The 53,096-nt window shown below is 68.1% G+C and carries 67 protein-coding genes and 8 pseudogenes (2 of these 75 only partly in view); 28 read left to right on the top strand and 47 right to left on the bottom strand.

Annotated elements, in window-relative coordinates:
* A protein-coding gene (locus I1A62_RS45695) for a hypothetical protein (RefSeq protein ID WP_257890360.1) crosses the window boundary here: on the bottom strand, nt 1–351 show its 5' portion. It extends 72 nt beyond the left edge of the window; only the first 351 of its 423 coding nucleotides appear in the window; its start codon is at nt 349–351; its stop codon lies beyond the left edge, outside the window.
* Nucleotides 352–574: 223 nt separating this feature from the next.
* Nucleotides 575–1,036, bottom strand: a complete 462-nt coding sequence (locus I1A62_RS45690; RefSeq protein WP_257890359.1) for an NAD-dependent epimerase/dehydratase family protein — start codon at nt 1,034–1,036, stop codon at nt 575–577.
* A gap of 425 nt (nt 1,037–1,461) precedes the next feature.
* On the opposite strand from I1A62_RS45690, the gene I1A62_RS01930 reads away from it, so the two are divergent.
* Nucleotides 1,462–2,310 (top strand): SDR family oxidoreductase, encoded by an 849-nt coding sequence (locus tag I1A62_RS01930; RefSeq protein ID WP_219453749.1) that lies wholly within the window; start codon nt 1,462–1,464, stop codon nt 2,308–2,310.
* A 252-nt stretch (nt 2,311–2,562) separates the two neighbouring features.
* Nucleotides 2,563–3,528, top strand: a complete 966-nt coding sequence (locus I1A62_RS01925) for a Rieske (2Fe-2S) protein (protein WP_219453747.1) — start codon at nt 2,563–2,565, stop codon at nt 3,526–3,528.
* A gap of 65 nt (nt 3,529–3,593) precedes the next feature.
* Here the strand turns inward: I1A62_RS01925 and I1A62_RS01920 are convergent.
* From I1A62_RS01920 to I1A62_RS01900, 5 genes and pseudogenes are all read right to left on the bottom strand, one after another.
* A pseudogene (locus I1A62_RS01920) lies at nt 3,594–4,747 on the bottom strand (glutamate--cysteine ligase).
* Nucleotides 4,748–4,973: 226 nt separating this feature from the next.
* Nucleotides 4,974–5,231, bottom strand: a complete 258-nt coding sequence (locus I1A62_RS01915; protein ID WP_219453745.1) for an SAP domain-containing protein — start codon at nt 5,229–5,231, stop codon at nt 4,974–4,976.
* Between the two features lie 366 nt (nt 5,232–5,597).
* Nucleotides 5,598–6,278 carry a GAF and ANTAR domain-containing protein gene (locus I1A62_RS01910; protein ID WP_124395494.1) on the bottom strand — a complete coding sequence of 227 codons (681 nt, stop codon included), beginning with the start codon at nt 6,276–6,278 and terminating at the stop codon, nt 5,598–5,600.
* A gap of 206 nt (nt 6,279–6,484) precedes the next feature.
* Entirely contained in the window at nt 6,485–6,814 is a 330-nt protein-coding gene (locus tag I1A62_RS01905; protein ID WP_219453744.1) for a hypothetical protein, read from the bottom strand.
* A gap of 109 nt (nt 6,815–6,923) precedes the next feature.
* Nucleotides 6,924–7,370: an Hsp20/alpha crystallin family protein gene (locus I1A62_RS01900; RefSeq protein WP_124395453.1), complete on the bottom strand. Its 447-nt coding sequence runs from the start codon at nt 7,368–7,370 to the stop codon at nt 6,924–6,926.
* A 360-nt stretch (nt 7,371–7,730) separates the two neighbouring features.
* Between I1A62_RS01900 and I1A62_RS01895 the strand changes: the two are divergent.
* Nucleotides 7,731–8,151 (top strand): annotated as a pseudogene (locus I1A62_RS01895) (hemerythrin domain-containing protein); the annotation flags it as partial.
* 30 nt (nt 8,152–8,181) lie between these two features.
* Nucleotides 8,182–8,892, top strand: coding sequence for a hypothetical protein (locus I1A62_RS01890; protein WP_257890358.1), 711 nt, complete (start codon nt 8,182–8,184; stop codon nt 8,890–8,892).
* A gap of 18 nt (nt 8,893–8,910) precedes the next feature.
* Here the strand turns inward: I1A62_RS01890 and I1A62_RS01885 are convergent, their stop codons facing one another.
* The 5 genes and pseudogenes from I1A62_RS01885 to dnaK form a co-directional block, all read right to left on the bottom strand.
* Nucleotides 8,911–9,096: a hypothetical protein gene (locus I1A62_RS01885; protein ID WP_219453742.1), complete on the bottom strand. Its 186-nt coding sequence runs from the start codon at nt 9,094–9,096 to the stop codon at nt 8,911–8,913.
* Nucleotides 9,097–9,561: a CinA family protein gene (locus I1A62_RS01880; protein ID WP_219453740.1), complete on the bottom strand. Its 465-nt coding sequence runs from the start codon at nt 9,559–9,561 to the stop codon at nt 9,097–9,099.
* 1,004 nt (nt 9,562–10,565) lie between these two features.
* Nucleotides 10,566–11,753 (bottom strand): molecular chaperone DnaJ, encoded by a 1,188-nt coding sequence (gene dnaJ / locus I1A62_RS01875; protein WP_219453738.1) that lies wholly within the window; start codon nt 11,751–11,753, stop codon nt 10,566–10,568.
* Between the two features lie 242 nt (nt 11,754–11,995).
* Nucleotides 11,996–12,757 (bottom strand): annotated as a pseudogene (gene grpE / locus I1A62_RS01870) (nucleotide exchange factor GrpE); the annotation flags it as partial.
* Entirely contained in the window at nt 12,754–14,640 is a 1,887-nt protein-coding gene (gene dnaK / locus I1A62_RS01865; protein WP_219453735.1) for a molecular chaperone DnaK, read from the bottom strand. The pseudogene grpE and the gene dnaK, both read right to left, overlap by 4 nt.
* A 710-nt stretch (nt 14,641–15,350) precedes the next feature.
* Between dnaK and I1A62_RS01860 the strand changes: the two genes are divergently transcribed.
* Nucleotides 15,351–15,542, top strand: coding sequence for a hypothetical protein (locus I1A62_RS01860; protein WP_124395460.1), 192 nt, complete (start codon nt 15,351–15,353; stop codon nt 15,540–15,542).
* A 23-nt stretch (nt 15,543–15,565) separates the two neighbouring features.
* Here the strand turns inward: I1A62_RS01860 and I1A62_RS01855 are convergent, their stop codons facing one another.
* A complete protein-coding gene (locus tag I1A62_RS01855; protein ID WP_257890357.1) occupies nt 15,566–16,117 on the bottom strand; it encodes a hypothetical protein in 552 nt (183 codons plus the stop codon).
* A gap of 299 nt (nt 16,118–16,416) precedes the next feature.
* Here I1A62_RS01855 and I1A62_RS01850 point away from each other — a divergent pair, with 299 nt between their 5' ends.
* From I1A62_RS01850 to I1A62_RS01840, 3 genes are all read left to right on the top strand, one after another.
* A complete protein-coding gene (locus I1A62_RS01850; protein ID WP_219453733.1) occupies nt 16,417–16,878 on the top strand; it encodes an Hsp20/alpha crystallin family protein in 462 nt (153 codons plus the stop codon).
* A 128-nt stretch (nt 16,879–17,006) separates the two neighbouring features.
* A complete protein-coding gene (locus tag I1A62_RS01845; RefSeq protein WP_219453731.1) occupies nt 17,007–17,267 on the top strand; it encodes a hypothetical protein in 261 nt (86 codons plus the stop codon).
* Between the two features lie 125 nt (nt 17,268–17,392).
* Entirely contained in the window at nt 17,393–17,785 is a 393-nt protein-coding gene (locus I1A62_RS01840) for a DUF2267 domain-containing protein (RefSeq protein WP_219453728.1), read from the top strand.
* Nucleotides 17,786–17,860: 75 nt separating this feature from the next.
* Here the strand turns inward: I1A62_RS01840 and I1A62_RS01835 are convergent, their stop codons facing one another.
* Nucleotides 17,861–18,268, bottom strand: a complete 408-nt coding sequence (locus I1A62_RS01835; RefSeq protein ID WP_374710694.1) for a DUF3052 domain-containing protein — start codon at nt 18,266–18,268, stop codon at nt 17,861–17,863.
* Nucleotides 18,269–18,584: 316 nt separating this feature from the next.
* A complete protein-coding gene (locus I1A62_RS01830) occupies nt 18,585–18,851 on the bottom strand; it encodes an ANTAR domain-containing protein (RefSeq protein ID WP_219453727.1) in 267 nt (88 codons plus the stop codon).
* 185 nt (nt 18,852–19,036) lie between these two features.
* On the opposite strand from I1A62_RS01830, the gene I1A62_RS01825 reads away from it, so the two are divergent.
* Nucleotides 19,037–19,483 carry a DUF6292 family protein gene (locus tag I1A62_RS01825; RefSeq protein ID WP_257890356.1) on the top strand — a complete coding sequence of 149 codons (447 nt, stop codon included), beginning with the start codon at nt 19,037–19,039 and terminating at the stop codon, nt 19,481–19,483.
* A gap of 54 nt (nt 19,484–19,537) precedes the next feature.
* Nucleotides 19,538–19,804: a hypothetical protein gene (locus tag I1A62_RS01820; protein ID WP_219453725.1), complete on the top strand. Its 267-nt coding sequence runs from the start codon at nt 19,538–19,540 to the stop codon at nt 19,802–19,804.
* Nucleotides 19,805–19,833: 29 nt separating this feature from the next.
* On the opposite strand, the gene I1A62_RS01815 is transcribed toward I1A62_RS01820, so the two are convergent.
* From I1A62_RS01815 to I1A62_RS01785, 7 genes and pseudogenes are all read right to left on the bottom strand, one after another.
* Nucleotides 19,834–20,202, bottom strand: a complete 369-nt coding sequence (locus tag I1A62_RS01815) for an ANTAR domain-containing protein (RefSeq protein ID WP_219453723.1) — start codon at nt 20,200–20,202, stop codon at nt 19,834–19,836.
* Nucleotides 20,127–20,405: a hypothetical protein gene (locus I1A62_RS01810; protein WP_219453721.1), complete on the bottom strand. Its 279-nt coding sequence runs from the start codon at nt 20,403–20,405 to the stop codon at nt 20,127–20,129. The genes I1A62_RS01815 and I1A62_RS01810 overlap by 76 nt, the downstream gene beginning before the upstream one ends.
* A gap of 12 nt (nt 20,406–20,417) precedes the next feature.
* A complete protein-coding gene (locus tag I1A62_RS01805; RefSeq protein ID WP_219453719.1) occupies nt 20,418–20,582 on the bottom strand; it encodes a hypothetical protein in 165 nt (54 codons plus the stop codon).
* 32 nt (nt 20,583–20,614) lie between these two features.
* Nucleotides 20,615–21,331, bottom strand: coding sequence for an ANTAR domain-containing protein (locus I1A62_RS01800; RefSeq protein ID WP_219455014.1), 717 nt, complete (start codon nt 21,329–21,331; stop codon nt 20,615–20,617).
* A gap of 102 nt (nt 21,332–21,433) precedes the next feature.
* Nucleotides 21,434–21,868: pseudogene (locus I1A62_RS01795) on the bottom strand (stealth conserved region 3 domain-containing protein); the annotation flags it as partial.
* Nucleotides 21,753–22,025 carry a hypothetical protein gene (locus I1A62_RS01790; RefSeq protein ID WP_219453717.1) on the bottom strand — a complete coding sequence of 91 codons (273 nt, stop codon included), beginning with the start codon at nt 22,023–22,025 and terminating at the stop codon, nt 21,753–21,755. The gene I1A62_RS01790 and the pseudogene I1A62_RS01795, both read right to left, overlap by 116 nt.
* Nucleotides 22,022–22,300, bottom strand: a complete 279-nt coding sequence (locus I1A62_RS01785; RefSeq protein WP_124395465.1) for a hypothetical protein — start codon at nt 22,298–22,300, stop codon at nt 22,022–22,024. Before I1A62_RS01785 ends, I1A62_RS01790 begins: the two co-directional genes overlap by 4 nt.
* Before the next feature lie 725 nt (nt 22,301–23,025).
* Between I1A62_RS01785 and I1A62_RS01780 the strand changes: the two genes are divergently transcribed.
* On the top strand, nt 23,026–23,328 hold the full coding sequence (locus I1A62_RS01780; protein ID WP_219453715.1) for a hypothetical protein: 303 nt from the start codon (nt 23,026–23,028) through the stop codon (nt 23,326–23,328).
* Nucleotides 23,329–23,771: 443 nt separating this feature from the next.
* On the opposite strand, the gene I1A62_RS01775 is transcribed toward I1A62_RS01780, so the two are convergent.
* The 3 genes from I1A62_RS01775 to I1A62_RS01770 all read right to left on the bottom strand — a co-directional run bounded on the left by I1A62_RS01775 (nt 23,772) and on the right by I1A62_RS01770 (nt 24,654).
* A complete protein-coding gene (locus I1A62_RS01775; RefSeq protein WP_219453714.1) occupies nt 23,772–23,954 on the bottom strand; it encodes a hypothetical protein in 183 nt (60 codons plus the stop codon).
* A 224-nt stretch (nt 23,955–24,178) separates the two neighbouring features.
* On the bottom strand, nt 24,179–24,301 hold the full coding sequence (locus tag I1A62_RS45685) for a hypothetical protein (protein ID WP_257890355.1): 123 nt from the start codon (nt 24,299–24,301) through the stop codon (nt 24,179–24,181).
* A complete protein-coding gene (locus I1A62_RS01770) occupies nt 24,298–24,654 on the bottom strand; it encodes a WhiB family transcriptional regulator (RefSeq protein WP_219453712.1) in 357 nt (118 codons plus the stop codon). The genes I1A62_RS45685 and I1A62_RS01770 overlap by 4 nt, the downstream gene beginning before the upstream one ends.
* Before the next feature lie 885 nt (nt 24,655–25,539).
* Here I1A62_RS01770 and I1A62_RS01765 point away from each other — a divergent pair.
* The gene (locus I1A62_RS01765; RefSeq protein ID WP_374710661.1) at nt 25,540–25,971 is read left to right on the top strand and encodes an ANTAR domain-containing protein; all 432 of its coding nucleotides are present in this window, start codon (nt 25,540–25,542) and stop codon (nt 25,969–25,971) included.
* A 171-nt stretch (nt 25,972–26,142) separates the two neighbouring features.
* Here the strand turns inward: I1A62_RS01765 and I1A62_RS01760 are convergent, their stop codons facing one another.
* A complete protein-coding gene (locus tag I1A62_RS01760) occupies nt 26,143–26,640 on the bottom strand; it encodes a MerR family transcriptional regulator (protein ID WP_219453708.1) in 498 nt (165 codons plus the stop codon).
* A gap of 133 nt (nt 26,641–26,773) precedes the next feature.
* On the opposite strand from I1A62_RS01760, the gene I1A62_RS01755 reads away from it, so the two are divergent.
* From I1A62_RS01755 to I1A62_RS01750, 3 genes are all read left to right on the top strand, one after another.
* On the top strand, nt 26,774–27,199 hold the full coding sequence (locus tag I1A62_RS01755; protein WP_219455012.1) for an Hsp20/alpha crystallin family protein: 426 nt from the start codon (nt 26,774–26,776) through the stop codon (nt 27,197–27,199).
* Nucleotides 27,200–27,237: 38 nt separating this feature from the next.
* Entirely contained in the window at nt 27,238–27,591 is a 354-nt protein-coding gene (locus I1A62_RS45680) for a hypothetical protein (RefSeq protein ID WP_257890354.1), read from the top strand.
* A gap of 382 nt (nt 27,592–27,973) precedes the next feature.
* Nucleotides 27,974–28,384 (top strand): J domain-containing protein, encoded by a 411-nt coding sequence (locus I1A62_RS01750; protein ID WP_219453706.1) that lies wholly within the window; start codon nt 27,974–27,976, stop codon nt 28,382–28,384.
* Between the two features lie 2 nt (nt 28,385–28,386).
* Here the strand turns inward: I1A62_RS01750 and I1A62_RS01745 are convergent.
* The 3 genes and pseudogenes from I1A62_RS01745 to I1A62_RS01740 form a co-directional block, all read right to left on the bottom strand.
* Nucleotides 28,387–28,780: pseudogene (locus tag I1A62_RS01745) on the bottom strand (ferritin-like domain-containing protein); the annotation flags it as partial.
* A gap of 11 nt (nt 28,781–28,791) precedes the next feature.
* Nucleotides 28,792–28,926, bottom strand: coding sequence for a hypothetical protein (locus I1A62_RS45675; protein WP_257890353.1), 135 nt, complete (start codon nt 28,924–28,926; stop codon nt 28,792–28,794).
* A gap of 219 nt (nt 28,927–29,145) precedes the next feature.
* Nucleotides 29,146–29,310, bottom strand: a complete 165-nt coding sequence (locus I1A62_RS01740; protein WP_219453705.1) for a hypothetical protein — start codon at nt 29,308–29,310, stop codon at nt 29,146–29,148.
* A gap of 198 nt (nt 29,311–29,508) precedes the next feature.
* Between I1A62_RS01740 and I1A62_RS01735 the strand changes: the two genes are divergently transcribed.
* The 6 genes from I1A62_RS01735 to I1A62_RS45670 all read left to right on the top strand — a co-directional run bounded on the left by I1A62_RS01735 (nt 29,509) and on the right by I1A62_RS45670 (nt 33,321).
* Entirely contained in the window at nt 29,509–30,033 is a 525-nt protein-coding gene (locus I1A62_RS01735; protein ID WP_219453703.1) for a hypothetical protein, read from the top strand.
* A 161-nt stretch (nt 30,034–30,194) separates the two neighbouring features.
* Nucleotides 30,195–30,428 carry a hypothetical protein gene (locus tag I1A62_RS01730; protein WP_257890352.1) on the top strand — a complete coding sequence of 78 codons (234 nt, stop codon included), beginning with the start codon at nt 30,195–30,197 and terminating at the stop codon, nt 30,426–30,428.
* 151 nt (nt 30,429–30,579) lie between these two features.
* Nucleotides 30,580–30,963 (top strand): hypothetical protein, encoded by a 384-nt coding sequence (locus tag I1A62_RS01725; RefSeq protein WP_257890351.1) that lies wholly within the window; start codon nt 30,580–30,582, stop codon nt 30,961–30,963.
* 513 nt (nt 30,964–31,476) lie between these two features.
* On the top strand, nt 31,477–31,791 hold the full coding sequence (locus I1A62_RS01720; protein ID WP_219453700.1) for a hypothetical protein: 315 nt from the start codon (nt 31,477–31,479) through the stop codon (nt 31,789–31,791).
* A gap of 61 nt (nt 31,792–31,852) precedes the next feature.
* A complete protein-coding gene (locus I1A62_RS01715; protein ID WP_219453698.1) occupies nt 31,853–32,632 on the top strand; it encodes an ANTAR domain-containing response regulator in 780 nt (259 codons plus the stop codon).
* 539 nt (nt 32,633–33,171) lie between these two features.
* A complete protein-coding gene (locus I1A62_RS45670) occupies nt 33,172–33,321 on the top strand; it encodes a hypothetical protein (RefSeq protein WP_257890350.1) in 150 nt (49 codons plus the stop codon).
* A 146-nt stretch (nt 33,322–33,467) separates the two neighbouring features.
* Here I1A62_RS45670 and I1A62_RS01705 read toward each other — a convergent pair whose 3' ends face one another.
* From I1A62_RS01705 to I1A62_RS01695, 3 genes are all read right to left on the bottom strand, one after another.
* Nucleotides 33,468–34,010, bottom strand: coding sequence for an STAS domain-containing protein (locus I1A62_RS01705; RefSeq protein ID WP_219453696.1), 543 nt, complete (start codon nt 34,008–34,010; stop codon nt 33,468–33,470).
* Nucleotides 34,011–34,235: 225 nt separating this feature from the next.
* On the bottom strand, nt 34,236–35,456 hold the full coding sequence (locus I1A62_RS01700) for an Ig-like domain-containing protein (RefSeq protein ID WP_219453694.1): 1,221 nt from the start codon (nt 35,454–35,456) through the stop codon (nt 34,236–34,238).
* A gap of 1,039 nt (nt 35,457–36,495) precedes the next feature.
* On the bottom strand, nt 36,496–36,711 hold the full coding sequence (locus I1A62_RS01695; protein WP_219453692.1) for a hypothetical protein: 216 nt from the start codon (nt 36,709–36,711) through the stop codon (nt 36,496–36,498).
* Nucleotides 36,712–37,183: 472 nt separating this feature from the next.
* Here I1A62_RS01695 and I1A62_RS01690 point away from each other — a divergent pair, with 472 nt between their 5' ends.
* Complete coding sequence (locus I1A62_RS01690) at nt 37,184–37,333, top strand: hypothetical protein (RefSeq protein ID WP_219453691.1); 150 nt, start codon at nt 37,184–37,186, stop codon at nt 37,331–37,333.
* Between the two features lie 602 nt (nt 37,334–37,935).
* Here I1A62_RS01690 and I1A62_RS45660 read toward each other — a convergent pair.
* Nucleotides 37,936–38,082, bottom strand: a pseudogene (locus tag I1A62_RS45660) (IS630 family transposase); the annotation flags it as partial.
* 328 nt (nt 38,083–38,410) lie between these two features.
* Here I1A62_RS45660 and I1A62_RS01685 point away from each other — a divergent pair.
* The 3 genes from I1A62_RS01685 to I1A62_RS45650 all read left to right on the top strand — a co-directional run bounded on the left by I1A62_RS01685 (nt 38,411) and on the right by I1A62_RS45650 (nt 39,619).
* Nucleotides 38,411–38,911: a hemerythrin domain-containing protein gene (locus I1A62_RS01685; RefSeq protein ID WP_124395475.1), complete on the top strand. Its 501-nt coding sequence runs from the start codon at nt 38,411–38,413 to the stop codon at nt 38,909–38,911.
* A gap of 76 nt (nt 38,912–38,987) precedes the next feature.
* Nucleotides 38,988–39,317, top strand: a complete 330-nt coding sequence (locus I1A62_RS45655; RefSeq protein WP_257890349.1) for a hypothetical protein — start codon at nt 38,988–38,990, stop codon at nt 39,315–39,317.
* Nucleotides 39,317–39,619, top strand: a complete 303-nt coding sequence (locus I1A62_RS45650) for a hypothetical protein (protein WP_257890348.1) — start codon at nt 39,317–39,319, stop codon at nt 39,617–39,619. The genes I1A62_RS45655 and I1A62_RS45650 overlap by 1 nt, the downstream gene beginning before the upstream one ends.
* Before the next feature lie 59 nt (nt 39,620–39,678).
* Here the strand turns inward: I1A62_RS45650 and I1A62_RS01675 are convergent, their stop codons facing one another.
* The 7 genes and pseudogenes from I1A62_RS01675 to I1A62_RS01645 all read right to left on the bottom strand — a co-directional run bounded on the left by I1A62_RS01675 (nt 39,679) and on the right by I1A62_RS01645 (nt 44,429).
* Nucleotides 39,679–39,843: a hypothetical protein gene (locus tag I1A62_RS01675; RefSeq protein ID WP_219453689.1), complete on the bottom strand. Its 165-nt coding sequence runs from the start codon at nt 39,841–39,843 to the stop codon at nt 39,679–39,681.
* 91 nt (nt 39,844–39,934) lie between these two features.
* Nucleotides 39,935–40,120, bottom strand: coding sequence for a hypothetical protein (locus I1A62_RS01670; protein WP_219455011.1), 186 nt, complete (start codon nt 40,118–40,120; stop codon nt 39,935–39,937).
* Nucleotides 40,121–40,294: 174 nt separating this feature from the next.
* Nucleotides 40,295–40,858, bottom strand: a complete 564-nt coding sequence (locus tag I1A62_RS01665; protein WP_219453687.1) for a type 1 glutamine amidotransferase domain-containing protein — start codon at nt 40,856–40,858, stop codon at nt 40,295–40,297.
* Between the two features lie 68 nt (nt 40,859–40,926).
* Complete coding sequence (locus tag I1A62_RS01660) at nt 40,927–42,318, bottom strand: FAD-dependent oxidoreductase (RefSeq protein ID WP_257890347.1); 1,392 nt, start codon at nt 42,316–42,318, stop codon at nt 40,927–40,929.
* A gap of 86 nt (nt 42,319–42,404) precedes the next feature.
* Nucleotides 42,405–42,536, bottom strand: a pseudogene (locus I1A62_RS01655) (glutathione-dependent formaldehyde dehydrogenase); the annotation flags it as partial.
* Nucleotides 42,537–42,577: 41 nt separating this feature from the next.
* A pseudogene (locus I1A62_RS01650) lies at nt 42,578–42,984 on the bottom strand (ChaB family protein).
* Between the two features lie 983 nt (nt 42,985–43,967).
* Nucleotides 43,968–44,429 (bottom strand): SRPBCC family protein, encoded by a 462-nt coding sequence (locus I1A62_RS01645; protein WP_219453685.1) that lies wholly within the window; start codon nt 44,427–44,429, stop codon nt 43,968–43,970.
* Nucleotides 44,430–44,612: 183 nt separating this feature from the next.
* Here I1A62_RS01645 and I1A62_RS01640 point away from each other — a divergent pair, with 183 nt between their 5' ends.
* Entirely contained in the window at nt 44,613–45,326 is a 714-nt protein-coding gene (locus I1A62_RS01640) for an HNH endonuclease family protein (RefSeq protein ID WP_219453684.1), read from the top strand.
* A gap of 231 nt (nt 45,327–45,557) precedes the next feature.
* On the top strand, nt 45,558–46,148 hold the full coding sequence (locus tag I1A62_RS01635) for a histone-like nucleoid-structuring protein Lsr2 (protein WP_219453682.1): 591 nt from the start codon (nt 45,558–45,560) through the stop codon (nt 46,146–46,148).
* A 401-nt stretch (nt 46,149–46,549) separates the two neighbouring features.
* Here I1A62_RS01635 and I1A62_RS01630 read toward each other — a convergent pair whose 3' ends face one another.
* The 7 genes from I1A62_RS01630 to I1A62_RS01600 all read right to left on the bottom strand — a co-directional run bounded on the left by I1A62_RS01630 (nt 46,550) and on the right by I1A62_RS01600 (nt 52,495).
* A complete protein-coding gene (locus I1A62_RS01630; protein WP_257890346.1) occupies nt 46,550–46,993 on the bottom strand; it encodes a hypothetical protein in 444 nt (147 codons plus the stop codon).
* A gap of 120 nt (nt 46,994–47,113) precedes the next feature.
* Nucleotides 47,114–47,440, bottom strand: a complete 327-nt coding sequence (locus I1A62_RS01625; protein ID WP_257890345.1) for a hypothetical protein — start codon at nt 47,438–47,440, stop codon at nt 47,114–47,116.
* Between the two features lie 292 nt (nt 47,441–47,732).
* Nucleotides 47,733–48,077, bottom strand: a complete 345-nt coding sequence (locus I1A62_RS01620; RefSeq protein ID WP_219453676.1) for a hypothetical protein — start codon at nt 48,075–48,077, stop codon at nt 47,733–47,735.
* A 640-nt stretch (nt 48,078–48,717) separates the two neighbouring features.
* On the bottom strand, nt 48,718–49,074 hold the full coding sequence (locus I1A62_RS01615) for a hypothetical protein (protein ID WP_257890344.1): 357 nt from the start codon (nt 49,072–49,074) through the stop codon (nt 48,718–48,720).
* A 681-nt stretch (nt 49,075–49,755) separates the two neighbouring features.
* The gene (locus I1A62_RS01610) at nt 49,756–50,508 is read right to left on the bottom strand and encodes an SOS response-associated peptidase (protein WP_219453674.1); all 753 of its coding nucleotides are present in this window, start codon (nt 50,506–50,508) and stop codon (nt 49,756–49,758) included.
* A gap of 45 nt (nt 50,509–50,553) precedes the next feature.
* Entirely contained in the window at nt 50,554–50,901 is a 348-nt protein-coding gene (locus I1A62_RS01605) for an Lsr2 family protein (protein WP_219453672.1), read from the bottom strand.
* Nucleotides 50,902–51,220: 319 nt separating this feature from the next.
* A complete protein-coding gene (locus I1A62_RS01600) occupies nt 51,221–52,495 on the bottom strand; it encodes a hypothetical protein (RefSeq protein WP_257890343.1) in 1,275 nt (424 codons plus the stop codon).
* Between the two features lie 245 nt (nt 52,496–52,740).
* Between I1A62_RS01600 and I1A62_RS01595 the strand changes: the two genes are divergently transcribed.
* Nucleotides 52,741–53,096, top strand: the 5' end (the start) of a protein-coding gene (locus tag I1A62_RS01595; protein ID WP_219453670.1) for a dynamin family protein. 1,540 nt of this gene lie beyond the right edge of the window; only the first 356 of its 1,896 coding nucleotides appear in the window; the start codon lies at nt 52,741–52,743; its stop codon lies beyond the right edge, outside the window.

The following is a 53,096-nucleotide window of genomic DNA, read 5'->3' as shown; positions in this document are numbered from 1 at the left end:
GCCGAGGACGGCGCTGCTGCTGCGCGAGTGTTCCCTGATCCCGGCGACGAGTTCGTCGAGCACCGACTCGGTGTCGTGGCGCGGGTGCCAGCCGAGAAGGGTGCGGGCTCGGGAGCATTCGACGAGTGGGGTGGCGTAGGCGAGATCGATCCACCCTCGATGGACGGGGGAAAGATGCAGCGTCGATGCGAGATTGGTAAGGATGCTCAATGCCGGTGCGGGAACGTGCACGAGGCGGGCGCCGAAGGCGTCGCGGAGCAGGTCCGCGGTCAGGGGTTCGTCGGCGGCGATGTTGAACGGGCCGGGGCGCCCGATGGGCGAGAGCTTTGAGCACGGCGTCGGCGACGTCATCGGTGTGCACGACGGGCAGTGTCAGGCTGCGATCGAGCGGGAGTACCGGAAGTGCCGGTATTCGCCGGGTCAGGGTTCGTGGCAGGTAGCTCGGTGCCGCGTACCGCAGCAGAGCGGTGGCCTCGTCGTGCTGGGCGATCAGGCCCGGACGTATCCGGGTGACAAGGACAGGCGGCTGCCCGCCGGTTGCAACGGCGTGCTCGATCTCGTCGAGGACGTCCTCCTAGGCGACCTTGTCGGCGCTGTAGATCGAGGGCGGCACGCCTCGGCGGGGCCACTGTTCGGACACCGGCACGCCGGAGGCGCCGGGGGAGTACACCGCCGCCGACGAGAGGTGGACCAGGTGGCCCACGCGGGCGGCCCGAGTTGCCCGCGCGACCGCACGGGTCCCGGCGACCGCTGTTGTCCGCAGGTAGTCGCGGTCTCGGCCCGGCTGGAACGCGATCGCCAGATGGACCACGGCATCGGCACCCTCGAGTACCGGGACGAGGACGGTGTGCGCGTCGTCTCGGGCCAGGTCGATCTCGTGCCAGCGCGCATGCGCGTAGGGAGGGGTGCGTGGGGGCGTTCGGCGGGCGATCCCGGTCACCGCGGTTCCGGGTTCCTGCGCCGCGAGGATACGGAGAAGCGCGGTGCCGACATTGCCACTGGCGCCGGTGATCACGACTTTGCGCAGAGCGTGCATCGGCTATCGGTCCCGTCCGGTGGCCGAGCGAACCGGTGGGCTCATCGGACGCACAAGGTGATTGGCGGCGTTGTCGAACGTCGCCGGGAGTGGGTGGGTCGGGTGGGGTGTAGTGCGCGAGGTGAGAGTGAAATCGGCGCGGGCGAACGGGTGGGCAAGGGCGGTGCTGGTCACCAGCAGGACCAGGTGGCCTCCGCGGCAGGCGGTGGGTCCGGCGGCGTCTGTGGCGGTCAGAGTCATCGAGTACCTCTCGGATCGACGCGAGCGCACGAGGCCTCGCCCCACCCGCACCCGTGCCGTCTACCCACGCCGGTTGAGGTGAAAGAGGACACGCGCCCGGTCCCGCTCGCGGGTGCGGGCACTGATTTGCCCTCCCGGCGACCGGGTACTCGACAGGGAACTGCTTCACCAGATCGGAGAGGTGCATGAGCGAGCACACCCCACACACCATCGACTACCCCGGTCGGACCGCGGACATGGCAGAGGAACCGCATGACGAGATGCGCGCGTACCGGGGCAACGGTCTGTTGGAAGGTAAGCGTGCGCTGGTCACCGGGGGCGATTCCGGGATCGGTCGCGCCGTGGCGGTCGCATTTGCGAAAGAAGGCGCCGACGTGGCCACCGCGTACCTCGAAGAGAGCGAGGATGCGGCGCATACGGCCGAATTGGTCGAAAAGCAAGGGCGACAATGCCGCACCTTCGCCGGCGATCTCGCCGATCCCGGGCACTGCCGCGACGTGGTGGCCCGTACGGTCTCGGAACTGGGCGGACTCGACATCGTCGTCAACAATGTCGCCTACCAGGAACCGGTCGACGACTTGCTTGAGTTGTCCGATGAGCAATGGCGGCGCACGTTTTCGGTGAACATCGACAGCTACTTCCACGTGACGAAGGCGGCGGTACCGCATCTCCGCCCGGGTTCCGCCATCATCAACACCGGTTCGGTCAACGGGTTGCGCGGGAACAAGTCGCTGATCGACTATTCCGCGACCAAGGGTGCGGTGACGGCGTTGACGTATTCGTTGGCGCAGGTCCTGCTGGATCGCGGAATTCGGGTCAACTGTGTTGCTCCCGGGCCGGTCTGGACACCACTGATCCCGGCGACCATGGACGAGGAGAAGGTCGCGGAATTCGGGAAGCAGGCCCCCTACGGGCGGGCCGCCCAGCCCGACGAGATCGCCCCGTCCTATGTGTTCTTCGCGTCCGGTCTGCTGTCCTCGTACTACTCCGGGGAAGTGCTCGCCCCACTGGGCGGTGAGACACTGCCGGGTTGACGGCGGTAAGCGATCCTGGCCGACGGGCTCCCCGGCGGCTGGCGAAGGGGGGTCGAAGGCCGAGAAGGTCGTCGACGAGATGGGCGGAAACGGCGGTGCTCAACGGTTCGCCGCGGCTTGCGACCCGGCTCGGGTCCTGCGGGATGCCGTCCCGTTTCGGCGGTGGTCGTTTGCGCGGCGCGACACCGGGGCATTCGCGCCGGAGCGGTGCGAAAGATGTTCGAGTCCAGAGGACATAGGGATGTGGTTGGCGTGAAGCTGCTCGAGAGAAGTGTGCGTCGGCTCGAACACGCTGACGCATTGGATCGCCCCGCCGGAACGGTCGTGAACGCCATCAACAAGTGGCTTCCGCCGGGCCGGGTCAAGGATGCGTTGTCGGGAACCGATCTGGGGCACCCTGTGCACCCGCTCCTGGTCACCGTTCCTATCGGTGTGTGGGTCAGCGTCGGCCTCCTCGACGCTCTCGGTGGTAGGAGCGCGCGGGCCGCCGCGACGACACTCGTGGGTCTGGGTGCCCTGGCAGCCGTGCCGGCCACTCTCACGGGCGCGTCGGACTGGGCTGACACACTCGGCGCCGAACGCAGAATTGGCGCAGTACACGCGGCCTCCAACTATGCGGCCATTGCCGCGTATGTGGCGTCGTGGACCGCCCGACGCCGCGGCCGTCACCGGGTCGGCATCGGACTGTCGGCAGCGGGGGCGGGACTGCTCGGAGTCGGTGGCTGGCTCGGTGGCCATCTGACCTACGCCGCCGGAGTCGGGGTCGACACCACCGCGTTCTCCACCCTGCCCTCGGAATGGACGGACGCGGCACCGGAAACTGCCCTCGCCGGCGGGGAAATGGGCGCCGTGATGGTCGGCACCGTGTCGGTGCTCCTGGTGAACCGCGCGGACGGCATCGTCGCGCTGAGCAACCGCTGCACCCATCGGGGTGCACCATTGGACGACGGCTCCCTCGACAATAGGTGCATCGAATGCCCGTGGCACGGGAGTCGCTTCGGTGTCGGTGACGGCCAGGTAATGCGCGGTCCGGCGACCCGACCTCAACAGGTGTACGAGGCCCGGGTGCGGAACGGACGGATCCAGGTCCGGCAACCGGACGAGCAGCGGACACTCCGCACCAACCCCGTCGCCAGTGGCAAGGATGACGGCACCACGCAGGTAGCGGTGAGGTCCACACCTGAGATGCCCTCTCGAAGCGCGCGACGACGCGAGTGACCTGGAAAGCGATGTGATAGTTCACTCGCGGTGAGGGCCCACGACAAGAACCGTGGCGCGGACGGTCAGAGCGGTAGGGCATCGTCTGGTTCGGGAATGCATCCCTCGAAGGTGCGGCGTGCACATTCGGCGATCACCTCGGCGACATTTCCGCGGCGGGCCAGGGTCCGGAGTTGCCGGATGGCCCCGTTACCGTGATCGAGGACCGCTGCCACCGACGTGGTGACCTGCCCGTACTCCCCGAGTTCGACGAGGGCGGCCTTGACGTGCGCCAGCAGTTGGTGCACCAGTCGGTGCGCGGGGATCAGGTGCATCGTGGTCAGGTCGAAGCCCTGTCCGTTCAGGCCGTCCCGGGCAGCCCGCCAGCACGCTCCGCGCAGCACCTCCTGGCTAATCGTCGGTGCCGGGATACCGCGCTCGATCGCGTCCGCCGCGGTGATGACCAGGGCGTGCACCAGCGTGGTCAGGAGCATCGTCTCTGCGATGGTCGCGGGAACGTCGCTGATACGGATCTCCACGGTGGGCAGATGATCCGGGGCCCGCACATCTCAATAGACCATGTCGGCGTCGAGGATGGCGCCGCTCTCACGCATTGCCGCGACCGCGGCGTCGTAGTCGGTCGCGGAGTCGAGATACGGGGTGGGCCCGCACTGGGCCAATGACTGAACAGGATGTATCGCCAACTGGCGTAACCGGTGTCGCTTCCGGCGGCGATCGGAGAGTTCGCGGTCAGCGCCAGCAGGGTGGGCAGCCACGGTCGCAGATGGTTGTTCACCTGTACCGCCTGCTCATGATCTGCCACCCCGACGTGCACGTGGCAGTCGCAGATCACGCCGGCTGCGCGCGCGCCGAAATGTCCGGCGATCGCCTGATACCTGGGTGTGTAGGTGATCGCGTCCGGTGGCGGGTCGGACATCGGGGTCCCGATGGCGAGAAGTTGACATCCGGTGCGGGTGGCGGCGTCGGCGGTCACTGCACGGGACTTGCACAATTGGTCACGCAGGTCCCGGATGTGCGTGCCGATCGAGGTGGCAGTTTCGATCTGACAGCGGGAGAACTCCGGGCGGAGAGTGATGCCGAGATCGCGTCCCGCGGCGATGACTTCTGTGTTGTACAGCGCGGGCCGCCCGGTGTGTGGATCGACGAGGCAGAATTCCTCCTCTACCCCGAGGTTGGGGCCCCCGCGACGGAACGGCCTGTTCGGCACGGTGGTTGCCATGGCGTCCTCCCATCTGCGAACACACCACCACCAGGAGCATCGACCCGGGCGGTTCAACTGCGGCGGCGGATCCTCTGTGCCGGCGGCAGATCCTTGTGGTGAGACAGACAATGAGGAGGTGCGCCGCACCGATGGGCATTGGCGGTCCCGGCGCCGTGAAATCGACGCGGCCGGTTGATCCCGGCAGCCCGAGTCGGTCAGGTGCGCTTTGACCGCGTGTAGGGCCTCAATGGTTGCGTAGCGCGTCGATCAATTCACTCTTCCGCTTCGAAGAAAAGCCCGACAGCCCGACCTCTTTCGCCTTCTTCTTGAGCTCGTCAACGGTCCAGTCCTCGTACCAGGATGACTTGCCGCCTTTACGGCCGGTACCGGATCGGCCACGGTTGGCGGCCGAGTTCGCGATCCGCGCCGCCTTCTCCTTCGACGCACCATCCTTCCGTACTTCCTGGTACACCTTCTCGTCCTTGATCGATGACCGCGGCATGCTGCTTCTCCTCTCGATCGGCTGCTCATCGGATACCTGGATTCATCGGACCTGCACCACCTGGCCACCGGTTGGGTCGTGAAATGGTCCCAGGAAATTCCCGGGATGTGTGGACGCTCCATGAACCGCACGGACGAAGCGACAAAGGGCGCCCGGTGGGGAAGTGGTGGTCACTGACGCCGGCGGTTACGTCGTCGGTGGTCCTGTCGCCGCGGCGCCGGCGATGCTCGCCCTGGGCGGACCAGCACACGGTCGGTCGATCACGCGATCGGTAGATCTGCGATGTGGCCACGGTGACAGGGTTCTCGCTCGACCTCACCATTGACGACGGGCCGTCACTGTCGTCGACGATCCTCCCCCCGACCTTCACCTGCGCTCGATGACTTGCTGCGCGATGACGTTGAGACGGGTGTTGGTTTCCTGGGACAGCTTGGTGAGAAGCTCGAAAGCGCGGATTGCGTCGATGTCGAACCGCTCCATGAGCATGCCCTTGGCCTGGCCGATGATGTCGCGGGAGGCGATGGCGGATCTGAGTTGCTCCTCGGTACGCGCCGCGGTCACGGCGAGTGCGGCATGAGCGGCCAGCGCCTCGACCGTAGCTTCTTCCTCGGGACCGAATGCGTGCGGCGCGAATGCGAAGAGATTCAGGGCTCCCATCTTTTCTCGGGCGGTGTAGAGCTGGAAGGAGATGGAGCTGAGGATCCCCGCCTCCACCGCGGCTGCGGCGAACTCTGGCCAGCGCGTCTCGGATCGAAGATCGTCGCTGCGCACGACGAGATTCTCGACGGCCGCCACCACGCACGGCCCCTGCCCGAGCTCCTTCTGCACGGAGTCGAGTTTCTGAAGTAGCGGCGAGGTCGGTGCCACCGTCTCGAATGTGTTTCCTGCGGATATGAGGAGAATGCCCGCGCAGGTCTCGGACGGCATCAAGTCGACCACGGCGCCGGTGATGGCGTGCAGGCGTTCGGCGACGGTGCGGGGGGTGGCGAGGTTGCGTGCGAGCCCAGCGATGGTCTGAGCGATGTTCCCGGTGCCCGAGTCGTTCATCACGTTCCTTTCGCCGAGCGTGGTCACGACCAGCGGGATCGCCGCCGTGCGGGAGCTCGAGTCCACCTCCCACCGTATGACACCAATCCCGATATCCGGTCCGAATGCCCGTGCCGCGAAGTCGAGGGTGCTGAGTGCGGCCGAAATCGGTACGCGCTACCGCGTCCACCCGCGCGGGATGTGAGCCGTCGGGGCGGGAGTTGGGGTCAGAGGTTGGGAAGAGCTGCGGTGAGGAAGACGAGGCCGGCGGCGATTCCGAGGGCGCCGGTGAGGATGCCGAGCAGCGCTTCGAGTGCCTTGGATTCGTTTTCTTCGACGGCGCGGTGCCGGTTGGCGACGATTCCGGTGCCGATGGCGGCGGCACCGAGCAGGATGCCGAATCCGAATGTCCAGAACATCACGATCGACAACGCGCCCAGCATGATCGAGAGGTCGCTGCAGTTTTCGCCGAGAGGACGAGGTGGCCTGGTGGGCCGGGAGGAGCGTGGCTCGAAACTGTCGGGGTCGGGCCGGAACCGGGTCGTGGTGACAGTCATTTTTCGGGTCCTCAGTGGTGTGCGGTGGATCAGATGCCGTTGTCCTGCGATAGGTTCGGTCCAGCGGTGCCGCGGTGCCGCGGTGCCGCGGGACCGAACCCGGTGGTGGTCAGGCTTCGATGGGGGTGCGGTCTCCGCCCCCGAGGGGTGAGCCCGTGCTGGTGATCTCGATGCGTCGCGGTTTCGCTCGTTGGGTGATCGGCAGGGTCACACTGAGTACACCGTTGTCGTAACTTGCCGAGATGCTGTCGACGTCGATGTTCTCACCGAGCGACACCTGGCGTCGGTAGCGGCCGCTGAATCGCTCCGAGGTCAACCACTGCACATCGTCTTCCGAGTGGCTCCGATGGGCGGTCAGAGTCAATACCCCGGCGTCGACATCGATGTCGATCGAGCCGGGATCGATGCCGGGCAGATCGGCGTGCAAGACATAGTGGTCGTCGACCTTGTACAGGTCCATCGGCATGAATCGCGGACGACGAGGCGATCCGGTCTGAGCTACCAGCAAAGACCGGGTCAACGGGTCGATGTCGGTGAAGGGGTCGAAACGCAGCACAGCAACACACCTCCCATGATCAGTCAATCGGCCCGCCACCTCGGTGGACGCTCCATCACTGTGCACGAAGCAATTTAGCACTCGACCATCTCGAGTGCCAGAACATTTGGCTCGTGTGTCGAACTCCACTGAAGCGGCAACTCAGCTACCCGATGGTTACCGCGCGTGGAGTGGCGGGTCGAGTCATGGCGATTCTTTCTCGCCGGGATGGGAGGTGGAGTGTCGGTTGTCGAGTGCTATCCCCGGGCCCACCGTGAACATCCGGGGCTCGGTAAACCCGTGTTAGTGATGGTGGGGAGTGGGTAAGTCGTAGTGACGCGACGGTGCGCCGCGCGCTCACCGTGATTTCCGCGGTGCCGACCGGATGCTGTGGTGGAGAAGGGCCGCTTCGTGAACAAGATCATCGCCGCCTCGACGGTGCACGCCTACATCGAGAATGAGGGCATGTACCCGCAGGTGCGTGATCATGTCCCGGACCTCGAGGACGACATCCTCGAATCCTACGAGGAGCACCATGTCGCGGACGTGCTGGTGACCGGGCTGGCGGCGCTGACACTGGACGACGAACGATTCGACGCGAATGCCACCGTGCTGATCGAGAATGTCGAGCACCACATCGAAGAGGACGAGCAAGACTGGTTTCGGAACGTTCGAGAACAACTGGGGTGCAATAAGCTTCGAGAGATCGGTGCGCAGTGATTCGAACCGAAGGGAGGAGGCGCCCAAGTCTCCCGTCCAACCCTCGGCCCTGAAGAAGACGGTCGATGCGGTGATCGGATAGGGCGGCGAGCGAACATCAGAGGAGGGGACCGTGAGTCTGGCAGGACATCTTGCAGGTGTGGCTGGGACCGTGTTCGTCCGGGCACCATTTCAGGCCGCCGCCGTGTTGCGGGGCGGCGCCCGGGTTTTCCATCCGCGCGGCCTGGTAGCAACCGGGCATATCGAACTGATCTCCTCCTGGTGGACGCTGCGGACAGGAGCGCGGATCGACGTGGTGGCCAGGCTTTCCAAGGGAGTGGGAACTCCCTCCGCAACCCCGGACGTGCTCGGGCTTGCGCTGAAAATCCCGCTCGATTCGCCCGACACCGAGTGGGATCTTCTGCTGGCCAGCTCCGGCACCTCGGCGGTGACCCGGACTCTCCCGCTCCCCGCGTCAGGATGGCGCAAGGCCCGCTACAGCAGCCTGATGCCCTATTCGTCGAACGGGACGGACACCAGGTGGGTGCAGGCCGCCCCAGTAGGACCTCAACCGGCGTCGACCTCACTGGATGCGTTGAGGCAGTCCCTCACGGACGCGCCGCTGAGGTTTCGTGTGGACCTCGTCTCGGCGACCGGTTCGCCCGTTCCTGCGGCGCACGTTGAACTGTCGCAGGTTCGTGAGGACCAGGACGACGACCAACCGACGTTCGACCCGGTACTCCACTGCCCGCCAGCGTTGGCACTACGCCCGGCATGGCTCGCCGGCGTGCGGATCGGCGCATACCGCGGAAGTCGCCGCGGCCGCGGAGACCCGTCCCCGTAGGTCCGTCGCCGACCGTGTCTACGTGTGCAGGCACGCGCGGATCTCGAGCCGGGCGGCGAACACGGTGCGGCGCGAGACGTCTAGCGGTGACACCGCCGGCCCCGACTCGGTCGCCCGCACGGCGAGAACCCCGCTGCCGATGTAAATATCGAGGACGTGCGTGAACTCCTCGCGCCATACGAACCGACCACCCCGGTGCAGCACCTATCGGTGAAGTGCGTCCTCGAGTAGGGATAGGGCATGGGAAGTGGTCGCCCCCACTACCTCGCCGGGATCACCGTCGAAGTGCCGCAGTTCGGTGCGGACCCGACCGTCGGTGAAGACTCCGAACCATACCGTGCCCGGTGGCTGTCCGTCCTGGGGTTGCGGTCCGCCGGCGCCGGTGACCGCCACCGCCAAGTCCGCGCCGAGCAGCTCGGCTACCGTTGTGGCCATCGCGCGGGCACTGGATTCGCTGACGACCGGGCCGTCCGGGACCTGGAGCAGTCCATGTTTCACGGAATCGGCATAGGCGACGACGCCGCCCAAATACCACTCGGACGACGACGGCGCGGCACCGAGAACGGAGGAGATTCGCCCGCCGGTCAACGATTCTGCGGTGGCGACGGTGACATCCCGCTCGCGGGCTGCGGCCGAGATCCGTTCCGCACGCTCATCCCACTTACTCACTCGGGGCACGCCGGCCGATGCGGTGGAGCGCGGAGACACTGACCATGCCGAGCGCGAGCACAATCATCATCGTCATCACATGAATCATCTGACCTCCGCCTCGTGTCTCGGCTTCCGTTGCCTCTGACTGTATTTCCCCTCATGGAGCGCCGCTGATCTTTACCGGATTTACCGACCAGGCGATTGCGGTCTCCCGGTTGGGCGGCTCCGCCGGCTAGGGGCTGAACCGGGGAGCCTCGCCGTCGCCGCGTCCGGACACGACGCCGACGTGAGTATCGAAGTACCCTGCGGGAAACGAGACTAATCCCAACGCATCGAAGGTCTCCGTCCTCGCGCGAGGTCGGAATTGCCGCAGATTTGCCCCTACCGGGCGACGACTGCGCCTTCACACGCATCGTGTCCGTCGGCATCGGAGGTAGATCGACACGCCCACGTCCCGCACAGCCCGGTGGTGTCGAATCAGCACGTCGTCAGTTCGCTCCCGACGCCCCCGAACTGCCGATCGTCGGACCGCAGAGGGGGATCGGTCGACGGTCGCTCCGACGATCGGTGATGGTGCGGAGTTGCAGTCCGTGGGTACTCGGTGAAGAGACGAGGCTCCCGGCGGTTGGGGCATTGAACGGAAGGTGTTTGCCGTGCAACCTATAGACGAGCACGCGGATCGCACCGGACCCACGTTCGGCATTCCGGACGAAGATCCGATCGTGTGGCCGGACCCGAGTCCGCTGGACTTGTGGTGGCGGCGGGTGATGGCAGAGAGTCTCCGACGGTCAACCGGCGGTGCACCGTCGTCGCCCCGGGGCACTCCTTGGAGTCACCCAGAGGCCGGATAGTGCCGCAGTACGCCACGCTGGGGCGGGAGTAGTCCGCGCTGACGGCGCAACCGGGGGTCGCACCGGGGTGCGAAAACTGCTGCTGCCGCGGCTGCGCACCGGGACGACCACGGCCATCCCGCGACAGACATTGCACCCATTCACCGCAGTGTGGCACAGTTGCCGCTGCCGCTACCGGTGGTCGCGCCAGGAGCGACGGGGGTCGAATCCGGTGGCCTTCTCGGCCTTCTCGTAGGAGCGCAGGGCGTCGATAGCTGTCTGGTCCAGCCGGGACGGCACCGCGACCTGCACGGTCACCCGCAGATCGCCGGGTGGCCGGCCGCGGTGGGGGACGCCGCGACCTTGTAACCGGAAGGTGCGCCCGGACGGGGTGCCCGCGGGGATCTTCACGCTGACCCGCCCGTCGAGGGTGGGCACCGAGATCGTGGTGCCGAGGGCGAGTTCGGCGAAGCCGACCGGGACGGTGACCGTGAGATCGTCGCCGTCGCGGTCGAAGATCGGATCCGGGTCCACCTCGACGGTGACGTACAGGTCCCCCGACGGGGCGCCGCGCAGCCCGGGTTCGCCGTGCGCGGGCAGCCGGATGCGTTGGCCGTCGGTCACTCCGGGCGGGATGCGGACGTTGATGGTGCGGGTGCGGTGCCCGACCCCGGTGCCCTGGCAGTCCGTGCAGGGGGAGTCGACGATCACGCCGGTGCCGCGGCAGTCGTCGCAGGATTCGCTGAACCCGAAGCCGCCCTGATTGTGGGTGCGGGTTCCGGCGCCGCCGCACGACGGGCACCGCCGTGGCTGGGTTCCGGGCCGGGCACCGCTGCCGTGGCAGCTGGTGCATACCGTGGGTCCGCTGACCTGCAGCGGCAGCACCACCCCGGTGACGGCCTGCCGGAACGGGAGCCGGGTCTGCGCCTCGACGTCGCTGCCTCGCCGCGGGCGAAACGTGGTGGTGTGGGTGCTGCTGCGGCGGAACAGATCCCCGAACAGGTCACCGAACCCGGCCTCGCCGGAGGTGAACGCGGACCCTCCGCCGCCGAAGAGGTCGGACAGGTCGAATCCGCCCATTCCGCCGGCCGGCCCGCCGCCGCCGGCGCCGGCACGGGTGCCGGCCCGCCGGAACGCCCCGGACCGGTACAGCTGCCGGGTCCGGTCGTACTCGGCGCGGCTGGCCGGGTCCGAGAGCACTGCGTGCGCCTCGCTGACCGCCTTGAACCGCTCCCCGGCCGCCTGGTCGTGCGGGTTGGCGTCCGGGTGCAGTTGCCGGGCCAGCTTGCGGTAGGCCCGTTTGATGTCCTCCGCCGACGCCGTCGACGGCACCCCCAAGTCGGCGTAGAAGTCCCGTTCGATCCACTCCTGCTGCGTCACAGCGCAACTCCTCCCTCCCTCATCCGTGGTGCATCACTGCCGACCGCCGACGCGGGCAGGCCACCTCACCCGCAGCGGTAGGGGTTCGGGTCCGGACCCCGGTTCTCGGGCCCGGCGTCGGAATCCCCATCCACCCCGGTCTCCGACCAAGGGTCGGTGCCCGCTGGCAGGTTCGGGACGACCGGCGGGGCCGAACCAATCTCCGCCGATGGTGGATCCGGGTGGGCCGGCGGATCAGGGTCGCCCGAACCGGGGTCCGGCGAGGCATCGGACGGGCTCGTCCCGGGTGCCTGCTCGGGTTCTGGTGGATCGTCGGGGTCGTTGTACTCGTACTGGTCGCGGTCGATCACGGTGACCAACGCGGTCCGCAGCACCTTGTGTGCACCGACGGTGTAGCCGCGGCGCAGCACGGTGTCGACCACCAGGTCGGTGCCGTGGCCTTCGTGGCTGGCGGCCTCGTGCAGGGTGGGATCGAAGCGGTCCCCGGGTTCGCCGAACGCGGCCACCCCCATCCGGGTCAGGATGGTCCGGATCTTGCGGTACAGGCTGTGCAAGGGCTCGCGGGCGGTGTCGCCGTGCTCGCGGGCCCAGTCCAGGTCGTCGAGAACACCGAGGAACTGCGCGGCGACCGTCGCTTTCGCGTTCTCGGCGACCGCCGCCCGGTCCCGCTCGACCCGGCGTCGGTAGTTGGCGTACTCGGCCTGCAGCCGTTGCAGATCCGCGGTCAGTTCCGCCACCCGGTCGGCGTCGGTCTGCCGGGACTCCGGCCGCGGCGCACCCGGTCCCCGCGGCGCGGTACCCGCCTTCTCGCCCAGCGTCGGTTTCGCTCCTCGGTCCGTGCGCGCGGGCCGGGATCCCGGAGTGTCGTCCCGGACCCGGCCGGTGACCGGGTCGATCCGGCGCCGGTCGGTGATCGCGATCGGCTCGCGCGGCGGTTGCCGCCCGTTGCCCCGGCCGCGACCGGCCTGCTCGGATCGTTGCTGCTCGCCGTGTGGTGTGTTCATCGGTGTCCCTCCCGGGGTTCGTCCACCACCTCCGCGTCGACGACCTCGTCGTCGGCGCCCTGCCCGTTCCCCGACGCACCCGCGCCGGGGGCCGCACCAGCACCGCCGCCGTCACCCCTGCCCGTCCCGCCTTCCGAGGCGGCCTGGGCGGCGTAGATGGCCTGGCCGAGGGCCTGGGACTCGGTGCCCAGGTTCTCCACTGCCGTCTTGATGGCGGTGATGTCGGTGCCGACCAACGCGTCCTGGACCTGTTTGATCGCGGACTGCACCTTGTCCTTGACGTCGGTGGGCACCTTGTCGTCGTTGTCCTTGATGACTTTCTCGGTCTGATACACCAGCGACTCGGCCTGGTTGCGGACCTCCGCTTCCTCTCTGCGTTGAGCGTCCTCCGCGGCATGGGCCTCGGCGTCCTTGATCATCCGGTCGATCTCCTCCTTGGACAGGCCCGAGCCCTCCTGGATCCGGATCGTGTTCTCCTTGCCGGTGCCCTTGTCCTTGGCGGTGACGTGCACGATGCCGTTGGCGTCGATGTCGAAGGTGACCTCGATCTGCGGCACCCCCCGTGGGGCCGGGGCGATCCCGGTCAGTTCGAAGCTGCCGAGCAGCTTGTTGTGCGAGGCGATTTCACGCTCACCTTGATACACCTGGATCTGCACCGAGGGCTGGTTGTCGTCGGCGGTGGTGAAGGTCTCGGACCGCTTGGTCGGGATGGTGGTGTTGCGCTCGATCAGCTTGGTCATCACGCCACCCTTGGTCTCGATGCCGAGCGAGAGCGGGGTGACGTCGAGGAGCAGCACGTCCTTGACCTCACCGCCGAGGACACCGGCCTGCAGGGCGGCGCCGACGGCGACGACCTCGTCCGGGTTGACACCCTTGTTCGGTTCTTTCCCACCGGTCAGCTCGCGCACCAGATTCGTCACGGCCGGCATCCGGGTGGAACCACCGACGAGCACGACGTGGTCGATGTCCTCGACGGAGATCTTCGCGTCCGTGATCACCGATTGGAACGGGGCCCGGGTGCGGTCGAGGAGATCGGACGTGATCTTCTCGAACTCGCTGCGCGAGAGCTGCTCGTCGAGGAACAGCGGGTTCTTGTCCGCGTCGACGGTGATGTAGGGCAGGTTGATCGATGTGCTCTGCGAGGAGCTCAGTTCGATCTTGGCCTTCTCCGCGGCCTCCCGCAGTCGCTGCATCGCCATCTTGTCCTTGGTCAGATCGAATCCGCTGCTCGCCTTGAATTTCTCGGACAGCCACTTCACGATCCGGTCGTCCCAGTCGTCACCACCGAGGTGGTTGTCCCCCGAGGTGGCCCGGACCTCGACGACGCCCTCGCCGATTTCGAGCAGCGAGACGTCGAAGGTGCCGCCACCGAGGTCGAAGACCAGGATGGTCTGTTCCTTCTCGCCCTTGTCGAGGCCGTAGGCCAGTGCGGCCGCGGTGGGCTCGTTGACGATGCGCAGGACGTTGAGGCCGGCGATCTGGCCGGCCTCCTTGGTGGCCTGACGCTGGGCGTCGTTGAAGTAGGCGGGGACGGTGATCACGGCGTCGGTGATGTCCTCACCCAGATACGATTCCGCGTCCCGCTTGAGTTTCATCAGCACTCGGGCGCTGATCTCCTGCGCGGTGTAGTTCTTGTCGTCGATTGCCACGTGCCAGTCGGTGCCGATCTCCCGTTTCACCGAGCGCACCGTCCGGTCCACATTGGTGACTGCCTGGTTCTTGGCTGGCTGGCCGACCAGCACCTCCCCGCTCTTGGCGAACGCCACCACCGACGGCGTCGTGCGTGAACCTTCCGAGTTGGCGACCACCACCGGGTCGCCGCCCTCGAGCACGCACACCACCGAGTTGGTGGTGCCGAGATCGATTCCCACCGCCCGTGCCATGACCCTTCCCTCCTCACACCCCGGGCACGCCGTTGGCGCACCCGCCGAAACCCTTCCGTTGACAATTCAATTTTCTCTCCGTACAACAATCCGGGTCAAGAAAATATGCCGCAAATACAGCATGTTTTCTCTATAGGCCCCGGGAGCGGTGTGACGGCGCCGTGTCAGGCGGTCACGCCGGTGCGGGAGTGGAAGGCGGTGCGGATGAGGAACTAGTCGATCAGGGCGCCGGTGGCCTCGGGTCATTCGAACTGCGGCAGGTGCCCGCAGCCAGGCAGGGCCACCGACCGCACCTGTGGGGCGGTGGTCGTGAGCCGGCGGTGGCCGTCGGCCGCCCCGGATCCGGGTCTCCCCTGACCGTGCCGAACCGGTGCACACCACCCACCGGACGAGGACGTCGAACATTACGCTCACCTGCCGATAGGCCAGCACACCGTCGCGCATCCGCTCGGGCAGCGCCGCCGCCAGAGCGCCGCCCAGATCGTCGTGACTGCCCGGGCCGGGTCAGTGGTGCCTGCGTCACCGCACGGGGGCATCTCCTCCCATTCGGTGGGGCTGACTGTCCTAGATACAACACCCTCTCCGACAAAATCCTTTCCGATCCGGCCAGATTTTCTCTGGCAATCGTGCGAGGCCGATGACATAATAAAAGCCACCCCGGCAGGCTTCGGGCGGTCGGCGCCCGCTACATGTGGTCGTAGGTGGTGAGGATGACGGACGAAACCCTGGTGGCGCTGAAGAACTACGAATACCTGATCCTCGAGCACGGCTGCGAGAACGTCAGTCTGGTCTGGCACACCGATTCGGTGGTCTTCGGCGACGACGGCTGCGCGGACATCGACATGCTCGCCCAGCCGGGATTCACCCCGGCCACCGAATGCTTCGCCAACCGCCGCGACTGACCCCCGAGTGATATGCCCGGTCGTCATCGGGTGCCGGTGCCAGTGCCGGTGCCGGTGCCGGTGCCGGCGGCGGTGAGGCTGCCGATCGTGGTCACGGTGCGTCCGCCACACGGATCGACCCAGCACGGGTGGCCGCCGCGGATCCGGGGCACCCATACGGCCGCGTGATCGCGGCAGGGCCATTGCACCCGCAGCTGCCGCAGCAGCGCCGCCTGCACGGTGTTGGCCACCCATATCGTCGCCTCGACAGCCGGTAGCCGCGGGGCCAGGCCGCGCCCGAGAACGAAACGGCCCGACCCGAACTCGCCGATCCCGCCGGGATCACCGCCGGGTGCGGTGATGCCGGGTGGGGCGGGATCCCAGGCCAGCCGAACCCCGTCGGGGTCAATCGCGAGTTCCCAGCACACCCCGTCCCACCGCACCGGCCCGCCGCGGCAACAGCACCGCAGATCCTCCGCCACCGCCACCAGGGCCGCCGCCCAGCCCGGTGGCGCGCCGGCACGCGCCGGCGCACCCTCGACCACCGGGAACCGCCACACCCGGCCGCAGAGCGAGTGCCCACCCACCTGAGGCATCCCCCCATTTTTCCCGGTCACCGCCCGTTCCGGCCAGAGCCGCCTGACATCGTGCTCCGGCCAGATGGCGACCGCCGGGTGTCCCCGCTGGCGGGGTCAGGAGGCGGCGATCGCGAGACACCCCGGCCGTCCGAGCCCGCGCCGCCCGCCCGCATTCGCTATCGATAGGGCGGTGGTGGGCGGTTTCGGATTCCGGGATCTCGGGTACCAATCATGGTGCAGGAGAACCGTCCCTGGGCGGTCCACACTCACCCGGGGGATGAACAACACACAAGCGGGTAGGTGGGAGGTGTCGCGGCATGACTGCACCTGCAAATCGCAGCGGTGGAGAGTCGGGCCGGTGGGACCCGGTCGCCGAGCTCACCGACATCGCACGGCGGATCAGTCCCTTGCGGGACTCGATGCCGGCCGCCGCGTTCGGTGGCGGGCAGACCTGGCGGCCGCTGGCGGAGGTGTCCGAGACCGAGGACGGCTACGTGGTGGAGGTGGAGGTGCCCGGCGTCGCCCGCGAGGACCTCGACATCACCCTGTCGGCCAACGAACTCGAGATCAGCGGCGAGTTCGTGGAGAAGAAGAAGGTCGGGTGGTTGCGGACCCGCAGCCGCACCCGCCGCACCGGCAGCTTCGAATTCCGCACCCTGCTGGCCCGCGACGTCGATGCCGACAAGATCACCGCCGCACTGGCCGACGGTGTTCTCACCGTCACCATCCCGAAGACCGCGAGCGCCCGATCGCAGCGCATCGAGGTCACCACCGACTGACCCTCCGCGCCGTTTCCGACGCGCACCCGTGCACCGTGAACGGTGGCACCACCCGATCGGAACACGAAGGGGGAACTTGGCACATGGGTTCTGCTGGACAGGATCGCGTTATCCGACAACATGTTTCGGTGCAACGCTGCGGTGATGCGGCGATGATGTGGGGTGGGTTGTCGGTCGTTCTGTTCTGGGCGTTCGGGCTGGGGGTGGTTCTTGGTGCGGTCGCCGTCGTCGCCGGCGTCACGGCCCTGTGGGGCCGGCCGCCCGGCGGTGCCGATCCCACGGCCCGCGACGCGCTGGCCGGGATCGCCGCCGGGGCGGTCGGCATCGCCCTGGGACTGCTGTTCCTCTGGGCGCTGATCTCGCCGACACCTCCGGCGACCCTGCCCTGACCACCACCCCCTCTCGGCGTGCGCATGGACTCCTGGGCGTGGACCGGCCGACGTGCGAGCAGCACCTCGAGACCGAGACAAGAACAAACAAGAAGATCAAGGAGAGCACAGAAAGGACACTGGTGATGGACGACACCGAATTCCTGTCACGGGTCCGCGAATACGGAGAATACGACAGCTTGCGGGAGGCCACCCGGGTGACGATGGTGGTGCTGAGAAGGCTCGGGGCGCGGCTGTCCCCCGGGAAGGTGCGGGCCCTGGCCGCGCAACTTCCGCCCCTGGCACGTGACGCGCTCGGGCCGGTCCAGGACGGACGGGCCGCACCCGACTACGGGGTCGAGGAGTTCCGGCGCCGGATCGCCCAAGCCCTCGACGCCCACCCCACCACCGCCGAATGGGACACCAGCGCGGTGCTGGCCACGGTGGCCCAGGCGGTCGACGACGACTGCCTGCGCACCGTACTGGGGTCGCTGCCCGAGGGGTTCGCGCCACTGTTCGGCCGCCCCGAAATGGTGTGACCCCCCGGGGAACCGGATCACAGCCTCAGGCTCGCCCGGGTGACATCGTCACCCGGCAAAGTTCCCCTGTTCCTGTCACAAGGCGGGCGGCCGCGCCGAGGACGACCGTGCCCGTGGGGTGGGTGAGCTGGACTGGGTGAGCCGGGTTCCGAGCCAGTCGCGCCGGTCGATCCGGGAGGTGACGTGCAGCCCGGCGAGGTCGGCGGCCTCGGTCACCTCCGCCGGGGCCATGTGATCGGGGTGGGCCGGTTTCGGTGTCATCAACCACACGAAACCGGTGCCGGACAACACCGTGCGGGCGGTGATCAGCTCGTCGGCGAGGTCACCGTCGCCGCTGCGCCACCACAGCAACACCACGTCGACCCTGTCGCCGAAGGTGTCATCGACCAATTCGTCCCCGAGGATGTCCTCGATGCGTCGTCGCAGGTCCTCGTCGACATCGTCGTCCCATCCCAGTTCCTGCACTATCGTCTCCTCGGTCAGGCACAGGCCGGTGGACTGACCGCCGGCGTGCCCCGCCGTCGAGATCGCCCAACTCCTTCGTCTCGATGGGGTCGGCTCCCGGCGCGCTTGCCGGGGTCGTGGTTGTCCCGGTGGGCTAGGTGGCCCACCAACCGGAGTGAGCGCCCTATCGGTCACCGTCGGTTGGTGGGCCCCACCGACCGAATCGCGGTGTGTCGGAACGAACTCGGGCGTTTGTGGCCGTGGAGTATCCGCCGACCCGATCACCGAAACCTGCGAGATGCGGATTCGGGGAACAGGTGGCTGAGCGCATATCCCGACACGGTGCTTCCGGGGTTCAGGGCGAGAAGAGTGCGCCCCATTCGGTTCGGGCCGCGCGGGCTGCGGCCGGGTCGGGCAGCTCGTTTCCGCTGGCGAGCGCGACCAGGGTCTCGGCGAGGGCGAAGACGGACACGCCGTGGCGGCGGGCGGCGCTCACCAGTTCGTCGAAAGCGTCCGCGGTCCCGATCCGGCGGATCCCGATCAGCACCCCCTCTGCGGTGTCGAGGGCGCGGGTACGCGTGCTGCGGGGATGGGTGGTGGTGTGACCGTGCAATGCCGCCATTTCAGGACACCTCCGTCGAAGTCTGGGGGTGGGTGTGTGGGGGTGGTGCCCGATTGGAGCCGATCCCAAACCTCACCCTGCCCCGTCCACGGGCGGATCTGGGCGGCGGGCCCGTACCGTTTATAGCACTGACCAGTGTCGACGGTGTAGTTTCGACGTCACCGCGGACGGGTAAGTGTGTCGCGGTGGAGGAAGTGATCACGATGAAGCGCGGCGCCGGCGCCGGCGACACCCCCGACGTCGAGGCCTACGTGCTCGCGGTCGCGCGGGCACTGAACGCCGAATCGATCCGCCGATGGGACGCGGTCACCTTCGATGCCGTGGTCGTACTGTCGAAACAGTTCCGGTACTACAGCGGACGCCACATTCTGATCGCCTGGAACCCTCGCTTCGGGTGGTCTTTGGGAATCGAGGGTCAGCGCACCGATCGGGTCCTGATCATCGGCGGGCTCGGGATCGGCCGCCGCCCGCCAACGGAGGCCATCGCCGACCGCACCGACGAGCTCATCGCGGACCTGCTGCACCTCGAATACCGGGACCGGGACGCCTTCCCGGTCCCCACTCTCGTCCACCGGCTCGACAGCGGCCCCAGTCCCACCAATCGCACCGAACGCGGGTCGGCCGGTGGGTGAGGAGAACGTTCGCTCGCCGGTGGCGCGGACCGGAAAGAAGAGGAGGCTGGAGACATGACCACCATTCCGCCGCCTCCCGGCCGTGAGGCGGCGCTGGCGCTGCTGCGCGCCGTGGCCGCCCGTGCCGCCCGCGACGAGTGCGCGGGCATCCTGATCGCGTGGGAACGATCCGGGACCACCGCCGACCACGACGAGTTGGCCCTCGAACGTGCCACCCGCGACCTCGACCGGACGGCGGGTGCCGGTGACCGTGCCGCGGCCCGGGTGCGGGCGGTGGTCGACGGCGCCGCGCACCGGCGCTCCGACCCCGAGTGGCCGTAGCACCACACGCCCCCGGGTTGTGAATCCGGTTACGTGGTGCCGGTTCCCCCGGTGCCGGTGCCGGTGTCTCGGGTGTCGGCGCCGGTCAGGTCCGCCGGTGTCAGCGAGCCGGTGGTGATGTGCTGGGCGAGGGCGCGTAGCGGGGTGTGGTGGGTGCGGGCGTGGTGTTCGAGCAGCGTCCGCGCCGCGGCGGGGGTGATGTGCAGGGTGCCGGCGGTGAGTCCGACCGCGTGGTCGACGTGCATACGGTCGTGGATCAGGCCCAGGGTGCGTTCGGTGAGTTTGGCCCGGCGGAGGGCGGCGTCGTCGCGGACCAGGTGCATCACGGTCGAGGCCGCAAGTACCGCGGCCAGTCGCCGGTCGTAGTCGGTGAACTCGCGGACGGCGGGGTAGAGCACGTTGACTCCTCCGATGGGTGGCCGTCGAGGAGCATCGGGATCGCCAGTACCGCCCGGTAGGCCAGGGTGGTGGTGACGTCGGTGAAGTCGGGCCAGCGGCGGTGGGATTCGGGCGCGGACAGGTCCGGGACCTCGACCGGGGGGCCGGCGGCGACGGCGTCCAGGCACGGACCGTCCTCGCCCTGGGCTTGCAGCAGTTCCATGATCCGGGCGCGTTAGTCGGACGCGGCGACGACGGCGGCGCCGAGCAGATCCGCAGAGGCCGCGGTGATGTCGGCGAGGGCGGCGGCCGGGTCGGTCACGGTGTCGGCGAGGTGCGCCGTGATCGCGGACAGCACCTCGACCACGTGGGCCTGGGTGTTCGGGATGTCCTCGATCATGGCGTGATCTCCTTCTCCCCGCGGCGGGGCGGTCATTCGTTGAGCTCGTCGACGTCGATCCGGTCGGCCAGGATGTCCCCGGCTAGGTCGAGGATCGGGCGACCCAGCCGGAACGCGTGGGCGCGCAGCCGCAGGAACGCCTCGTCGAGGCTGATCGCCAGCCTGGCGGCGAGTATTCCGGTGGCCACGTTCACGTCTTGGTAGGAGCCGGTGTCCCGGATCCAGTCGACGCCGGCCCGCTCGGCGTGCTCGGCCTGCTCGACCAGGGCCAGGGTGATCAGGTCGACGAGCACCGTGGCATCGGCGACGGCGCGGGCCGCCAACCCGCCGGCCCGCCGCCGGTAGAACGTCATCGTGCCGAGCCGGATGGCGCCAATCCGCAGCGCGAACGCGAACACCGCCGCCGCGCCCACCGCGTGGGCGGTGTCGGCGAATCCCGGCCACCGCTCCTCGTAGCGGCTCAGATCGTCGACCAGGATCGTGCTGCCGTCTTTGAACGCCTGCACCCCGGGGCCCTCGCCGAGGGTGTACTGCTGCTCGTCGAGCCGACCGGCCCAGTCGTCGCTGGCGCCGAGCAGGTCCTGCGCCCGACCGGTCGCGCGGAGGGTGAGCGCCGCGGCGTCGACACCGGCCAGCTCGCTCACGCACAACCGGCACACCTGCTGCGCCCAGCCGTGTTGGCCGGGCGTGCCCGCCTCGTCGGCGATCGCATGCCACAACGACTGCCGTCGCCGTTCCTCCACGACCACCCTCACCACCTCGACCGCGCTCACCTCCCACCCTAATCCGATCCCCCCGGCCGTAGCGCCGACGGGCGCACCGGGAATCGCACGGCGAAGTGAGGGTGCCGGTCAGCGGGGATACCCGATTTCCCAGGGCGCCGGAATGGGGAAATACCGTTCGAGGAACTCGGTCACCGTCGCGGTGCGCACCGCGAGGTCGACCTCCGGGGTGCTGCCGTCGCCCAGGCAGAACATGTCCTTGTTCCGCTTGACCAGCAGCGGACCGAGCGCGCCCAGGCCCGCATGCGTGGTGGTGTCGATGTACCGGACCTTGGCGGCGGTGTGCGGGACGGCGCGGCCGGTGGGCAGGGCGTAGTAGTGGTGGAGCGAGTTCGTCACCGAGATGTTCTGCGCTGCCCGGAACGAGCTGGCCGCGGTCGCGGCGAACTCACGAGGGAACTGCTCTTCCATTTCGGCCATGACCGATCGACGCAGCGGTACCGAGCACCGATCGGACGAACAGCAGATCCTCGACCGTCGCCTCGTACGGAGTGGTCGTCGAGATCGTCAGCGTCCGCCGAACTCCACCACCTCCGGCCGGGCCGACAACCGGCAGACCGGCGGCGGCCGGGTGTCCCCACGCGGGCCGGCTGCGGGGTCGGGCCCGTGCAGGCCGGGCGAGGTGCCGTTGCGGGCCGGGGATCGGGGTCGGTGTGCTCATCGGACCGAACCGGCGGTGGTTCGGGCGCGCGGGACGAATTCGAACCAGGCACTGGTGCCGCCGCGAACGTGCGGTTGGGGATAGCACAGCGCCAGAGCCCGCTCGTCGAAGGCGGTGAACCACTCAGTCCACGACAGATGCTCCAATTCCGTGGCGACACCGAGGAAGTCGATCCGCAAGGCGCCGGACCCGTCCCGGGCCGGGGCGCCGTGATGCGCCTGAATCCACCGGCGGATCTCGTCGTGATCGGTGGTGATATGCGGCGACGTTGTCATCGATCTCAGCCCTCCTCGCGTCCCGGAAACAACCAGCTTCGCCGCGAGGAACCCGCCGATCCGGCACTGCGGAGCACCAACGCGCATCACAGCGGGGAAACACCACGCCGCAACCACGACTCGGCCTGGTTCTGCGGGTGTGCAGCACCCGTGAGCCGACCGGCCGGGCCCGCGACTGCTCGGTGCCAGGGAGTTTCGGCGACCGCCGCGGCATGAAAGAACGCGCCGACCCGAGGCCGAGAATGTCGTCCCGGGTTCGACGCCGCTCATCGGTGCACCGGCGGCGGGACGCATCCCGCGGTGGGTCCAGTTTTCGCGGCGCCGCCCTCGTCTTTTCGGGGACGGCAGAATCCGATCATAACGACAGCGGCACCGCGCTGGCCAGGGCAGAAGGTCCTCGACCAGGACCGTTTCGAGCGACCCGACCGCGCAGACCCCGAGTTGTTCGCCGGCACCATCGAACTCGCGGCAGGCACCTGATGTCCTCGCGCAGGCAACCGATCTCGGGGCCGGTTCCGGGTGCCGCGTTTCGAACCCGGTAGAGGCCGGGTACCCCATTTAGGTATCGCCCCGGACCCCGGCGAGGATCCCGCTAATTGCCCCCGTTTGCCCCACCGCTCCGGGAAGAACGACTGGCTCCGGTCGGATCCCATCCCCACACCCGTGCCCTACCCCGGGCGCTGCGCCGTGCGTCGTGCGCCCGTCCCCGATGAGGAAGAACCGACATGACTGTGCACAATCTGACCACCCGCACCGGGAGCATCGTGCTGCTGGGCGCCTTCACCGATCCCGCCGACCGGAACCGCTGGTCCACCATCACCGCATGGGCCCGCGGGCACGACGTCGAACCGGTCCACACCTGCAGTGAGGACGCCCTGGTCGCCATCGCCACCGACGACGTCCTCGACGGGCTGTGCACCCCGGACGAGGCGCAGACCATGCAGGAAGTACGCCGCCGCGGGATCCCCTGCGTCGGCCTCGACGACGCCGCCCGGGAACTGTCCTGCCTGCACCCGCCCACCCGATAGCGGCCCACACGGCCGCCACCTCGGCACCCGTTGTCACCGTGCCTGTCCGGTACGGGGACGACGGCCGGACCGCTGGTCTGCGGTGCCCACGGCGGCGGGGCATGGTTTTGGGCCAGTGCGGCGAGTACCCGGATCCGGAGGCCGCGGGCATCGTCGGACAGCGACGTCGGCTCGGACCACAGCTCCGCCGCGGTGAGCACCTCGAACGCGAACGCCTCCCCGTCCTCGTCCCCGTCGACTCCGACCCGTTCGCGCAGCAGAAACCCGAGCTGGGTGAGCAGCCAGAGCATCACCGGGTGGAACAGCGGGGCGCAGGGTCCGTGCGGGCAGGCCACCGCACACGTCTGCTCGATCACCGCCGGCACGTCCCGGTCGCTGACCGCCCGCAGCAGCCTCCCCCCGATCCGGGACTGCGCGGTGGTGGCGTGGACAGGGGCCGCGGGTCACGGCCGTGCGGTGCCCGACCCCGGCCGCGGACCCGAGGTTGCAGCGCGGGCCCGCCCGGACATGCGGAGAGCGGCGACGAGGGTGCCGACAATCCCCACCCCGCCCGGTGGGGACAGGGCGGGCGGTGCCGGGGTGGGCCGGTTCAGGTCGAACGCGAAAGCGTCCGGGGACAACCACATGAGGAAACCTTTCCAACTGTGTTCGGACGGTGGTCAGGACCAGACGGGGCGAGGGGACATCCGGGCCCGTCCTGCGCCGGTGGGGTGGCGCTGGCAGGCGGTTCCGCGAGCTCGCTGTTGAACCCGCTCCTGACTTCGAGGATGCCCGCCGGGTCTGCCGACAAACACCGCGCGTGTTCCGGTATCCCAACGATTCTCAGAAGGACGGGCGTCCTCGGGCACGGTCAGCGGAACCGGGGCGGCGGTGTGCCCGGGGGTGTGGTGGTGTGCTGGAAATGGTGCTGCAGTGCGCGCGATGCGGCGAGCCCGGTGACGATCACCAGGATCAGCAGGGCGATGTCGGTCATCGGAGGGTCCTCTCACGGGGTCGAAAAGGGTAGGCGTCGTGGTCACGCCCGTGCGGGCGAGGGTCGGCGCTCGCACGGCGGCCGCGGCGGCGGTGACGGGTCCGGTCGGCCTCGGTCATGCCACCCCAGATCCCGTAGGGCTCACCGGCGGTGAGCGCGTGATCGCGGCAGTCGGTGCGCACCGGGCACTGCGCGCACAACTGTCGCGCCTGCTGTTCGCGGTGGACGCGAGCGGAGCTGCGTTCGCCGTCGGGGGAGAAGAACATCGCGGTGCCGGCGCCGTGGCAGGACCCGTGGCGTTGCCAGTGCCAGTCGGCGGGGCGGGGCGGGGTGTGACGGTGCGGGGAGGTCATGGATCCTTTCGGGGTGCTCGGGGTGCTCGGGGTGCTCGGGGTGCTCGGGGTGCTCGGGGTGCACCGGCCGACCCATGCGGCGGAGGTCGAAACGTGGTGTGCGAGGCGACCCCTCGACGCAACGCACACCACGGCATCGGTCGAGGCCCCGCGTCGGGACAACGGACGGATCGCAGTGAGAGGCCAGCGTGCGACGGAGATGCGAGATCGGCCGACAATGTGACAGACGATGTTGCCGGATCGCCGATCCCTGGGCTCGAGTTCGGCGGGCATGGGACGACATCGCGGACGCGAAGGGAAGGTCCACACTGTTCGGGGCCTGTTCCGCGTCGCTCGTCACCGGGGTCCGGGGCGACGAGGTCGACCTCTCTCGTCACCGGGGTCCGGGGTAACGAGAGACGTGCTCCACATGATAACGACACGCTGGTCGGTTTCTCCAGCCCGACCCCGTATTCGGTCCCGGTGACCCCGGCGGACCTGGTTGAATCCGTGCCGGTGGGGTATCTCGGGGACGAGAAGTGACGGACGATCTCGGCTTCGGTGCTGCCGTGTAGAGATGGGTGGGCAGACCGGGGAGGAGGTGGTGGTCGTGTATGAACCGGCGGCGTATGTGGCAGCCCTGAGCCGGATTCTGCAGATGCTCGAGGAGCCGTCGTCGATCGGGGCGATCGTCTCCGAGCTGACCGAATCGGTGCGGTCGGTGTTCGGTCTGGCCGGGGCGGCGGTGCTTCTACCCGATGATGGGGAGTTGACTGTGGCGGCGGCCTCGGCGTCCGTGCAGGGACTCGAACGCGCCCAGCAACGCTCCCAGCGCGGCCCGGCCTGTGAGGCGCAGCGCCGGGGTGCGGTGGTGGCGGTGGCGGACCTGACGCAGGTGCGGGGGCGGTGGCCCGAATTCGTCGCCGCCGCTCAGCGGATGGGGATGGTCCCACCGCGGCGGTGCCGTTGCGGTGGGACCGGCAGACGATCGGATGTGTGGATCTGCATTCGGCCATCCCACGCCCGTGGTGCCCCGGCGATCTGGCCGCGGCCACGGTCCTGGCCCGGGTGGTCGCCGGGCATCTGGCGACCGATGCCACCCTGCGCAAGCGGCAACAGTTGACCGAGCAACTCGAGAACGCGCTGGCCTCCCGGGTGGTGATCGAGCAGGCCAAGGGCATCATCGCCGCCGAGGGCGCCGTCACCGTCGACGAGGCGTTCGACCGATTACGCCGCCATGCCCGCCGGCACCGCACCAGCGTGCACGAGGTCGCGGCGGCGGTGGTCGAGGGCCACCTGCACCTGACGCCCGCGTCGCCGCCCCGGGCGCCTGACTGACCCCATCGCCCACCGGTGGATCTCGGTGGGCATGGTCCGGCCCCGGCGTCGGGGGGGTACGTCGGGGCCGAAAATTCCTCGAACCCAGGACTCGATGGAGGGATTAGTCGAGGAACTCCGTCGAGAATACGCCGCACCGGCGGCGGTGAACAGCAATAACCTGCCCCCGGGTCAGTGGTGGTCACCGGTGGCGCGCTGCCGGGACGGCCCGTCCTGCAGTCGCGTTCGCTGCCCGGCGGCCGGACGCCGCCGGCGCCCGGGCCGGCCGGTCTCCGGTTCCGCTGCCGCGTCACCGGCGGGCTCGCGGACGGGTTCGGCGGAGGTGGTACCGGGGCCCTGTTCGGCACGGAGTTGGGCGTTGTCCGCTTCCAGGCGGCGGTTGTCGCGTTCGAGGTCGCCGGTGCGGGTCTCGAGGTCGAGGACCCGGCCGATGCCGACGAGGTTGACGCCGGCGTCGATGAGTTCGGCGATGCGTTTGAGCCGGGCCAGGTCGTAGTCGCTGTAGCGGCGGGTGCCGCCGGCGGTGCGGCCGGGGGTGATCAGTCCGTAGTCCTCGTACAGGCGCAGCGCCGCAACCCCGAACCCGGACAGCTCCGCGGCCACCGAGATGCCGTAAACACCACGCACCGACGGCGATTCGAGATCCCGACGGCCGGATTCTTCGGACATTTTTTCGCTCCGATCGGGAATTTTCTCGCACAGTCCCTTGTCATAGTCTACGACAGATGCTATAACGAACCTACAGCATCTGCTGGAAGTTTACCTGATGGGATGAAAGGATTTCTGGAGGTAGGTGGACATGATGTTGATGCGCACGGATCCGTTCCGCGACCTCGACCGTCTGACGCAGCAGATCCTCGGTACCGCGGCCCGTCCGGCGGTGATGCCGATGGACGCCTGGCGGGAAGAGGACCGGTTCGTGGTGGAGTTCGATCTGCCCGGGGTGAAGGCCGACTCGCTGGATCTGGATGTCGAGAAGAACACTCTGACGGTGCGCGCCGAACGGTCCGCACTGGACGAAACCCAGGAAATGGTCGCCGCCGAGCGCCCGCGCGGGGTGTTCAGCCGGCAGTTGTTCCTGGGGGAGAATCTCGACGCGGACAAGATCGAGGCGAACTACGACGCCGGGGTGCTGCGGTTGACGATCCCGGTCGCGGAGAAGGCCAAGCCCCGCAAGATCGAGATCACCAGCAATGGTCATTCCGAGCAGAAGGCCGTCAACGCCTGAGACGAGGTGAACGAGGTTCGGGAGGGGGTGAGCAGAAGATGACCTTGGCGAACAGGGTCGCAGAGGTGAACGCCACCGACACAGAAGAGCGCACCGAACGCGAGGTGATGTGGCCGTGGCACGAACTCGAATACGCACAGCTCGTGGCCGATTCGGACCGCATCCTCGCCGACGCGCTGACGCCGCAGGCCGTGGCCCTGCTCCACCGGGTGGCCACCGCACCGGCCGGCCCGCCGCGCCCATCCCCTCCCGTATCGCCGGGGTGGACGGTGTCGGCCCCGCCGACTCCCGGAATCCGGGCCACGCAGCGCTCCCCTCCGAGACCGAGAAATAGCCCACATCCGATCTGTTCACAGTCGAGCACAGTCGATCGTCGAGCACGAAAGGGGTGATGACCCAGACGAGTGCATCCGCTGACCGGGTTCGCCCGCCGCCGCTGTCACCTGTCATTGCTCTCCCGTGCGGCGCGGCGAACCCCGCTTTCGGGCACGCCGCCCGGCACCGCCGATCCACCGAGTGAAAGCTGACGGCGCCGACCGCCCATCCGACAACCCCGGTGATGGTGTCGGATTCGACCGGGGCGCACCGCCATTGACTGGCAGACGGTAACCATCGGCCGTTCCGAGCGGGCAGTGCCCACCAGCGCGCAATGCAGCCAAGAAAAACGGGGGCGGGCCTTTCCATGGGCCGGGGCCCGCCCCGCCTTGGTGGTTCCGGCATCCCGAGCCCGGGACCACCGTTCTCGTGCACCCGGCACTCGAAGGGGACGAGGTGATGGCCACCGAGCAGGATCCGTATCGGGTGCTGGGACTGTCCTCTGCGGCGTCGCAGGCCGAGATCGCCAGCGCCTACCGGCGACTGCTGCGCGAACACCACCCCGACACCCGCCCCTGCGACCAACCCACCGATCCGGTGGCGGACGAGCACCTCCAGCACGTCCTGACCGCGTACACTCTGCTGCGTGACCCGCAGGCCCGGGCCGCCCACGACCGGGCAGCGACCGAGCGGGAAGCCGCCCGGCGGGCGGCAGCCGAGCGAGCGGCCGAACCCCCGGCCCGGCCCGGGCGAGCGCCGCGGTCCCCGGTCCCGCCGCGGATCCGCGTGATCGTCGTGGACGACACCCCACCCCCGCGCCGCCCACCGGCGACCGGCCTGTGGATCGGACCGGTCCGACGTCACCGCTGAGGTCATTTGATGCCGGCGACCTCCTGGGCGATGGCGGCTAGACGAGCCCGGGCGGCGGAGACCACCCCGTGCCGCCTCTTGTGGGTTTCCCCGTACGCCACCACGGCACGGATATCGGCAGGATCAGTCAGTTCCTTGACCGCGGCGACCGCCTGCGGGACGGTGGGTCGTCGCAGTCGCCGATCGGCAGCTCACTGGTTCGAGGACACCGACGGTGGTGCGGGCGGAATGGATTATCTCGGCGACCGCGGTGGAGCCTTCGCGACGGGTGATTTCTTCGGCGGTCTGAAGGACGGCGTCGCGGGAGGCGGTCAGGGTTTTGACGGCGACGTCGCCGGCGTGCGCGCCCCGGCCGAGCAGTGCCTCGAAGCGGGGGCGGGCGGCGCGGGCGTGGTCGGCATTCTCGGTCAGCTCGCTGCGCACCGCGTCGTGCGGGCCTGGGCGATGCGGGTCTCGGCGATCTGGATCTCGGTGTTGGTCAGCTCGTGGAGCGCGCGCAGCTGCGCCAGCAGGATGGCGGCGGTATTCGGGGTCGAAGCCATCAGGGCACCACTTCTTCACGAAGAATGGTTCGGACTGGGATCTTCGGCACGCGGTGCCCGCACGGGCACCGCTGGCAGGACTACCCCACCCGGCGTGGGTGTAACCCGCAGCAGGAGATAGCGCACGTGTAATGCGCCGGACACGTGCGGACCCTCCGTTGCCGGAAACTACCCCTCACCATCCGGGACGTGCAGCCGGCCCCGGATAACCGGAACCGATCATCCCCAGGAGGGGCGAAAGTCGTCGAACCGAAACAACATTCGGACCGACTGCGCCTCGACCAGGGTGGTGTAGAAATCCACTCGGCGGACCTGCTCTTCGGTCGCGGTGGTCAGATCCACCCCGAGGAATCGTGCGACGGCGTATCGCACGTGCCTGTTCATTGGTTTTCCGCCGATTTCTTCGATCGTTTCTCCTCCGGTCCAACACCGGCGCGGGCGAGGGCCTTCCACACCGTCCGGTCAGGAAGACCGGGAGGAGGCGGACCAGGTGCGGAGGTGGCCGGGGCGGCGAACCCGGTGCGACCATGGGATATGGCGCGGAACCGATGGCCCGGGATCGCCCCGCCCGGAACAGGTGGCGTGGCGGTGCACGGTCGCCGGGTCCTCATCGCCCGGCCCGAGGTGGTGGTGCAGCTGACCGGCGTGACCGACTACCCGGCCGGGGTGTCACTGTGCCTGGTGCTGACGGCCACCGGCATCCCCGCCGAACTCGCCCGCCACGAGACCCGCCCGTTGACCGACCCTCGCGATGAGTCCGCGCACTGGTCGTATCTGCGGGTGCGGGTGCGGATGGACGATCAGTCCGGGGACGCCGACTCGTACGAACCGGCGTCGTGCGCGGCGCCGCCGGGCCCGCCGGAGCAGTACCGCACCGCACCCCGCTACTGGATCCCCGGCTACCCGAGCACCGGGGAGATCACCCTGACCACCAGCTGGCACCAGATCGGCCTACCCGTCTCCGTCGACGTCCTCGACCTCGGGTCAGCCTGTTCTCCACCGAATCCGGCTGACCACCGAGCCGGGGCTGAGCACCGAACACCACGGATGCGCAGCGGGTCGCCGAAATGGTGGATCTGCGGCTGCACATCGGACTACCTCCTATAGTGCTCTTTCGTCGCACGGGAGTCGCTCTCCCTCCTGCTGGTGACACTGGGTCGTGCACGCGGGGCTGTCGCGGCGGCGCGCCCCCGTGTCGCGGATGTCGGTTTTGCCGGACACCGGTCCGGGGTACGTGGTGACTGGGGTTTCTCGAGGTGGTGATTGTTGTGCCCGATTCCTACGCCGACATCGTCGAGCGGCTGTGCGGCGAGTTCGACGGCCGGGTGCCGCTGCCGGTGGTCACGCAGATCGTGCGGCAGTGTCGGCGCGACGCGAATGGCTCCGACTTGCACTTCCCGGCCGATCCGACTCCGCGCGGACTCGAAGGCCTGGCGCGGCGACGACTTCTGGCCGCGGCGGGACGTGGCGGGACGACCGGCAGCGGAGACGAAACATCCTGAGGCATTCTCGTTTGTCGCGTCCTGGGTCGGCGGCGCTGCCCGCCACACCCCGCCCCCGCTGCCGGGGTGTGTCGGGCGCAGCGGCCTAGGATGGGCGAGGTGCCGCCGATCCGGTTGACTCTGGACCTGCCCGCGTTCTGCTCTCGCGACATTGGCGCTCGAGCATGCGTCCACCGAGCTCGGCGAGCGGGGCATCGCCGGGTGGGAGCGGTTGGAGTTGCGGACCACCTCCCCGACCCGATCTCCGCTGATCCGGCGGTTCACCTTCACCTACTGGCCCCACCACTCCGACACCCGAGTCCCCGAGAACCTCAGCTACGTGAAGCTGTGGTCGCGGCTCGGTCCGACCGAACGGGCGAAGCTCCTCACCCTGACCGGCGGTGGCCGGCCCACGACCACCCTCGTGCGGCTGCTCACCGCGGTCGCGGGTAGCGCGATCCTGGTGACCGGACCCGATGGAACACCCCGATTGCCTCGCACGTTCCGGGTGTTCCTGCGCGTGTTTGTCGACCACAAGCGCGACGATCACCGGTAGCGCTGCTGAGGACGGCAGCGCCGGGTGGCGAGAATCGGTTACCTGGGGGAGAGCAGCCCGTGCAGTCCGGGCGCGGAATGCGGCTGGGCCCGGCCGCACGCAGAGAGATCGGTCGATGATCGATCGAGTTCACCAGTGTCCGAGGTTTCCCTGCCACAGCGCCGAGATGACGTACAGGACGATGACCAGCGGATAGTACAGGTTGATCACCGTACTGACCGCCAGGACGGGGTGGACGGGCGGTTGTCGCCCTTGTCAGAAATCGGGTACCCGCTGGGCCGACGAGTACGCGTGCCCGTGTCCGCGAATGTGGTGATCGACCCGCAAGCAGGCGACCACCCCCGCTGGAGAGGGTGACCGGTGGCGGCGCAGCACGGCGGGTGCCACCACCCCTTCCGTGATCTTGCACATCAGCGGTAGATTTACTCATCTTTTCGTCGTAGAATATGTCCAGAATTTCGTTGGACATCCGGGAGTGCAACTCGCCGGGTTCGAGCGGAAAGGGTGAGCGCCGTGAACGATCCGTTGCACACCGTGCCCGAGGCCGATCGCCTCGAACAAGACCTGCCCGCCGATCCCGCCCTCGGTGCGGCCGGCCCCGCCGACTGGGAGGCCGACGGCACCTGGGATGCGCCGGAGGCCGACCGGTTCGAGCAGACCCAACCGGTCGGCTCTACCGAGGACCCGTGGCGCGCCGGCCGCCTCGAGACGGAATGGGATGTGCCCGAAGCCGACCGGCTCGAGCAGGCCACCACCGTCGCCTTCGACGACGAGGATCGAGACGAGCGCGCCGGCGAGGCGTTGGAGTACGAGGTGGGGGAGGAGTAGCTGTAACCACGGCGGCCCCGTCCGGACGGCACCGGTCCGGGCCGCGGGAAAGGGGTGCGAGATGAGTGAGATCGGCACCGCGCCGCTGTCGCTGTCCGAGGCGGCACACGCCCTCGACACCGTCACCCGCGCACTGGCGGTGCTGCGGGACGAGTCCGCCGCGCAGGAGCCGCTCGAGGAGGTGCTCGGGCGGCTGGCCCGCACGGCGGCCACCGCGGTGCCCGACGCGGACGCGGTCAGCGTCACCCACCTCGACGACGCCGGCCCGCGCACCGTGGCCCTCACCGACGACACCCTCGCCGCCATCGACGGCGACCAGTACGCCGCCGGCCGCGGACCGTGCCTGCAGGCGGCGACCTCAAGGCAGCCGGTGCGGGCGGTGGTCGGCGAGCACGCCGACCGGTGGCCGGAATTCACCGCCGCCGCCCGGGCCGACGGGATCCGGGCGTATCTGTCGGTGCCGGTGATCGTCGACACCCCCGGTGAGGACCCGGGAGAGCTGGCGGGCTCGTTCAACGTCTACGCCCGCACCGCGGCGGCGTTCGACCCGTTCGACGAGAAACTGATGCAACTGCTGACCACCGCCGCCTCGGCCGCGATCAGCAACGCCCGCCGGTGGCGACGCGCCCAGCGGCAGGTCGAACACCTCACCCAGGCGCTGACCTCCCGCGCGGACATCGACCAGGCCAAGGGGGTGATGATGGCGATGCACCGGATCGGCGCCGACGAGGCCTTCACCCGGCTGTCCGAGATCTCCCAACGCACCAACACCAAGGTCCATGCCGTCGCCCGCCACCTGATGGCCGAGTTCGCCGACCCCGATCACCCACCGCCGCTGTGAGATCCGGAAACGACGTGCGTCGAGACCACCCGGTGAGGCGATTCGCAGGACGGTGGTTGGGTCCGAATACCGTGGGCGCAGGAGAGTATTCGAAGGGGCAGCATCATGGCGGGGCGGGCACCGGCTCCGGTGCGGTGGTGGCGGCTGCAGCCGTGCAGCCGTAACCCGTTGATGCTGGGCACCGACCGGGTCGAGGCGGTGCTGGTGACGCTGGTGGTCACTTTGGTGTTGTTGCTGGTGCCGGTGTGCGCGGCGATGGGGGACGGAAACTTTCACCTCGCTGCAGCAGCAGAGCCGGGCGCTGGCCGCGCAGGCGCGGCCGGTCCCCGCGGTCCTGCTCGTCGACCCCGGGATCGATCCGCAGGCCGAACCGGCGGTGCGGAGCACCGACCCCGGCGCCTCGTCCTGGGCGCGGTGGACGGGCGTGAGCGCACCGGGCAGGTTCCGGCGCCACCGCAGGCGCGGGCCGGCGACACCGTGACCGTGCAGGGGGACCGGACGGGGAACTCCTCGACCCGCGCGGTGGCACCGAGAATGCGGTGCTGGCGATCGCGGCGGCCTGCGGGTTGTGGGCGGCCCTCGCCGGCGCCGGCGGCCTGGTGATCAACGCGGTGCACCGGATGCTGATCCGGTCCCGGCTGCGCGTGTGGGATCAGGCGTTACGGAAGTTCGCGGAACCACCCCGCTGACCCGGCCTTCCCCGGTGTCCGGAGAGCCCCAAGGGGCGCACAAAAGCCGAATCCGGACCGGATCGGAGAAAGCGCACCGAATCCACCTCCCCGACGCTACGCCCCACCGTGTCGTGGCCGAAACTCATCTCTCCCACCAGATGTGGTCATCCGATGGATGGGGTGGGTCGGCGCGCGCCGAACGGGCGGCGGCGCGGTGCGGCCGGGTGTCCCGGCCTCGGCCGCAACGGAGGCACCACCACCACCACAGCAGCGGTCCTGGGGAGGGCGGCGTTGAACGCGTCGACAAGGGTGCCGAAGCACTGCACCGCATCGATCCCGGCGTCGGCGAGAATGTGGCGCAAGGGTCCCAGTGCGGCGACGGTCAGCCGGCTGTTTTGCGCACGGAGCCGCGACCCGGCGTCGGCGAGGACGGCCAGTGCGGGGCAGCCGACGAACCCGGCGGGCAGCAGGTCGATGACGGCGCAGCGCCCGCGCAACACGACCTCGTCGAGGCAGGCCCCCAGAATCGGTGCGGTGACCATATCGAGGTCGCCGCTCACCCGGAGCACGATCGGACCGCCGACGGGTTCGTCGACCTCGAGGGCGAAACCGCCTTCGTCGGGATCGGCCTGGTCGAAGAACGCGGTCTGCGACAGGGCAAGCCGCAGATGCTGTGGGCTGTCGATGACAGAACGAAGATAGACCATGGACGTGCTCCCCCGGGTGGGCCGGCGGAGGGCGGAACTTCGCTGGGAGAAACTCCTCCTGCGAGGTGTGCGGGCACCCGTCCGCGGTGATGGGTGGACTGCCGGGCTGGTGTCTGAACCTGCGCCCTTGACGGTAAACCGGATCGGGGCGGGCACGGAACCCTCAATCGCAGCCTGATCGCACGAGCTGCTCCTGCGACGGCCACGACCGTCCCGGTCTCCTCGTCAGGTCAGGGCGCTGCCGGCCTGCCACTGCTCCCACGGCAGCGACCAGTCGCCGTTCTGCCACAGTTCGAGCGGGGCGCCGCCGGTGTTTCGGACCTCGACGATGTCGCCGGGGACGGAGAAGTCGTAGAACCAGCGGGCGTTGTCGGGGCCAAGGTTGAGGCAGCCGTGCGAGACGTTGGTGTTGCCCTGCGCCCAGATGGTGTCGGCGAGTTCGTGCAGGTAGATGCCGTCGTTGCTGATGCGGGTGGCGTAGTTGATCGATTCCTTGTATCCGAGGCGGGAGTTCACCGGTAGCCCGTAGGTGGAGGAGTCCATGATGACCGGGTTGGCCTTGTCGAGGACGGTGTAGATGCCGGGTTGGGTCCAGAACGAGAAGGTTTGACCGCCGACGACTTCGGTGCCTCCCCGGCCCATCGAGGTCGGCATGGTGCGGACCACGGTGCCGTTGTCGGTGACGGTGACCTGCTTGGTGGTGTCGTCGGCGACGGAGATGTGGGCGTCGCCGATGGTGAACGAGGTGGTCGCGTCCTCCTGCCCGAAGAGGTCTTCGCCGAGCGGGAGGCCGTAGACGTCGGCGCGGACGGTGACCCGGGTGCCCGGTGCCCAGTAGTTCTCCGGTCGCCAGTGCACGTTTTGGTCGTCGGCCCAGTACCAGGATCCGGTCACCGGGGGTGTGGTCTGCACGTGCAGGGCCTTCTCGGCGGCGACGCGGTCGGGGATCGGTTCGTCGAAGTGGGTGACGATCACGATGCCGATACCGAAGATGCCGCCGTCGGTGAGCAGGTTTCCGCCGGTGGTGACGAAGGCGGGTTTGGTCTGGTTTCCTGGGGTGACGGTGGAGAACGTGCTGGTCTGCTCGCTCCGGGCATCCTGGTCGCCGACGGCGGTGACCGCGAGGGTGTAGGTGCGGCCGTAGCCGAGGGGTACGCCTGGTTTCCAGGACAGGCGGTCGGGGGTGTAGATGCCCTCGATGACCCGGCCTTCGTCGTTGGTCAGGGTGACCGTCTCGAGGGTGCCACCGGTGGTGTTCACCGACACCGGGTCGAGGGGGTTGACCGCGGCGGCGGCGTCGGCCGGGGACACGGTGATCTCCGGTCCCGGTGGCGGTGTGGCAGGCCCGGCGGGTGGTTCGGTCGACGGCGCGCAGGCAGCCGCGACAGCGAGCAGCAGGACTGCGAGAACGGCGGCGAGGTGACCGTGACGGCGGCGGGCGGGCATGACACCAATTCTCCCCGCGCGGAAGGGGCCGGGCGCGCGAATTCGCTACGCGACGGCGGTCACCAGGGCAGTTCGCGGCATGGCCCTGGTTGCGATGGGCTCGGCCTGCAACGTGGCCCTGAAGTGGCTGCGCTCCAGTGCTTGGAAAAATGCCAGCGTGTCCGTTGTCAGTCGGGTTGGCATACGCTACCTGTGGGAATGCGACCTGTGTTGACGAGAATCGAGGCGTTTGACGGACAGCACAGTTAACATTTCCGTAGCGGTTCGGCGGGTCCGATACGAGCGCCGAGGTGACGCTGACGTGCACAATGATGTCGCCGCAAACGCAGATCAGTCGCAGGATGTTGTAGTGGATGTGACGGATCGGGGTGTCGTAGATGCGTGCGCCTGTACGGACGGCACCGTGTCACACGCTCGTTCGATCAGTTTCCGAGACGAACCGTATGCCACCCGGGTTCCGCAGTTGATGGGCACATAGTTTCGCTGGATGTGCGGGGTGACCTGGGCACACGTGGGTGGGGGATGCGGGCGTCTGTGCTTACACCCGGCGGGCTGCGGATTCGGTGTATTTATCTGTGATCGTGGCAGATGGACGATCCTGATGATGACGGAAAATGTTGGCTTGGGTGGTTGGTGGTCCACCGCAACATTGGCGGACCACGCAACGAGGTCCGCCATTGGATCAGTTGTGTTCCCGGGGAGTCGATGTGGCTGGCATCCTCGGTGATGCGGCGTTCTGCCAAGGCGGAGACCCCGGTGGGTTGCCCGGATGGGCACGTCAGTGCCGGGCCAGCTGAGGCGATCGACCGATCCGTCGCCGACATGCAGCAGGCGATCGACGACCCACCCCCAGCGAGGCTGCACTCGCGGCGACGCCGATCGGGCAACTGGCGATGACTCTTGGATCACCGTCAGGCCGTTCACGATCGCGGGGAACGGCATCGCGTCGTCGTCGAGGGCGGGGTTCTCTCTGCATGGTTGATGTCTGAGGACCCCGAGGGCCGCTCGGTCCTGCCCCGGGTCCGGCCGACCGGTCAGGTCACAAGTTGGGCCACGCGGAAATGAGAAAGATCAGGCCGGCCGCGAGGCCGAACACGCCAGCGAGCATGCCGAGCAGCGCTTCGAAGGAGGTCGACTCGTGGTCGGCGACATCGGAGTGCCACACGGCCAGTGCCCCGGTGACGAGGGCGGCGGCGCCGAGGATGATGCCGAATCCGAAAGTCCAGAACGACGCGATGGACACCGCGCCGAACATGATCGCCGCGTCGGACAGGCGGCCCCGTAACGCAGACGAGCGGAACGGCCAGCATTTCGCGCGGGTTCGGAGTCGAACGAGCGGGCGGCAGTGGTCATGATGCTCCTCTGTCGGACCGAAGCAACGGTGGTGCATCCGACACGGCGACGGCACAACAAAGGAACACGGTCGATCCCTGCTGGCCCGCACCAGCGCGACAGGGCTACTTCTCAGCCATCGCCAGCGAAACCGGATATGGAATTACGTTCGGGACGTAGCAGTGAATAACTGCTCCGCAGCAGCAATATTCGCTGCCCGCCCGCGTCAGACTTGGAAACTTTAGCACTCCCCTGAGGGGAGTGCTAGATGCAATGGGATGATGCAATCATTCGGCAAATGCTGGCACTATCGGAGGTCGAGTGCTAACTTTTGATTCGCACAGTGACGGTGCTCGTCGGGGGACGAGCGCAGGATTCGAGGGAGGTGCACTGCTGTGCCCGACGACGATCGTTCTCAGCACGATTTCAGTGATCCCGCCACCGACGGTCCGTTCGCGGTGGCCGAACCGGTGCGCTGGCCGGAGCCGAGCCCGTTGGCGCACTGGTGGCAGCAGATACTCTTCGGTGACCGGAGGTCCGCGTGAGAACCGTGCGTGTCCCGCAGGCTGTTTTTCGTTGCAGTCGTTGCGATCACGCGTATCGATCGCGGGACAGCGACCGGCCGCATCTCGCTGCTGCGATGGCCCGACTGAACGGATGGGAGATCGGTGACACGGTTCTGTGTCCCGGGTGCGCCTCGATTGCCGCGGTTGCCTGCTGATTCGAAACCCTGACGGCGGTAATCACCCGGCACGGCCGTCTTCTGAGTCGCATCTTCCCCCGTAGTCGTCGTTATGGGTGGGGGGACGCCTGCTGGGGTGACGGTGTGCACGGCAGGCGGCATGGGCGGGCCTGCATGTCGGGGGACGTCGGGCGACATGACACCTCGTGGCGGCGGTTGTCACTGTTTGGTGGCTGTGCGCCGTCGGGCAGTGGCGAGCACATGCGAGAGGACGAATCCGGCGCGATGCTCAACGCGCTTGTCGGACTGACTTTCTCGTAAGCCTCGGGCATGAAGGTATCTGCCCGTGACGCCGGCATTGCGTGGGCAGCGAAGGCGGGTGGCAGCGAAATCGGCTCGGGTGCGCTCGGTGCGAGAGGGCGGCACCCACGATGCCAGCCAAGGGGAGGATCACCTACTGCCGCATCAGACAATGTTTGCCCTGTTGACAATCTCGCGTAACTTCTCGTCCGCGGCGGGCTTGTTCCGCCAGATGGTGTAGCGGCGAATCATGCTGGACTGCTCGCGATGAGAGGCATGGTCGGTGCCGTCGAGCGAAAAGTATCGCAATGCGCGGCACCGCACGCCTACCGAGCTGTGCCGCACAGAGATGCTGGAGGCGCTCGGTGCCAACGGCGATGAACGAGCTCGGCGTCGGCGAGGATGTAGGCGAAGTGTTTGGCGGCGGTGCGATGCTGCGGACAGAAGCGATCGGGGCTGTGATTCGGTGCAAACCGTCCCTGGCCTCATCGGATCCAGAAGGGTCGTCTCCTGAAACGGACGTCTTGCAGGTTCGGCGACCCGGTTAGGGACGGTGGGGAGGGGGGGTAAACCGGTATGACGACACTGCCGTGTGCGCTGTGACCGGCGATGCACGTCACCCGACCTATGTGAGGTAGTCATGTCGACCGATGCGATCGTGCTTCTGAAAAACGACCACAAACAGATCCGAAAATTGTTCCGCGATTTTCGCGGTGCCGGATCAGGTGCGGAGGTGGAAAAGGGCCGCATTGTGAACAAGATCATCGAGGCCTTGACGGTGCACACATACATAGAGAACGAGGGCATGTACCCGAAGGTCCGTGAGCTCGCCCCGGACCTCGAGGACGACATCCTCGAATCCTATGAAGAACACCATGTCGCCGATGTCCTGGTCGTCGAACTGGCAGCGATGACACCGGACGACGAGCGGTTCGACGCCAAGGCCACCGTACTGATCGAGAACGTCGAACACCACATGGAAGAAGAAGAGCAGCAGTGGTTCCCCAAGGTGCGAGAAGAGCTGGGACGGAAGAAGCTCCAGGAAATCGGTGAACGACTGATCGAACTGAGGGAGAAGGCGCCGACCACTCCCGCCCAACCGTCGGCGCTGAAGAAGACGGTCGACGCGGTCCTGAAATAAAGGTCGGGGACGCGCGGAAGGTACGCGACGGAGGGATCCGGCAAGGCGGGCCCTCGACACCGTGCGGACAGTGCTCGTGAGCATGCCGTTTCGGATCGCCGCCACCTTACGCGGCAACGCCGGCGTCTTCCCTCCGCGCGGCCTGGTTGCCACCGGATGCATGGAATTGAGCACCGAGTGGTGGACGCTGGAGTCGAGGACACCGATCGAAGTGGTGGCGAGGTTGTCCGGGGGAGTGGGAACACCAAACGGCGTACCCGACGCGCTCGGCCTCGCCGTCAAAATTCCACTCGCCATGCCGGGAACACAGTGGGATCTGCTGCTGGCCGACTCCGGCGCCTCGGCGGTAACCAGGGTCCTTCGCTCCCTGCCTCGGGGTGGGACAGTGCCCGCTACAGCAGCCTGATGCCCTATTCGTCGAACCGTGCCGATACCAGATGGGTCCTGGCCGTTCCCGTCGGCACGCATCCCGCATCGACGTCGCTGGCCGAGTTACGCGACGCGATCACTCCCGCGCCGCTGAGGTTTCGGCTCGAGCTGGTGTCGGTGACCGGTCCGCCGGTTCCCGCCGGGCGGGTGACGCTGACACAGGTACAGGACCTCCCGGACAACGAGCAACCGACCTTCGACCCGATACGAAACCGGCCACCGCGGTTGACGCCGCGCCCCAGGTGGCTTGCCGGGGTGCGGATCTGCGCCTATCGGTGAAGTCGCCGCGGCCGTGGCGACCGCCTATACGCCTCCTCTCCGAGTGTCACCGCGAGCGTTCAGCTGTGCTGACCGCCGCGGATCACCACGTTCTCTTCGATGCACTGTTCGGCAGCGAAGATTCCACGGGCTGCGAGCATGTGGCGGCGTGCGGTCAGGACGGGTGCGAACGGAATCTCCCGTCGAGCGACGAAATCGACCTGCAAGCCCTGCTCCTTGAGCATGACGTGGGTCTCCTCGGAATCGGGACACACCCCGCGCCGGACCTCATTGCGGACCAGAACGACGAGCTCATCGCCGACCTGTCGCCTCGAGTTAGCGGGCGCCCTCGGTGTCGTCGAAGAACGACCAGCCATCGGTGTGCTGCACTTCCATCCGCCAGCCGAGTTCGCTGTTGCCGGCGCGGACGTCGACGAACCAGGCGTGCGCGTCTTCCGCGCTCTCGATGTCCTTGGTCTCGACGACGGTGCCGGTCGGATCGAGTACTCGATAGGTAGCCATGCCGATCCTGCGGGTCACCAGACGTCCGGGCGTCCAGCTCGTGATCACTGAACTCACTCGTCGGCGCACCCTGGAGCATTCTGATCGAGCTGTCCACCGATCGCGGCGAGTCTCGCGGCGTGGACACGTGTGGTGGTGACGGACTCGGAGGCGGGATTGCCGTCTCAGGCGACGTCACTGCGGGTGGCTACCCTCGGCGAATTCCTCGACGATCTTCGCGCAGAACGCGGGCAGATCGCCGGGGTTGCGGCTCGAGACCAGCCCGTTGTCGACCACCACTTCCTCGTCGACCACGTTGCCGCCGGCGTTGCGGATGTCGGTGCGCACGCTGGGATACGAGGTGAGGGTGCGCCCGCGCACGACGTCCGCCTCGACGAGTGTCCAGGGTCCGTGGCAGATCACGCCCACGGGTTTGCCCGAAGTGACGAAGTCGCGGACGAAGCCGACGGCCGACTCGTCCATCCGGAGGTGGTCGGGGTTCGTGGTGCCGCCGGGCAGGATCAGTGCGTCGAAATCGGCGACGGACACGTCACCGACGACGGCGTCGACGGCATAGGTGCCGGCCTCGTTCACGTCCGAGTTCATGGCCTGGATCTTGCCGGGGGACAGCGAGATCAGCCGCACCTGCGCGCCGGCGCCCTCTACGGCTTTCCGGGGTTCGACGAGTTCAACCTCCTCGACGCCGTCGGTGGCCAGGATCGCGACCGTGCGGCCGCGCAGTGTCTGTGCCGATGTCATGAGTACTTCCTTCCTCTCGTGGGCACACAGACGGGTACCCGGGTGACCGGAGGTCAATCGGATAAGAATCAGAGCCGTCGGAGTTCGCTGGTCGCGGGACCCTCGAGAAGTGTTCCGGCGGCGATGAATCGGGACCCATGCAGCGGGCAGTCCCACGAATCCTCCGCATCGTTCCAGCGGAGCGCACCACCGAGGTGCGGGCAGACGACGCAGACGCGGTCGGTGTGACCGTTCGAGGTGTACTCGCCGACGGGCAGGAACCCCTCCCGCACGATGCGTGCCCGGCCCGTCCCGCGTTGTCGTCCTGCGAGTGCGTCGCCCCAGCCCGCGGTCAGGTCCATCGCCACCTCACCGTTCGCCCGCACTGCCCCGGGAAGGTCGAAAAGCTGCGTCGGCGAATAGCTCTGGAAGGCCTCGGCCCACCGCATGTGGCCACCCAGAATGCGTCCGGCGAGGACGAGAGCGGCGGCGACGCCGTTGGCCAGTCCCCACTTTCCGTAGCCGGTGGCGACGAGAATGCCGTCGCTGCCGGGAATCAGTGGGCCGACGTAGGGGAGCCCGTTGAGCGAGGAGTAGTCCTGCGCCGACCAGCGATGGGTGGGCGTGGCCCCGGGAAAGTGACGGCCGGTCCAGGCCAGCAGATCGTCGACCGCGGCCTGCGGCGACGTGCTGCGGCCGACGTCGTGACCGTTGCCGCCGACGACCAGAACACGACCGTCGTCGGCCGGGCGCAGCGACCGTGTGGGCTGATCGGCGGTCAGGTACATGCCGCCGGGTGCACCGCCCGGCACCCGGAAGGCGGCCGCATAGGATCGTTCCGCCGTCAGTCGGGCGAAGAATCCTCCGAGGTCGAGGATCGGAGTTCCCGTCGCGAGAACCACGCGGCGGGCTTCGATGTCGCCGTCCGGCGTCGACAGGACGTGCAATCGCCCCAGTGTCCGGACCGAGGTCACGCGGCGGTGCTCGAACACGTCACCGCCGTGGGTGATCAGGTCGCGGGCCACCCCGTGGAGAACGGGCATCGGATCCAGGTACGCCTGGTCGTCGATTGTGACGGCGTCGACGTGGGGCACCGGCATGTCGAGTTCGGGCACCAGTCGGACGGGCAGGCCCACCGACCGGGCGGCCGTGTACTGGGCGCGGACCGCGTCGACGCCGGACTCGGTCTGCGCGAACGTGAAATCCGGTGCAGTCCCGACGGGAATTTCACCTTCGTGGCAGTACCGGAGCAGCCACTGCTGGCCCTCCAGATTTACCTCGACGTACGAGCGCAGGATATGCACCGCGTGACGTCGGCCGATCTCGGCGAGCCGGGTACCTTGCAGCACACTGACCTTGCCCGTGGTGTTCCCCGTCGTGACGGCGCCGATGGTCCGCGCTTCCACGACGGCGACATGCTGTCCCGCACGGGCGAGCAGCAGCCCGAGGATCAGGCCGGTCACCCCGGCGCCTACCACCACGGTGTCGTACCGTCCACGTGCATCCCACGACCGTCCCGTGACCGCACCGCGGTGCCCGGCGACGTGATCGAGCTACAGAGAAGGCATTACGGCTTCAGGACAATCTTCACCGCGCCGTTTTCCATCTTCTGGAAGTTGTCGTGCGCGTGCGGGTCATGGTCGAGGGGCAGTTCGTGCGCGGCGAACGTGTCCAGGCCCAGGGGATCGGCGTCGGGCAGGAACGACATGACCTTCCGTTTGCCCTGCCACATGACGGCTCTCATCGGGCTCTCCGGTTCGCCTTCTCGATTGCGTCGACGAGTTCCGCCTTCGTCATGGTCGACCGGCCGTGGATGTCGAGCCTCTGTGCGAGGTCATCAGGTGGTCTTTGCTCGCGTGGGCGTCGACACCCTCTGTCGTCTCACCGGAGGCGTGGGGGCCGCCGCTCTTCGCACGTTCGTCGGAGGGGCCCTTCTCGGCCTTGGCCTCCCAGTGGTCGCCGACCTTCTCGTAGCTGTGTTTGAGGGCATCGTTGGCGACGCGATGCGCTCGTTCCTCGTCCCCGTACTGGTCCATCGCGGAGTCGTACACCTTGGCGAACGTGCGCTGCGCCTTCTCGGACGACTTCTTCAGGGTTTCCGGGAGTTCGCTCTTCTTCGGCTTGCCGCTCTCGGTGGTCTTCGGCACGGGAATCCTCTTCGAGTGTCGGGTGCACTTTGGGACGGTTACCCGGCTCCCGGATGTTTACGCGGCCGGGGGTGGAGTCAGCGGGGCACGGAGGGCCGCCTGTTCGAGCAGCGTCGGGGCATGCTCGGGGTCTCGCCGCGGATCGGCGGCGGTGTGCCCGAGTCGGCGACTGCCGTGGCGCCGCTGCACGATGATCCGAGTCAGTCGAGTCTCGGCGGGGTTTGCGATGGTGACCCTTGCGTGGTGCCGCTGTGCCGTTCGATGGGAGACCCCACTACGCCGTGAACGCCGAGTTGGAACCGCCTGTCACTCGCGTGATTCGTCGCCGAGCACAGCTGTGGTGGAGGTCTGTGGGGAGGCACCGATGCGCCGTGAGCCGCGGGTTTTCCGGCCCTTCGAGGAGGGTGCCGTCCGCGTCGAACCTGCATTCGTGCAGAGAGCAGACCCACGATTGCTCCCCTCGCGCCACCGCACCTCAGATGTGACACATGGTCTATCTGATGCTGGGCGCGATGATCATTATCGAGCAGCGCCGCCTCGGTCGGCGTGCGCCGAATACGGACTCGGTGCCGACGCGACGTACCCGACAGGATCGAGGTGAGGTCGGCCGGATCCGCGGTGGGGTGGCCGCACACTCGACGACAGCCGGCACAGAACCGGAAGGCTGACCGTGCGATGTGCTCACCCGTTTCGCGCCGGTGAGAATGAGTCCAAGCCGGGCCGGTCGGGGGAAGGTTCTGGGGTGCGGACGATCTGCTTCTGACCGCGGGCCTGTTCCATGCGGTCCTCGAATTTGTGCTCGGTGCCGTCGTCGGGGGTCGTCGAACACCGACCGCACGGCCTGAAACCGCCGGGAACGAACAGACCGCACGCAACCGGAGCCGTCCGCGGTCGCCGTGTGCCGAGTTCGTCTCCAGAAGACCTGTCCTGTCAGGGATAACGTTTCGACCTTGAGATGCGGGTCGCGTCGTCGGAGGCCCGTGTCACGGTTCGGGATGGTCGATGACGCCACGCCAGCCCGTGGCGAGGGTGCCGCGGTCCTCGACGAACCATTTGTACCGTTCCAGGTCCTTGGTCATTCGCCGGGACAAGATCCCGAGCGTATCGGCGACGTGTTCGGCGACACCGTCGGGATCGAGGTCCATCTCTGCGGTCACCCGGGTGTGGGTGTTGTCGAGAGGGGCGAAGGTGATCACCCCGGCATGGATGGGGCCGGCATCCGATCTCCAGGCCACCCGCTCGTCGGGGCGCTGCTCGGTGATGGTGGCATCGAATTCACGCCTCTGTCCGCCGATCTCGACGGTCCAGTGAGTGTGGGTGTCGTCGAGTTGGCGAACCTCGGTGACGCCCTTCATGAACTGCGGGAAAGACTCGAACTGGGTCCACTGGTCGTAGGCGACGTGCAAGGGGACGTCGACATCGACGGATTCGGTGACAGTGCTCATAACCTCCGCTTACCCGCCACACATCGGGGCATCACACGCGAGGCGTCGATGCGAGGCGGAGCTTGCACCGGGTATGCCGGTGACACCATGAACCCCGCGCCGAACCCGCTCGCCGAGCCTGTCGGAGGTCTCCGCAATACTTACGTGCACCACCAGTCACACAGGTAACAGGAGAACAGTCGCATGCGCCCACACCCCCGGACCGCCCTGCTCGCGTTGGCTGCGGTGTCCGTCCTCGGCCTGACCGGGTGCTCGGCGATCGCCGACGCCGACCCGGGCACCGGGTCACTCGGCGGCGCACCGGCCGCCCCGGCACCAGTCTTCGATGCGGGACCGGCGTTGGCGAAGCTCGACACCCTCGCGGTGAAGGGCCGTGCTCCGAAGACCGGGTACACCCGGGAGCAGTTCGGCCCGTCGTGGTCCGACGACAACGGTGTCGAGGGCGGACACAACGGCTGCGACACCCGCAACGACATCCTCCGCCGCGACCTGGTGGACCTGACCTACAAGACCAGCACCCGCGACTGTGTGGTGGCGACCGGCACCCTGCACGACACCTACACCGGCACCACCATCGCGTTCGTCCGCGGCCAGGACACCTCCACCGCCGTCCAGATCGATCACATCGTCGCCCTGTCTGATGCGTGGCAGAAGGGCGCCCAGCAGCTCAGCCCGGAGCAACGCCGCGACCTGGCCAACGACCCCCGCAACCTGCAGGCCGTCGACGGCCCCACCAACTCGCAGAAGTCCGATTCCGACGCCGCATCCTGGTTGCCGCCGAACAAGGCCTACCGGTGCACCTACGTCTCCCGGCAGATCGACGTCAAAGCCCTCTACCGGTTGTGGGTGACCCAGGCGGAGAAGGACGCGATGAGCCAGGTCCTGCACTCCTGCTGAGCACCGCTGTGCCAGCCGAGATCAGCGTGGACGCGCACCGCCATACGCGATCGGGGGACACCATCCGTTCGACCCACCGTCCACGGACGTTGTATACCGATGATTAGGTGTCCCGGCCCCGGGTAAGCACCCGTATACGCACCCCGCGCCGGGCACAGCTCCAACACACACCCTTCCCGCCCGCCAACCGAGGTACGCGGACGACAGCTCGGCATTTGCGGGGTGACGACGATGAAAACCAGCGGCCAGGTGGTAGTGGCCCTCGGGGCGGGCTACCTGCTGGGGCGAGGGACCGCGACGCTCACCAGTTCCCCGGAGGTCGCCAAGCTCTGCGAGACCGTTCGGGGAGAGCTGATGACCTCCGCGAAAGCCGCGGCGATCACTGCGGTCACCTCGCACATCGATTCGCTGACCAGCCGGCTCCACTCCGGCGGTGAGAGCCCGGCAGGGCACGTGGGCACTGGAGCCGGCGCACTGGGCAGGTCCGGCGATATCCGCCGGTTGCACCTCGTCGAGCCGGACGAGGGCGAGACCAAGGACCGTGAGGGGGAGAGGTCCGCAGAGAACGAACAGGGCCGCACAGACGGAAACCGAGCGGGTAAGGGAAAAGGGGAGCCGGGCAAGGAGACGGACGAGACCGACGAAAGCCCCGCGACCGAGCAGCCCGAGCAGGAACAACGGCCGAGACAGCGACCCCGACGAAACCGGAGCACAAGCACCGCCAAGGAAATCCGTCAGTGGGCTGTCCAGCACGGGTACGAGATCTCCTCCCGCGGACGCATACCCGCGGACATCGAGCACGCTTTCGCCGACGCCCACTGACAACCGGAGCGGTGGCCAGGCCGTCCACGCACAGCCGCGTCACCTGCGAGACTCGACCCGAACCCGAGTTCGGCGCTGCCTCCTGTCCTACTCCTGATGCCGCCGGGTCCTGCCCACCCCTGTCCGCGGGCACAGACGGTGTCCACCGCATCCGTTCGTGCGCCCGACCATGATGAACGGCCGGTGCGCCCCGCCGCCGGGGTGACGCCTTGGGAACTTGGTGTCGAGGTCGGGAAGTGGCACTGGGCCGGAGATTCAGCCGAGCACGATCTGGCACGCCGCCGATCGGCTCATCTCCAATCCCGAACTGCGCGGCGCGCTCCCGGACACCAGCACTGTCTCCGGACACCTGGACATGTCCACGGTTCCAAGGCCCCGGTCAGCCCGCCGCCGCGGCCGAGTCAGAGTGAGGCGGCGATCACCCTGCCTCGGGCCTCGACGTATCTCCACAGCAGCGCGGTCGTCGTGGCGTCCGGGTGCGCCAGCTCGGGTAGGTCCTTGGCCCCCACGATCTGATCATCAACGGCCGCGACCTTGCGCAAGCACTCATCGATCATCTCGGGGGTCAACGGGACGGCGTCGAGGCGTGCAGTGAGGTAGCCGATCGAGTCCTCCAACCGAAGGTCCGAGGTGGGTGCGCCGGTGCACCGATTGGCGGCACGTTGCGCCCAGTCGTCGAGTTCTGCGACAGTGTCAGGGTTTTCGACGGCGACGCGTACCGCCCGGTTGACAGCTTCCGGGTCGGTGATGTCACCGTCGAGGAAACCTCCCCGTTGCAGAATCTGCTCCAAGTGATGATTGGCGAGACCGTCGAATCTGCTCCACCTCCAGATCACACTGCTCATGACCCTCATACGCGGGTCATCCCCCTGCCCCATGTCCGCCCTCCCCGTTGATGAAACATGCAGATCGGTATGTTTCCATATCTGTGGGTCAACGGGGCAATCCGAGCGGCGGCTGCGGGTTCAGATTTCCGCGGCGCGAACGGCGATGAGCCGCCGACTGGCAGTGCGGCGTTCGCGGCCGATGACGAGGAGGTGCTCGAAGAGCTGATCGTCGGGCAGTTCGGCCGCGGCTTGGGCCATCGATTGCGCGGCCTCGTGGTAGCCGCGCCGGTAGGCGCGGGTAACCACAGCTTTGGCGTAATAGCCGAGAGAGACCGGATCAGCTCCCGCGGTGGCGACGTCGGTGAGGGCACGGGCGATACGGATGCCGTGGTGGCCGGCGAGTTCGCCGTCGCGCTCGAGGGCTGTGGCAACCATAGCGGCGCCGTGAGGTGCTCCCTCTCGCACGAGTGCGGCGATGACACCATAGAGCTCGGCGTTGAGGGGGCGGTGGAAGTCATGATTTCGACAATGGCGACCGCCCGTGCGGCGGTGTCGGCCGGTGCCCAGAGCAAGGCGCACAGACACAGGCCTTCGATATCCTCGCGGAGGTCGGCGTCCACGTCGTCGGGGCGGAGCACGTCGACAGTTTCCTCGGCGATCGCATGGTCGCTGGTGCTCACCTTCGTCGCCTCCTCCGGGCGTGGGTGGTGGACAGGCTGCAGATCGGTGGGGTGTGACGCGGTCGGGCGTCGTGGAATCAACTACTCGGCGGCCCGGTTTCGCGCGGCCTGACGGCGGTGGCGGGACACCACTGGGTGACCTCGAGGGAGCCGAGATTGTTTCCGGTGGGGACAGTGAAGGTGCATGCTGCCAGCCAGGAGCCGCGGGAGGTGCGCGCCCACGCATGCAGCACGCCGGGAACCTGGATGTCGAGGTTGAGTCCTTCGGCGCGGACCCGGAGCGGAAGATCGTGGGCGAGGCGGCCACCGTCGTGCGCGATCGCCGTGGCCAGATCGACCGTCACCGGCTGGGGTGGGGTGATCGTGCGCCACGGCTTGGGGTCGTAGGTGGGGCGCCAGTGCCGAAACTTCTCATCGAACATACATTCGATTATCTGTCATGGTGGCACACCGGCGCCAACGGCCGGGACAGGGAAGACTCCGCTGGTGGCGCCGCCAACACGCGGTGTACGGCTGATCGACCGTGAGTGGCACAGTCCCGGCCGCATAGGACTGCGTCCTGGTCCTGGGGCAGCGCAAAGCGCCGGACTCGATGCCCGGCGGCCCGGCCCCCCCCCGGGATGAGGCCGGCGGGCCCGGTACTCAGCGGAGTCAGGCACCAGAGACGGGGCACGAACCCGGCGCCGAGCGGGTTCCGCTCCTCAGGCGCGTCCACCGGGCAGCCCCGAATCAGTGTGGGCCGATGTCCTCTGCCGGCTCTTCGCGTCGGTGGGTGGCCTGGGATCGCAGCGAACCGCGACGGGGTGGCCCACGGGTCTTCCGGCCGGGATTGTCGCCGTCCTCTGTCGACCTTGTGGTGGGACGTGCGCATGATTGTGCCCCGGCATCGGGGGGATGACGCCGGGGCACGGGGGGTGTCCAGCAGAACAAAATTGGGGGGATGCGCTGCTGGAGCAGCACTCATCCTAACGGTGTCTCGGACATGCTCACGCGTGGGGTGACCGTCTCCGCAATCGCCGCGTGCCCGTCAGCATGATTCCGGGCGGCGGGCCCCTGGCGTCGTCAGGAGGACCCCTGGTGCCACCACTCGGCGGCGCTGGATTCGATTTCGTGGGCGCGTGTGGGCCACGTGGGATCGGCGGTCAGCGATCGGATGGTTGCTGCCATTTGTATTGCGCTGCCGTCGATGTCAAGTCTGGTCAGGAGGCGGGCGATGCGGGTCTGGTTCTCCGGCCAGCGGCCGCCGGTGGTTTCGACAAGCACCGCGACGAGGGTGGCGCACTCGTGGTCGGTGATCGGGGGAGGGGTGCGAGTCATTCCGCGCAGTCCGCGGCTGCCCCGGGTGAGCCATCGGTCGCCAGCTTCTCGCTGGATCCGTCGCCAATACACGGGGCCACGGTTGCTGAGGAGGGAATGCACCGTCGGACGGTAGCAACCCATGGTCGATCAGCCGTGTGCGGCGGTGCCAGCCGCCGCAGGGGGCGCCCGGCACCATCGCGCTCGGGGGCACCGACGTCGGGTTTCCGCGACCGTGTCGGAGGGTCGGTCTACTGTGACGTGTGCGACGAGCAGCAGGTCGCCACTCACTGCCCAGACCGGTGATCCGTTCACGGTCCTGATCTGCGGAGTTCCGCGGATTGGTAGGCGGGTGGCGCCTGTTTCTCGGTGAAATCTCATGGCCTGCGCGGATGATGTACGCCCTCTTTCGTCCCGGTCGACAAGGGCGCAAGCAGTGTCTGTGGCCGAGCCGTGATCGCCGATGTCTGGTTCGGGCGAGGTCGCCCGGCTGTCCCAGGTTCTCGATCATGCCGTGGGAGACCTGCGCGGGGTGTCAGAGGAAAGCCGCCGACGCCTTCCCCGGTGTCAGCGGCTCCTCACCCGCCCGGGAACGCTACGCAGTGCAGGTCTTACCCGGTCACGGGGTGACGGTGACGCCATATCGCCTCTCGGCAAGTGGTCGCTCGCGGCGACTGTTCTGGTGTGGTACCCGGGGTATGCGCGCCACCGTCAGCCTTCTCAACAGCGGACCCTCCATCGGTATTCCGACGCGAGTACGTCCACGGCTGAGGCGCCCGGGCCGGCACCGGGCCGGACCCGTGGTCAGTGGGCATCGCCGGTGGCGATCGGCTTCACCAGGTCCTCGCCGTTGTTGCGGACGTTGTTCACGGCCTTGGACACGGGGTAGGTGTCCAGGCTCCCCGGTGCCGGGGGTGCCATCAGGGATCGGGCGTAATCGACGTCGGTGTTGGTCGGGTCGAGCCAGTCCGCCCAATTCGCTTCGGCCACGCTCATCGGCATCCGGTCGTGGATGTGCCCCACGTCGTCGGTGGAATTGGTGGTGATCACCGAGAAGGTGACCAGCCAGGCGTCCGGATCGTCGTCGGGGACGTCGGGGTTGCGCCAGAAGTCGAAGATCCCGGCCAACGGCAGAATGTCACCGCCGGCGGGGTGGATGTAGTACGGCTGTTTGAGCGGTTTCCCAGTTTTGCCGACCTCCGCGGTCGGGAACCACTCGTAGAACCCGGACACCGGAATGATCGCCCGCCGGGACTTGAAGGACTGCCGATAGGCCGGCTTTTCGTGCACCGTCTCGGCGCGGGCGTTGATCATCCGGGAGCCGATCTTCGGATCCTTCGCCCAGAACGGTGTCAAACCCCACTTGAGGTTGCGGAGCTGCCGCTGCGGCTGCTTATCGTCGGTGTCCTTCGGTGTGCGGGCGATCACCACCGGCGAGGTTTTCGTGGGTGCGACGTTGTAGTCGGGAGGAACCTCGGGGTCGGCCCGGTCGGGGTCGATCTCGAAGGTCTCGAGCAACGACCCCCGGCTCGTCGTCGAGGCGTAGCGACCACACATACCGATAGCGTGCCACGCCGCACCGACGTCGCGGGTGAGGTCGCATCAGTGGGCGTCGCGGAAGGCCTGCTCGATCTCGGCGGGGATACGGCCCCGGGAGGACAGTTCGTAGCCCTGCTCGAGCGCCCAGGCGCGGATCTTCTTCGTTTCCTCCCGCGGCCGCTTCCCGGCAGTGGCGGTGCCCGACCGGTCCGAGCGGTGTTTGCGGCCGCCGACCCGGGTGGAGTGCGTGATGTAGTAGTCGAAGGTCTCGCGGAGTTCCTTCGCGTGTTCGTCCTTCAGGTCGATCACGTACTCGATGCCGTCGACCGCGTAGCTGATGCTCTCGCCGTCTTCGCCGAAGGCGGTGCCGTCGATGTCGTCGACCATCTCCACTACGACCTTGCGTGCCACGGATTTCACTCCTCGCGTTCTTGGGTACGGGACCAGACGACAGTACTGGGGGGCACCCCACGACATGCGGGGCTCAGCGCGGACCGTGGACGTTCAGGCGACGACGAGAACGGCGCCCCGCCCACCGCGGATCGTCGTTGCAGGACGGAAACGACTTCCGTGCAACGACTCTCATGGCATGCGCGGATTCGGGGGTCGAGGGTGGCCGGTGCCGAGATGAGAATGAGCGCCTCTGGGTGGGTGTGGCTGTGGCCCTGCCATGGATTGGCGAGGCCACAGCCACCCGAAGCTGTGGTGCCTGGCGTGTCCGGGCCGGGGGTTATTCGGCGTTCTGGTCGGCGTGCTCGAGGATCAGGTACTGCGCGGAGATCTGCTGATCGACGTCCTTCTTGTTGTCGGTGCCGCTGGCTTCGCCGACGTAGCGGCCGTTGGCGACCATGCAATAGTCCTGGGTGCCGTTGACGGTGTCCTTGGTGGCGCATTTGGCGTCGGGCAGACCCGGTGGGGTGGGCGCGGCGGTGAACCCTTCGGCGAGCAGGTCGTTGTAGAACTCGGTGAGGATCGTCTCGGCGCCGGCCTCGTCTTTCGCCCGGTAGACGGTGGTCTTGTAGACGGCGTTGTGGTCGGATCCGGCGTCGGTGAGGACCTTGTACGTCAGCGGCGGGTTGGTGGAGCGGTGCGCCATGCCGCGGGGCCCGTAGGCGGCCATGTCGTCGCCGAGTTGGGCTTGGGCGTCGTCTTCGGGGATCGCGTAGATCAGGACCTTGTCCTGGTCGATCATCGGCAGCTCCGCGGACTGGCCACCGTTCTGCGCACGGGTCAGGGTGGCCGGGAACCGGTCGATCAGCGGTTCCTGCAGTTGCAGGGCCGTCGCGACGGCCTTCGCGGTCCAGTCCTTGTCGGCGGCGGGGGCTTTCGCCCAGGTGTAGAGCAGGTAGTCGCCGTGCGGGGTGAACGCATTCACCGACACCTCGGGTCCGGCATTGAAGTTCGTCTGTCCGGTCGAGACCAGGGTGTGGGGCAAGATGTCGATGCTTTCGGCGGTCTCGAGGCCGGTGCCGTCGTCGACGGTGAGCAGATTCTGGTGGATGTCGCGGGCGGTGGCGGCGGCGTCGCCGGGGTTGTTGAACCGCATCACCGCCTGGACGACGGACCGGGACGGGTCGGTGGTTTTCGTGGTGGGGGTGGTCGCGGTCGAGACGTAGCCGTAGAGCATCTGGTGGCTGTGGGCGATGTCCCCGGCGGCGTCGCTGAGGACGACACCGAGGTTCTTGCCGCTGCGCATCACCATCGTGGGCATCTTCACCGACGTCAGTTCCGGGTCGATTTCGAAGGGGACGACGGTGAACTCGGCGAGCCGCTGCCCGTCGACGTCGAGGATGGTGTCCTGGGTGGCCCGCCCGAACTCCGGGGCCGGGCTGGTCGGGTAGCTGCCGGTGTCGAGGGCGGCGGGATCGACACTCGCGGTCGCGGCCTGGTCTCCGCCGGATTTGCCGACCGGTTCGGCGGTGGTGTCGGTGCCGGTGCAGCCGGCCAACAGCACCGCGGCGGCGAGCACGGCCGCGGGCATCCACGTGGTGGTCCTCATGCTCATGTCGGTCCCTTCCCTGTTCCGCCCCCGCGAGTGTCGGCGTCGCCGGGCGGGAGCGTGTGGTCGTGGTTAGTTGGAGGCCGCGACCGCCTGGAAGGTTCCCACACCGCTGCGGTGGCCTCCGTCACACCCACCGGTGATGCGGGGTGGTCAGCTGACGGTGCAGGCCCCGGCCCGGCCGCGCTAGGGTTCGACGGCGCCCCACCACCCGGGCGCACACAGGACCACGGCGGAAAGGGGAGAGGGGCGTGGACACCGCAGCCCAGACCGGGCAACCGGCCACTGTTGCCTCCCCGGCCGCCGAGACGCCGCCGCGTGAGCGCGCCGAGGTGCTGCTCTCCTCGATCACCGGCAAGATCCTGCGCCCCTTCGGGTACGACGCAATCAGCGATCTCGCCGAGCAGCGGGCCCGAACCGTGGAGCAGACCCGGTCGGTGGTCGTGGTCGGCGAGGTCAAACGGGGGAAGAGTTCGTTGGTCAATGCGCTGGTGGGGTGGCGCGGCGCCTCCCCGGTGGGGGTGGACGTGACGACGTCGACGACGATCAGCTTCGGGGAGGCGACCGCCGAGCACCCCGGGGGGACGGCGCAGATCCTGTTCCCCGG

The organism is Rhodococcus sp. USK10, from assembly GCF_019378875.1.
In the GTDB taxonomy this organism is placed as follows: Bacteria; Actinomycetota; Actinomycetes; order Mycobacteriales; family Mycobacteriaceae; genus Rhodococcus_F; species Rhodococcus_F pseudokoreensis.
The sequence above is the reverse complement of the archived record's forward strand: the minus strand, read 5'-3'. Positions and strand labels throughout refer to the sequence as shown.

Excerpts from the sequence above, each read along its gene's own strand:
- I1A62_RS45690 (WP_257890359.1), bottom strand. The coding sequence starts at position 1,036 with ATGCACGCTCTGCGCAAAGTCGTGATCACCGGCGCCAGTGGCAATGTC.
- I1A62_RS01930 (WP_219453749.1), top strand. The coding sequence starts at position 1,462 with ATGAGCGAGCACACCCCACACACCATCGACTACCCCGGTCGGACCGCG.
- I1A62_RS01915 (WP_219453745.1), bottom strand. The coding sequence starts at position 5,231 with ATGCCGCGGTCATCGATCAAGGACGAGAAGGTGTACCAGGAAGTACGG.
- I1A62_RS01910 (WP_124395494.1), bottom strand. The coding sequence starts at position 6,278 with ATGAACGACTCGGGCACCGGGAACATCGCTCAGACCATCGCTGGGCTC.
- I1A62_RS01905 (WP_219453744.1), bottom strand. The coding sequence starts at position 6,814 with ATGACTGTCACCACGACCCGGTTCCGGCCCGACCCCGACAGTTTCGAG.
- dnaK (WP_219453735.1), bottom strand. The coding sequence starts at position 14,640 with ATGGCACGGGCGGTGGGAATCGATCTCGGCACCACCAACTCGGTGGTG.
- I1A62_RS01860 (WP_124395460.1), top strand. The coding sequence starts at position 15,351 with ATGACGGACGAAACCCTGGTGGCGCTGAAGAACTACGAATACCTGATC.
- I1A62_RS01855 (WP_257890357.1), bottom strand. The coding sequence starts at position 16,117 with ATGCCTCAGGTGGGTGGGCACTCGCTCTGCGGCCGGGTGTGGCGGTTC.
- I1A62_RS01850 (WP_219453733.1), top strand. The coding sequence starts at position 16,417 with ATGACTGCACCTGCAAATCGCAGCGGTGGAGAGTCGGGCCGGTGGGAC.
- I1A62_RS01840 (WP_219453728.1), top strand. The coding sequence starts at position 17,393 with ATGGACGACACCGAATTCCTGTCACGGGTCCGCGAATACGGAGAATAC.
- I1A62_RS01830 (WP_219453727.1), bottom strand. The coding sequence starts at position 18,851 with ATGGCGGCATTGCACGGTCACACCACCACCCATCCCCGCAGCACGCGT.
- I1A62_RS01820 (WP_219453725.1), top strand. The coding sequence starts at position 19,538 with ATGACCACCATTCCGCCGCCTCCCGGCCGTGAGGCGGCGCTGGCGCTG.
- I1A62_RS01810 (WP_219453721.1), bottom strand. The coding sequence starts at position 20,405 with ATGGAACTGCTGCAAGCCCAGGGCGAGGACGGTCCGTGCCTGGACGCC.
- I1A62_RS01805 (WP_219453719.1), bottom strand. The coding sequence starts at position 20,582 with ATGATCGAGGACATCCCGAACACCCAGGCCCACGTGGTCGAGGTGCTG.
- I1A62_RS01790 (WP_219453717.1), bottom strand. The coding sequence starts at position 22,025 with ATGAGCACACCGACCCCGATCCCCGGCCCGCAACGGCACCTCGCCCGG.
- I1A62_RS01785 (WP_124395465.1), bottom strand. The coding sequence starts at position 22,300 with ATGACAACGTCGCCGCATATCACCACCGATCACGACGAGATCCGCCGG.
- I1A62_RS01780 (WP_219453715.1), top strand. The coding sequence starts at position 23,026 with ATGACTGTGCACAATCTGACCACCCGCACCGGGAGCATCGTGCTGCTG.
- I1A62_RS01775 (WP_219453714.1), bottom strand. The coding sequence starts at position 23,954 with ATGTGGTTGTCCCCGGACGCTTTCGCGTTCGACCTGAACCGGCCCACC.
- I1A62_RS45685 (WP_257890355.1), bottom strand. The coding sequence starts at position 24,301 with ATGACCGACATCGCCCTGCTGATCCTGGTGATCGTCACCGGGCTCGCC.
- I1A62_RS01770 (WP_219453712.1), bottom strand. The coding sequence starts at position 24,654 with ATGACCTCCCCGCACCGTCACACCCCGCCCCGCCCCGCCGACTGGCAC.
- I1A62_RS01760 (WP_219453708.1), bottom strand. The coding sequence starts at position 26,640 with ATGTCCGAAGAATCCGGCCGTCGGGATCTCGAATCGCCGTCGGTGCGT.
- I1A62_RS01755 (WP_219455012.1), top strand. The coding sequence starts at position 26,774 with ATGTTGATGCGCACGGATCCGTTCCGCGACCTCGACCGTCTGACGCAG.
- I1A62_RS45680 (WP_257890354.1), top strand. The coding sequence starts at position 27,238 with ATGACCTTGGCGAACAGGGTCGCAGAGGTGAACGCCACCGACACAGAA.
- I1A62_RS01750 (WP_219453706.1), top strand. The coding sequence starts at position 27,974 with ATGGCCACCGAGCAGGATCCGTATCGGGTGCTGGGACTGTCCTCTGCG.
- I1A62_RS45675 (WP_257890353.1), bottom strand. The coding sequence starts at position 28,926 with ATGGCTTCGACCCCGAATACCGCCGCCATCCTGCTGGCGCAGCTGCGC.
- I1A62_RS01740 (WP_219453705.1), bottom strand. The coding sequence starts at position 29,310 with ATGAACAGGCACGTGCGATACGCCGTCGCACGATTCCTCGGGGTGGAT.
- I1A62_RS01715 (WP_219453698.1), top strand. The coding sequence starts at position 31,853 with ATGAGTGAGATCGGCACCGCGCCGCTGTCGCTGTCCGAGGCGGCACAC.
- I1A62_RS01705 (WP_219453696.1), bottom strand. The coding sequence starts at position 34,010 with ATGGTCTATCTTCGTTCTGTCATCGACAGCCCACAGCATCTGCGGCTT.
- I1A62_RS01700 (WP_219453694.1), bottom strand. The coding sequence starts at position 35,456 with ATGCCCGCCCGCCGCCGTCACGGTCACCTCGCCGCCGTTCTCGCAGTC.
- I1A62_RS01695 (WP_219453692.1), bottom strand. The coding sequence starts at position 36,711 with ATGTTCGGCGCGGTGTCCATCGCGTCGTTCTGGACTTTCGGATTCGGC.
- I1A62_RS01685 (WP_124395475.1), top strand. The coding sequence starts at position 38,411 with ATGTCGACCGATGCGATCGTGCTTCTGAAAAACGACCACAAACAGATC.
- I1A62_RS45650 (WP_257890348.1), top strand. The coding sequence starts at position 39,317 with ATGCCCTATTCGTCGAACCGTGCCGATACCAGATGGGTCCTGGCCGTT.
- I1A62_RS01675 (WP_219453689.1), bottom strand. The coding sequence starts at position 39,843 with ATGCTCAAGGAGCAGGGCTTGCAGGTCGATTTCGTCGCTCGACGGGAG.
- I1A62_RS01670 (WP_219455011.1), bottom strand. The coding sequence starts at position 40,120 with ATGGCTACCTATCGAGTACTCGATCCGACCGGCACCGTCGTCGAGACC.
- I1A62_RS01665 (WP_219453687.1), bottom strand. The coding sequence starts at position 40,858 with ATGACATCGGCACAGACACTGCGCGGCCGCACGGTCGCGATCCTGGCC.
- I1A62_RS01645 (WP_219453685.1), bottom strand. The coding sequence starts at position 44,429 with ATGAGCACTGTCACCGAATCCGTCGATGTCGACGTCCCCTTGCACGTC.
- I1A62_RS01640 (WP_219453684.1), top strand. The coding sequence starts at position 44,613 with ATGCGCCCACACCCCCGGACCGCCCTGCTCGCGTTGGCTGCGGTGTCC.
- I1A62_RS01635 (WP_219453682.1), top strand. The coding sequence starts at position 45,558 with ATGAAAACCAGCGGCCAGGTGGTAGTGGCCCTCGGGGCGGGCTACCTG.
- I1A62_RS01630 (WP_257890346.1), bottom strand. The coding sequence starts at position 46,993 with ATGAGCAGTGTGATCTGGAGGTGGAGCAGATTCGACGGTCTCGCCAAT.
- I1A62_RS01620 (WP_219453676.1), bottom strand. The coding sequence starts at position 48,077 with ATGTTCGATGAGAAGTTTCGGCACTGGCGCCCCACCTACGACCCCAAG.
- I1A62_RS01610 (WP_219453674.1), bottom strand. The coding sequence starts at position 50,508 with ATGTGTGGTCGCTACGCCTCGACGACGAGCCGGGGGTCGTTGCTCGAG.
- I1A62_RS01600 (WP_257890343.1), bottom strand. The coding sequence starts at position 52,495 with ATGAGCATGAGGACCACCACGTGGATGCCCGCGGCCGTGCTCGCCGCC.